Source organism: Bacteroides sp. HF-4919 (genome assembly GCF_018860125.1).
Genome location: NZ_JAHKNF010000009.1, coordinates 115,344 through 173,014 on the forward strand (window position 1 = coordinate 115,344; position 57,671 = coordinate 173,014).

At 43.8% G+C, this 57,671-nt stretch carries 40 protein-coding genes, 2 tRNA genes and 2 pseudogenes (2 of these 44 cut by a window edge); 28 read left to right on the plus strand and 16 right to left on the minus strand.

Going from position 1 to position 57,671, the window contains the following annotated elements:
- The 5 genes from KO473_RS15995 to gadC form a co-directional block, all read right to left on the minus strand.
- On the minus strand, positions 1 to 351 hold the 5' portion of the coding sequence (locus KO473_RS15995; RefSeq protein WP_005778879.1) for a GNAT family N-acetyltransferase. 228 nt of this gene lie to the left of the window's left edge; only the first 351 of its 579 coding nucleotides appear in the window; the start codon lies at positions 349 to 351; its stop codon lies off the left edge, out of view.
- A gap of 33 nt (positions 352 to 384) precedes the next feature.
- Positions 385 to 858, minus strand: coding sequence for an arginine repressor (locus KO473_RS16000; protein ID WP_005778877.1), 474 nt, complete (start codon positions 856 to 858; stop codon positions 385 to 387).
- Between the two features lie 363 nt (positions 859 to 1,221).
- Positions 1,222 to 1,294: transfer RNA gene (locus tag KO473_RS16005), tRNA-Pro, on the minus strand.
- Positions 1,295 to 1,306: 12 nt separating this feature from the next.
- Positions 1,307 to 1,379 (minus strand) — tRNA-Phe (locus KO473_RS16010).
- Between the two features lie 393 nt (positions 1,380 to 1,772).
- Positions 1,773 to 3,359, minus strand: coding sequence for a putative glutamine/gamma-aminobutyrate antiporter GadC (gene gadC, locus KO473_RS16015; protein ID WP_122130399.1), 1,587 nt, complete (start codon positions 3,357 to 3,359; stop codon positions 1,773 to 1,775).
- Between the two features lie 218 nt (positions 3,360 to 3,577).
- On the opposite strand from gadC, the gene KO473_RS16020 reads away from it, so the two are divergent.
- Entirely contained in the window at positions 3,578 to 4,315 is a 738-nt protein-coding gene (locus KO473_RS16020; RefSeq protein WP_005810725.1) for a potassium channel family protein, read from the plus strand.
- 402 nt (positions 4,316 to 4,717) lie between these two features.
- Here the strand turns inward: KO473_RS16020 and KO473_RS16025 are convergent, their stop codons facing one another.
- A complete protein-coding gene (locus KO473_RS16025) occupies positions 4,718 to 5,719 on the minus strand; it encodes a malate dehydrogenase (protein WP_005778865.1) in 1,002 nt (333 codons plus the stop codon).
- A gap of 220 nt (positions 5,720 to 5,939) precedes the next feature.
- On the opposite strand from KO473_RS16025, the gene KO473_RS16030 reads away from it, so the two are divergent.
- The 4 genes from KO473_RS16030 (at position 5,940) to KO473_RS16045 (ending at position 9,100) form a co-directional block, all read left to right on the plus strand.
- On the plus strand, positions 5,940 to 6,779 hold the full coding sequence (locus KO473_RS16030; protein WP_005823003.1) for a S1 RNA-binding domain-containing protein: 840 nt from the start codon (positions 5,940 to 5,942) through the stop codon (positions 6,777 to 6,779).
- Positions 6,780 to 6,881: 102 nt separating this feature from the next.
- Positions 6,882 to 7,511 (plus strand): DUF4476 domain-containing protein, encoded by a 630-nt coding sequence (locus KO473_RS16035; protein ID WP_005778861.1) that lies wholly within the window; start codon positions 6,882 to 6,884, stop codon positions 7,509 to 7,511.
- Positions 7,512 to 7,525: 14 nt separating this feature from the next.
- Positions 7,526 to 8,194 carry a DUF4476 domain-containing protein gene (locus KO473_RS16040; protein WP_005823008.1) on the plus strand — a complete coding sequence of 223 codons (669 nt, stop codon included), beginning with the start codon at positions 7,526 to 7,528 and terminating at the stop codon, positions 8,192 to 8,194.
- A 9-nt stretch (positions 8,195 to 8,203) separates the two neighbouring features.
- Complete coding sequence (locus KO473_RS16045) at positions 8,204 to 9,100, plus strand: hypothetical protein (protein WP_005823011.1); 897 nt, start codon at positions 8,204 to 8,206, stop codon at positions 9,098 to 9,100.
- A 598-nt stretch (positions 9,101 to 9,698) separates the two neighbouring features.
- On the opposite strand, the gene KO473_RS16050 is transcribed toward KO473_RS16045, so the two are convergent.
- Together KO473_RS16050 and KO473_RS16055 are read right to left on the minus strand one after the other, a co-directional pair.
- The gene (locus tag KO473_RS16050; RefSeq protein ID WP_032531754.1) at positions 9,699 to 10,052 is read right to left on the minus strand and encodes a hypothetical protein; all 354 of its coding nucleotides are present in this window, start codon (positions 10,050 to 10,052) and stop codon (positions 9,699 to 9,701) included.
- 542 nt (positions 10,053 to 10,594) lie between these two features.
- Positions 10,595 to 12,517 (minus strand): biosynthetic peptidoglycan transglycosylase, encoded by a 1,923-nt coding sequence (locus KO473_RS16055; RefSeq protein WP_005823016.1) that lies wholly within the window; start codon positions 12,515 to 12,517, stop codon positions 10,595 to 10,597.
- Between the two features lie 163 nt (positions 12,518 to 12,680).
- Between KO473_RS16055 and KO473_RS16060 the strand changes: the two genes are divergently transcribed.
- Positions 12,681 to 13,925 (plus strand): MutS family DNA mismatch repair protein, encoded by a 1,245-nt coding sequence (locus KO473_RS16060; protein WP_005823018.1) that lies wholly within the window; start codon positions 12,681 to 12,683, stop codon positions 13,923 to 13,925.
- A gap of 1,372 nt (positions 13,926 to 15,297) precedes the next feature.
- Here the strand turns inward: KO473_RS16060 and KO473_RS16065 are convergent.
- Entirely contained in the window at positions 15,298 to 16,278 is a 981-nt protein-coding gene (locus KO473_RS16065) for an ROK family protein (protein ID WP_005823022.1), read from the minus strand.
- Between the two features lie 178 nt (positions 16,279 to 16,456).
- Between KO473_RS16065 and KO473_RS16070 the strand changes: the two genes are divergently transcribed.
- The 5 genes from KO473_RS16070 to KO473_RS16090 all read left to right on the plus strand — a co-directional run bounded on the left by KO473_RS16070 (position 16,457) and on the right by KO473_RS16090 (position 22,275).
- Positions 16,457 to 17,173, plus strand: coding sequence for an ABC transporter ATP-binding protein (locus KO473_RS16070; RefSeq protein WP_005823025.1), 717 nt, complete (start codon positions 16,457 to 16,459; stop codon positions 17,171 to 17,173).
- Positions 17,174 to 17,187: 14 nt separating this feature from the next.
- Positions 17,188 to 18,447 (plus strand): ABC transporter permease, encoded by a 1,260-nt coding sequence (locus tag KO473_RS16075; protein WP_005823027.1) that lies wholly within the window; start codon positions 17,188 to 17,190, stop codon positions 18,445 to 18,447.
- Between the two features lie 2 nt (positions 18,448 to 18,449).
- The gene (locus KO473_RS16080) at positions 18,450 to 19,694 is read left to right on the plus strand and encodes an ABC transporter permease (RefSeq protein ID WP_005823029.1); all 1,245 of its coding nucleotides are present in this window, start codon (positions 18,450 to 18,452) and stop codon (positions 19,692 to 19,694) included.
- Between the two features lie 109 nt (positions 19,695 to 19,803).
- Complete coding sequence (locus tag KO473_RS16085) at positions 19,804 to 20,904, plus strand: efflux RND transporter periplasmic adaptor subunit (protein ID WP_005823031.1); 1,101 nt, start codon at positions 19,804 to 19,806, stop codon at positions 20,902 to 20,904.
- Between the two features lie 48 nt (positions 20,905 to 20,952).
- A complete protein-coding gene (locus tag KO473_RS16090; RefSeq protein ID WP_032537736.1) occupies positions 20,953 to 22,275 on the plus strand; it encodes a TolC family protein in 1,323 nt (440 codons plus the stop codon).
- 339 nt (positions 22,276 to 22,614) lie between these two features.
- Here KO473_RS16090 and rplS read toward each other — a convergent pair whose 3' ends face one another.
- Entirely contained in the window at positions 22,615 to 22,968 is a 354-nt protein-coding gene (gene rplS / locus KO473_RS16095) for a 50S ribosomal protein L19 (protein ID WP_005778830.1), read from the minus strand.
- Between the two features lie 156 nt (positions 22,969 to 23,124).
- Between rplS and KO473_RS16100 the strand changes: the two genes are divergently transcribed.
- The 7 genes from KO473_RS16100 to KO473_RS16130 all read left to right on the plus strand — a co-directional run bounded on the left by KO473_RS16100 (position 23,125) and on the right by KO473_RS16130 (position 38,290).
- On the plus strand, positions 23,125 to 23,913 hold the full coding sequence (locus tag KO473_RS16100) for a 5'-nucleotidase C-terminal domain-containing protein (protein WP_005778826.1): 789 nt from the start codon (positions 23,125 to 23,127) through the stop codon (positions 23,911 to 23,913).
- A gap of 39 nt (positions 23,914 to 23,952) precedes the next feature.
- Positions 23,953 to 24,825, plus strand: coding sequence for a bifunctional UDP-sugar hydrolase/5'-nucleotidase (locus KO473_RS16105; RefSeq protein ID WP_032541599.1), 873 nt, complete (start codon positions 23,953 to 23,955; stop codon positions 24,823 to 24,825).
- 37 nt (positions 24,826 to 24,862) lie between these two features.
- Positions 24,863 to 27,850, plus strand: coding sequence for a glycoside hydrolase family 3 N-terminal domain-containing protein (locus KO473_RS16110; protein ID WP_122130397.1), 2,988 nt, complete (start codon positions 24,863 to 24,865; stop codon positions 27,848 to 27,850).
- A 23-nt stretch (positions 27,851 to 27,873) separates the two neighbouring features.
- Positions 27,874 to 30,921: a glycoside hydrolase family 3 N-terminal domain-containing protein gene (locus KO473_RS16115; RefSeq protein WP_122130396.1), complete on the plus strand. Its 3,048-nt coding sequence runs from the start codon at positions 27,874 to 27,876 to the stop codon at positions 30,919 to 30,921.
- 622 nt (positions 30,922 to 31,543) lie between these two features.
- The gene (locus tag KO473_RS16120; protein WP_044302200.1) at positions 31,544 to 34,735 is read left to right on the plus strand and encodes a TonB-dependent receptor; all 3,192 of its coding nucleotides are present in this window, start codon (positions 31,544 to 31,546) and stop codon (positions 34,733 to 34,735) included.
- Positions 34,736 to 34,756: 21 nt separating this feature from the next.
- Positions 34,757 to 36,721, plus strand: a complete 1,965-nt coding sequence (locus KO473_RS16125; RefSeq protein ID WP_005810692.1) for a RagB/SusD family nutrient uptake outer membrane protein — start codon at positions 34,757 to 34,759, stop codon at positions 36,719 to 36,721.
- 108 nt (positions 36,722 to 36,829) lie between these two features.
- The gene (locus KO473_RS16130) at positions 36,830 to 38,290 is read left to right on the plus strand and encodes an arylsulfatase (protein WP_005778816.1); all 1,461 of its coding nucleotides are present in this window, start codon (positions 36,830 to 36,832) and stop codon (positions 38,288 to 38,290) included.
- A gap of 116 nt (positions 38,291 to 38,406) precedes the next feature.
- Here the strand turns inward: KO473_RS16130 and KO473_RS16135 are convergent, their stop codons facing one another.
- Together KO473_RS16135 and KO473_RS16140 are read right to left on the minus strand one after the other, a co-directional pair.
- On the minus strand, positions 38,407 to 39,033 hold the full coding sequence (locus tag KO473_RS16135; RefSeq protein ID WP_005778814.1) for a porin family protein: 627 nt from the start codon (positions 39,031 to 39,033) through the stop codon (positions 38,407 to 38,409).
- A 17-nt stretch (positions 39,034 to 39,050) separates the two neighbouring features.
- A complete protein-coding gene (locus KO473_RS16140; protein ID WP_005778812.1) occupies positions 39,051 to 39,683 on the minus strand; it encodes a DUF4136 domain-containing protein in 633 nt (210 codons plus the stop codon).
- 176 nt (positions 39,684 to 39,859) lie between these two features.
- On the opposite strand from KO473_RS16140, the gene KO473_RS16145 reads away from it, so the two are divergent.
- Positions 39,860 to 41,158, plus strand: coding sequence for a S28 family serine protease (locus KO473_RS16145; RefSeq protein ID WP_005778810.1), 1,299 nt, complete (start codon positions 39,860 to 39,862; stop codon positions 41,156 to 41,158).
- 148 nt (positions 41,159 to 41,306) lie between these two features.
- Here KO473_RS16145 and KO473_RS16150 read toward each other — a convergent pair whose 3' ends face one another.
- From KO473_RS16150 to KO473_RS16160, 4 genes and pseudogenes are all read right to left on the minus strand, one after another.
- On the minus strand, positions 41,307 to 41,657 hold the full coding sequence (locus tag KO473_RS16150) for a MarR family winged helix-turn-helix transcriptional regulator (RefSeq protein WP_005778808.1): 351 nt from the start codon (positions 41,655 to 41,657) through the stop codon (positions 41,307 to 41,309).
- A 9-nt stretch (positions 41,658 to 41,666) separates the two neighbouring features.
- A pseudogene (locus KO473_RS23820) lies at positions 41,667 to 42,395 on the minus strand (DsrE/DsrF/DrsH-like family protein); the annotation flags it as partial.
- Between the two features lie 80 nt (positions 42,396 to 42,475).
- A pseudogene (locus KO473_RS16155) lies at positions 42,476 to 44,147 on the minus strand (FAD-dependent oxidoreductase); the annotation flags it as partial.
- A 205-nt stretch (positions 44,148 to 44,352) separates the two neighbouring features.
- A complete protein-coding gene (locus KO473_RS16160) occupies positions 44,353 to 45,762 on the minus strand; it encodes an aspartate kinase (RefSeq protein WP_122130394.1) in 1,410 nt (469 codons plus the stop codon).
- A gap of 306 nt (positions 45,763 to 46,068) precedes the next feature.
- On the opposite strand from KO473_RS16160, the gene KO473_RS16165 reads away from it, so the two are divergent.
- From KO473_RS16165 to KO473_RS16205, 9 genes are all read left to right on the plus strand, one after another.
- Positions 46,069 to 47,418 carry a sigma-54 dependent transcriptional regulator gene (locus tag KO473_RS16165; RefSeq protein WP_005810686.1) on the plus strand — a complete coding sequence of 450 codons (1,350 nt, stop codon included), beginning with the start codon at positions 46,069 to 46,071 and terminating at the stop codon, positions 47,416 to 47,418.
- 347 nt (positions 47,419 to 47,765) lie between these two features.
- Positions 47,766 to 47,846: a K(+)-transporting ATPase subunit F gene (gene kdpF / locus KO473_RS23825; RefSeq protein WP_080546244.1), complete on the plus strand. Its 81-nt coding sequence runs from the start codon at positions 47,766 to 47,768 to the stop codon at positions 47,844 to 47,846.
- A 14-nt stretch (positions 47,847 to 47,860) separates the two neighbouring features.
- Entirely contained in the window at positions 47,861 to 49,567 is a 1,707-nt protein-coding gene (kdpA, locus tag KO473_RS16175) for a potassium-transporting ATPase subunit KdpA (RefSeq protein WP_005823051.1), read from the plus strand.
- Positions 49,568 to 49,588: 21 nt separating this feature from the next.
- A complete protein-coding gene (gene kdpB, locus KO473_RS16180) occupies positions 49,589 to 51,637 on the plus strand; it encodes a potassium-transporting ATPase subunit KdpB (RefSeq protein ID WP_122130393.1) in 2,049 nt (682 codons plus the stop codon).
- An 11-nt stretch (positions 51,638 to 51,648) separates the two neighbouring features.
- Positions 51,649 to 52,230, plus strand: coding sequence for a K(+)-transporting ATPase subunit C (locus tag KO473_RS16185; RefSeq protein WP_005778797.1), 582 nt, complete (start codon positions 51,649 to 51,651; stop codon positions 52,228 to 52,230).
- 2 nt (positions 52,231 to 52,232) lie between these two features.
- The gene (locus KO473_RS16190; protein WP_005823055.1) at positions 52,233 to 52,982 is read left to right on the plus strand and encodes a hypothetical protein; all 750 of its coding nucleotides are present in this window, start codon (positions 52,233 to 52,235) and stop codon (positions 52,980 to 52,982) included.
- Positions 52,983 to 53,076: 94 nt separating this feature from the next.
- Positions 53,077 to 54,204 (plus strand): sensor protein KdpD, encoded by a 1,128-nt coding sequence (locus KO473_RS16195; RefSeq protein WP_005823057.1) that lies wholly within the window; start codon positions 53,077 to 53,079, stop codon positions 54,202 to 54,204.
- 26 nt (positions 54,205 to 54,230) lie between these two features.
- Positions 54,231 to 55,670, plus strand: coding sequence for an ATP-binding protein (locus KO473_RS16200; protein WP_122130392.1), 1,440 nt, complete (start codon positions 54,231 to 54,233; stop codon positions 55,668 to 55,670).
- A 361-nt stretch (positions 55,671 to 56,031) separates the two neighbouring features.
- Positions 56,032 to 57,671 carry the 5' portion of a hypothetical protein gene (locus KO473_RS16205; protein WP_005823062.1) on the plus strand. Its footprint extends 754 nt past the window's final position, so only the first 1,640 of its 2,394 coding nucleotides appear in the window; it begins with the start codon at positions 56,032 to 56,034; its stop codon lies beyond the right edge, outside the window.

The following is a 57,671-nucleotide window of genomic DNA, read 5'->3' on the forward strand; positions in this document are numbered from 1 at the left end:
ACTGAATATTTTAGCTCTCGGCCATCGTAAACGAGCCAACTGAAAAGAGGCCTGTTTGATACGTTTGGCCAATCCTAATCCCCGGAAGTCGGGATGTACAATCAATCCCGATGTAGCAACGTATTGTTTGTTTCCCCATGATTCAATATAAGTAAATCCGGCAAACACATCTCCACTGAGGGCTATGATTGCTTTTCCTTCTTTCATTTTGGTGGCTACGTACTCATGTGTACGTTCTGCTATTCCGGTTCCGCGTACTTTTGCTGCGTTTCTGATTGTCTCCAAAATAGTGTCAACGTAAACCTCATGCGAGGCGTCGGCTACCATAACATCTATTTGTTGAGTGTCCATTTTTGATTTAGTGTAGAGTATAATTGTTGTTAGTTAGTTGATATTCGGAATAATGAGAGACAAGAAACTTCGTACGGCAGTGGGAGTCACTCCTTCGCGCAGCACCAGCATGATGGTATCGTCTCCGGCAATCGTTCCCAGAATGGTATCCGACTCACGGTTATCAATGTCGTAAGCCATGCTGCTCGCGTATCCGGGGCGGGTTTTGATTACTGCAATATTTCCGGAGAACTGAAGGGAGATGAATCCGTTATTCATTAACATTTCACTGGCACTTTGGTCGCCAACCCGTTTGTACATGATGTCATTGGGCAATACATATACATATTTGCCATTCATGCTGGCAGCTTTGGCTACTTTCAGTTGTTTCAGGTCACGTGAAAGAGTGGCTTGTGTCAGTTCGAATCCTTCCTGTCCTAATTCTTGCAAGAGTTCTTCTTGTGAACCTACTTCTTTACTGGAGATAATCATTTTTATGGCATCTAACCGGTTTGCTTTCTTCTTCATCTTGTATAATTATTCTAAGAATGGCGCAAAAGTATGCAATAATTTGGAAATAGTATGCATAAAAGGCTGTTTTTTTACTCTTTTTATACATAAACATAGCATGTGTTGTAGAAATATGCAGAAATAGTAGCATGAATATATCTATGCTTGAATGGTTATGTAGTTTTTATGAATTGCTGAATTCTGATTAGAAGCGATATATAAATAAGGTGAAGATATATTTCTATGGAATCAGAACTGATTGGGAGGTGGATAGTTGTATGGAAAGGAAGATTAGGAAAACTGTTGTTTTTAATATAATTCAATTATTCCTTTAAAAAAACAGACAAGCCGCTCAATTTGAACGGCTTGTCTATGCGAATGTCGGAATGAGGCGACTCGAACGCCCGACCCCTACGTCCCGAACGTAGTGCGCTACCAACTGCGCTACATTCCGCTATCTGCAAAGTGGTGCCACCAGGAATCGAACCGGGGACACAAGGATTTTCAGTCCTTTGCTCTACCAACTGAGCTATGGCACCTTTGTGATTGCGGGTGCAAAGATAGGTATAATTTTTAATACTGCAATAGTTTGGCAAAGAAAATATAAAATATTTGCTCAAACGAGGTGAAGAGCATCTTTCTCTTCCGGACTTTAAGATGGATATAATATACATTTCTGATGAAAATGACATTAATTGATACGTTTCTATACATAGGACAGGGCGTTAATTGGGGACATAACTTGCCATCTGTATTATTAGGAGGAAAGTTTTTTTTAAATGTAGTCATTTTTAGTAAAATAAAGGTTTACTCTTCCTTTGACATCCTGAATGGTTTCTCCAAAGAAATAAGAGGTTGTATCCGGTAGAATTTAGATTAAATCTCCGGATACAACCTCTTTCATTCAGGTAGATAGATATTTCCTTTTAACTTTACTTTTGCGGAGTGTCCTTATCAGAAGGAGCAGAACCTGCTGACGGTGCAGAAGTAGTATTGGTAGAAGTGTTAGCACCGCTTACAGCCGGACCGGATACTGTTGCAGTAACGGGAGCTGCTTGTGGTTTGGCTTGTGCTTCCCAGTGGAAGGGTTCAAAAGTACTGTTGGGGTCGGCCCATGATGGTTTCTTTGCTGCGTAGATGATGAACGGAGCAATCACTACGATCAGTGCGCCGATGATCAATACTGAGAACCATACAGTGTTGCTGCCGGTAGAGATTTGGCTGGGCGGAATGAAGCTGAGGATGAATGCCAGCAATGAGCCAAGGAAGCCCAGGCCGCCTACAATCCACATTAAACTATTACCCTTCTTACCGATACGGAACGGACGGTTGGCCTTCTTCATGTTATAGCGCAGATAGATGGCGCCGGAGAACATAAGCAAGTACATCACCAGATAAAGAATAACTGTCAACTGTGACAAAATCTGATAGAAACTCTGTACGGAAGGCATAACCACAAACAAAAGGCTCAATACGGTAACAGCACCACCCTGAACGAACAGAATGTTTTTCTGTACACCCAGTTTGTTGGTCTTCTGGAAGAACGGGGGCATATAACCGGCCTTACCTACGGCAAAGATACCTTTTGACGGACCGGCAACCCATGTCAATACACCTGCCAACACACCAAATGCAAGGGCGATGGCGATGATTGGTGATAACCAGGAGGCATGGATATATCTGAAGTAATTATCGAAACCTACAAGTAAACTCTGTGTCAGGTTAATGTCTTTTGCCGGGATGATGATACCCAGTGAGAAAGTTCCTAAAACGAAGATAATAACTGTGATCAAAGCACCGATGAATACGGCCTTAGGATAGTTCTTTGAAGGGTTTTGCATGTCTTTCACATGAATGCCGCCCATCTCCATTCCGGCATAAAACAAGAAGATACTGGCAGCCAGTACAACATTATCAAAGTTTGTGAGATCCGGGAAAAAACTGCTGTGGAAATCCAAATTGGAATGTCCTCCTGTTGCTAAATAAGCGATGCCGAGAATAATTAAAAGAGCTGCAGGAATAATAGTTCCTACAAGTCCGCCAACTTTCGCTACTTTACCAACCCATCCCATACCCTTGAGAGAGATGAATGTGGCTAACCAATAGATGATTAAAACAACGATTAAGGTGTAAATCTTATTGCTGGCTAACGTCATATCGTGTGCGTCATTCGTTCCGATAAAAGCTATGGAAACAGCACCAAAGGTGAGCACTGTAGGATACCAGATGGTACTTTCAATCCATTGTAACCAGATGGCAAGGAATCCTAATTTTTTTCCGTATGCTTCGCCTACCCAACGGAACACACCACCTTGTTTGTCTTGGAACATGGCAGCCAATTCCGCCGCAACGAGTGATGTCGGAATAAGGAATACGATAGCTGCGAAAAGATAATAGAAGGCCGAACTCATTCCATATACGGCCTCGGCAGGAAGTCCACGTAGGGATACTACTGCCGTTACGTTCATGATCGCCAGGGTGAATACCCCTAGTTTCACTGCTTGTTTAATATTTGCCATAAGTTAAGGTTTTAAGTGAAAAATATTTTTAAGTCAGTGTCTATAACAACGTTTAACGTAAGATGTTTCAGTTTACTAACGTCAAACTTGGTTAATTAACATCGGCCAAGAGTGAGAAAACCGGTTTTTCTCCTGATCTTGATTCGATATCAAACAAATCGTGTATGACTCTTGTTCCTTTTGCATAATTAAAAATAACCCATAAAATATCAGTGCTTATGAAAATGGCTCTTTCTGATTTTTCTTTACGGAAGAAAGGGATCTACGGCATTCTGCATGTCATCATCCTGCTGCTTTCTCTTTTTCTGGTCATCAGTATTTCGATTGATACATTCAAGGGCATCCCTTTTTATACTCAGTCGGTATATATGAAAGTCCAGTTGTGGATTTGTGTCTTGTTCCTGTTCGACTTTATTCTCGAATTGTTTCTTTCGAAAAACAAATGGCACTATCTCAGTACACACTTCATTTTCCTGCTGGTGGCGATACCCTACCAGAATATTATATCGTATATGGGATGGACTTTCTCTCCCGAAGTGACTTATATGATTCGTTTCGTTCCCTTAGTACGGGGGGGGTATGCGATGGCCATTGTGGTAGGTTGGCTCACTTATAATAAGGCTTCCGGTCTGTTTGTCTCTTATTTGACTATGCTGCTTGCCACTGTCTATTTTTCCAGTCTGGCTTTCTTTGTGCTTGAGCATAAAGTCAACCCGCTGGTGACCGGTTACGGAGATGCGCTCTGGTGGGCATTTATGGATGTGACTACGGTTGGTTCCAACATCATTGCCGTCACCGTGACGGGACGTGTACTCTCGGTGCTGCTGGCTGCACTGGGTATGATGATGTTCCCGATTTTTACTGTTTATGTCACTAGTCTGATTCAGAAGAAGAATAAAGAGAAAGAAGAATATTACAAGCAGTTGGAGGCGGCCGATGACAGTAAACAAAAGTAAGGCTTTTCAGCTCTCTGTCCCGCAGGGACGGGAGTTGATATAGAGAAAGGGAAATAGCTCTATTCGGAGAATGCGTCATTGGAGTGCGTACCCTATGGGCGGGCATCTGTCACGTCGAATGCCGGTTCCGTTTACATACCGGGGTAAATGCTTTTACGTACCGGGGTAAATGGCTTTACATACCGAGGTAAATGCTTTTACATACCGAGGTAAATGCTTTTACATGCCGGGGTAAATGGTTTTACATAGAAAGGGGAAATTCAGGTAAATATAATCTGTTGGTTATCAGTGTTACTGAGGCGGTCGCCCAACTCTATGTTTTCCGGATAAAACTAAAAATACTGCCCATCCGCATATGGCAGACAGGCAGTATTCCAACTAATTAAACTTTGTATGATGTCATCAATTTATATGCTTGTTCAGCTCGTGCCATTTATTGATTTCCGGAAGGATACCCATAGCTATCACTTCATCACGCAGTTTGCATAAGTGAGCGTAGCTCTCTTCCATTTCTTTCTGCTCTTCAGGAGTACCTTGTACTTCTTTATAGCTAACGCCTTCTTTGGTGATGGAAGTTTCCATTGCCATCAGGATGTGGTCGAACTTCTTGTCAGATACATAAGTGCCTGCCGGCCAGCGGAAAGGTTGTCCGCCCATGGCTGCCGCAATCATTTCGATAGACAGATAAGCCGGGCTTTGGAATGAAGAGCGTCCGCGCAGATCAATGATGTGTTTTCCACCTTGAATAACGCGTACTTTCAGATCTTCCCAATCCTGCATAGGCATGCGTGGAGTATCGATGATCTTGGTCAGCGCTTCACCTTGTACTTTAGTGGTAGAAGCAAATACGGCCATCTGTTCTCCGTGCCCGCCATATGTACGGCAGTTTACAATTTCGGATGCGGGGATATGGAGGTACTTCACCAGTTCGTTTTGCAGGCGGGTGCTGTCCAGAGCGGCCAGTGTGGATACCTGTGACGGTTTCAAGCCGGCATAGAGCAGTACAATCAGTCCGGTGATATCGGCAGGATTGAACACTACGACCACATGTTTCACATCCGGGCAATACTGGCGGATATCTTTACCAAACTGGGCTGCGATTTCTGCGTTACCTTTCAACAAGTCTTCACGGGTCATGCCTGCTTTACGGGCAGCACCACCGGATGACACAATGTATTTGGCTCCCGACAAAGCTTCTTTGATATCTGAAGTGTAGGTCAGGTTTACCCCCTCGAACGCGCAGTGATACAACTCTTCGGCCACACCTTCCAAAGCGGGTGCATAGGGGTCGTACAGGCAGATGTTCGGAGTCAGTTTCATCATTAAGGCAGTCTGTGCCATGTTAGAGCCAATCATTCCGGCAGCTCCTACAATCGTAAGTTTTTCGTTGGTTAAGAATTCCATAATTTATATCTTTTTTAATTCGACAATTGCTTTGTTTTTTTGTTTCCGATGCAAAGATAACTTGTTTATGTGCAGGTTGTTTATCGAAAAAAGTTTTGCGCTATAATGAAAAGTTATCATTTGCCAATGATAACAAGCAGATGCGGCAATATGTTTTTCGGCGGCTAATCATTCTTACGTCTGTTTTTTATTTATCTTTGCAGTAAACAGAATGAAGATTATGAGCATTGAATTAGGAAAATTCAACCAGCTTGAGGTAGTCAAGCAGGTCGATTTCGGTATGTATCTGGATGGCGGAGAAGAGGGAGAAATCCTGTTGCCCACCCGCTATGTACCCGAAGATTGTAAGGTGGGAGACTGGTTGAACGTCTTCCTTTATCTGGATAATGAAGAACGGTTAATAGCCACTACATTGACACCTTTGGTACAAGTAGGGGAGTTTGCCTGTCTGGAAGTATCGTGGGTCAACCAGTTCGGAGCTTTTCTTAACTGGGGGTTGATGAAAGATTTGTTTGTTCCTTTCAGCGAGCAGAAGATGAAGATGCAGGTAGGGAATAAATACATCATCCATGCCCATATTGATGATGAAAGTTTCCGCATCGTAGCTTCAGCCAAGGTAGACCGCTATTTGTCCAAAGAGAAAGCTCCTTATCAGCCGGGCGAAGAGGTGAACATACTTATCTGGCAGAAGACGGACCTTGGGTTTAAGGCGATCATTGAGAATATGTACAGTGGTTTGCTGTATGATAGTGAGATCTTTCAGACCTTACATACGGGCGATACGCTGAAAGCATATATTAAGCAGGTACGCGAAGACGGCAAGATAGACCTGATTCTCCAGAAACCGGGTTTTGAGAAAGTTGATGATTTCTCAAAAACACTTTACCACTATATTGCAGACCACGGCGGACGGATCGGATTGAATGACAAGAGCCCCGCCGAAGAGATTTACGATGTTTTCGGTGTCAGTAAGAAGACATTCAAGAAAGCCGTTGGCGACTTATATAAGAAACGTCTGATCCTGCTCCACGAAGACGGAATCGAGTTGGTTCGTCCCTAAACTGAATAGGGAAAACCCTACGTATGAATAGACAGAATCATTAGGGTGGGGAGTTTCCTCACCCTATTTTTGTGATATTAAAAACAATAAAAACTAAACGATATGCGAAAAGTAATCATAACCCTTTGTTTCTTGTTCGCTGCATTTATGGCACAAGCCGGAAGAATCAGCGGAATAAATATCCAGAGTGCAGGTGAGGCGATTCTTGTCTTTATGGATGGCGAACAGATATGCACGCCGACAGAGACTTGCTTCATAGCCAACTATTCGGGCAGACACCGCATAGAGGTATATGCCGCGCGCTATATCCCGCGCACCGGACAGAGTGTAAAAGGAGATTTGTTGTTTCAGGAATGGGTGTCAAATCCCGGTATGAACATACGGGATATCCGGGTAGGTAGAGAGGGGCGTCCCGGATACGGATATGATGTGGTGATGAACCGTGCAGAGTTCGACCGCTTTCTGAGAACAGTGAAAGATAAGCCTTTCGATTCTGACCGCAATAAACTGATCGAGACTACGCTTGTCTCTACCGGCTTTACTTCCGATCAATGCCTCCAGTTGGTTAAATTGTTCAGTTTCGACAGTGAAAAAATAAAGCTGATGCAGGCCATGTATCCGCGGATTGTTGATAAACCGAATTTTTATCTGGTTATTGAGAGTCTGACCTTTCAGTCCGATAAAAATAAGATGAACGAATTTGTGAGAAAATACCATAGTCAACGTAACTAAAACCTATATAAATTATGAAAAAGATACATGTTTCAGCAATACTACTCTTGCTCGTTGTCATGAGTAGTTGTGCCAGCCTGTTGGCAGATTTCAGGAACAGCCAACTGATGGGTATTCAGAAAGGAATGACGCAACAAGAGGTGAAAACCATTCTTGGAGAACCGAACTACAGACGCTTTGATGGTGGCATGGAAGAGTGGGAATATCGCGGGTACCTTTCCAAAGCAGGGCCTTCGGTGATTTGCGTTAACTTTATAGACAACCGTGTCATAGGGCTGGATTCGTTCAAGGACGGTGCACCCACTGTTCCTCCCGCTCCATCTTTCTCTTTAGGTATTGGCGGTACAGTTTCCGCTTCGGAAGTGGGGCATTCCTATAGCTACAGGGCAATGAGAAATGATGAATTTGCCCGCTTCCTGAATGATGCAAAGAGTAAAACATTCGACTCGGACAGGACGGACTTTATCGAAAAAGCAGCGAGTTCTACCGGGTTTACTTCAGAGCAATGCCGTAGACTGATAAAACTTTATAGCTTTGATGATGACCGCACTAAGGTGCTGAAGATACTTTACCCGAGTGTAGTGGATAAAGATAACTTCTCCATAGCAGTAGATGAACTGGACTTCCTGTCGAATCAAAGTACTGTGAAGGATTTTGTGAAGAATTATAATAGAACTAAATAGACTTGAGATATGAAGAAACGAGTACTGATATTCTTTCTGGCCATCGGAATCACTGCTGTAAGTAGTGTGAGCATGGCTGCCATGAGTAATAGCCGCATTCGTAAGGAGACTCGTTTCCTTACCGACAAGATGGCCTATGAATTGAACCTGAGTACGGGACAATATAATGATGTATACGAAATCAATTATGATTTTGTTTACTCCATCCGTTATCTGATGGACGATGTGATGCGGGGAGAAGAGTGGGCGCTCGATAAATACTATCGCACGTTGGATATTCGTAACGATGACTTACGATGGGTGCTGACTGCTTCACAATATCGGCGTTTTATAGGGGTAGATTATTTCTATCGCCCGATTTACGCCAATGGCGGAGGCTGGAGCTTCCGGGTCTATATCCGGTATACAAACCATAACCACTTCTATTTCGGAAAGCCTTACCACTATAGCAGTTATTGCGGCGGACACTATCGTACGCACTATCACAACAGCTATTATCGCGGACGTTACCGGCATGATTTCTATTCCGGTTCCCACAGCATAAGAGATCACCGGAATTATAACACGCACCGTCGTTCCGATTTCGGTACGGTAGCTATACGTCCTAATTCGGCACGGAGAGATGATGTGCGGAGGAATGATGTGCGGAGGGAAAGTTCTGCCTCACGAGATAAAAACAGGGTGACTCCGAGGAGTTCAGCAACTCCCAATAGGGTGACTCCTGAACGTACGGATAGCAGACGCAGTAGTAGCCGGAGCCAGGAGAGGGTGAAGAGTAATAATGGCACCCGAAGTTCAGTCTCTGAGCGTTCTTCTTCAAGCAGACGCGGCAGTGGAAATTCTGCTTCAGGCAGTAGCCGTAGTTCTTCTTCCCGCTCGTCGGAAAGAGGGAGCCGGGATAAATAACGTCAGTTCGACGAATTTTATTTGTCTGCATTTCGATCTTCCATCTTCCACCTTCCACCTTTTTGCGTTTATTATTCTGATAATCAAAGAGATATCCGGGTGGAAGATCGCATTTTTCAGTCCTTTATCTTCCACCCGTATCTTCCATCTTCCACCTACTGTTTTAAGGCAAAAGTAAGGCGTAAAATGCTGGTCATCAGCCGAAAGATACGCCTTGCTTAAGCAAATACACCTCTTAAAGCATTTCGTTTTCCCTTGTTGTTTAACCGGAAATGGTGCAATCTGCATCCGGTTTCGGGCAGGCGTGCCCATGAGCCCGGGTACACGTGCCCATGAGTCCGTATACCTGGGCTTATAAGCCCAGGTATACGGGACGAGATAAAGATACCGACATGGATGATTAAATATTGATAATTAGATGATTAAATATGAAATAGAATAGAGAAACGATTCATGTGAACTGGTTAAATGAAAGAAAAAGAACCGCTGTCCTCCGGGGGGTAGAGTGGCAGCGGTTCGACGAGTTAACTGGTTTGGTGAGTCGGATTTAGATTTAAAGTCAATTATAAAAGAGAATTTATTATGAAAGATCAAAGTACTATAGCCCGTCTATAATGACAGGCGTTTTGTGATAATGGTTCTTTTTGCATATTTGATTGATCCGGGATATATATTTGGAAGTGGCATACGCCTGGCTTGGTGTACGTTTCAGGCACGAATATTTCACTTTATGAATTTCTAAAAGAAGTTCGGCTACAAAGACAATCATGTCTGCACGTTCTATATGGGAAGGTGAACAGAAACACTCTGAATATTCATAATCCCGCGTAGAGAGTGTATAATGCAGAATCTTTTTACCTCGCTGAAAAATAAAATCCAACCGATACCAACCGTTTGCGTTGGTTCTGCGCCGGTGGAAAGACAAGATTTTGATAGTAGATTGTTTGCCCATAGCTCAAACGTATATCGGGCAGGGAAAAATGAACGGCCCTGCTGACCCGCTGAACTATATCAATTTCGATGCGAAACAAAGAAATAACATATGCTAACCCATTACGGAATTAGACACGGGGGCAGAGCCGTCTTTATCCTGAAGCTACGGACATATACATGTAATACGCCCGTAGCCAGTTTAAAACAAAGAGATGTATCTCTTAGTTTCGCCAACAAAAAATTGATAATAGTTCACCACAAAGATGGTGATAATTTTTGAATTACCATAGCAAACGGCTAAAAAATGTACAATGAAACACTTTTTGCGGTGGAATTGTTTGCTGAATACCCTTTGTATAGGGGGACTTAACAAAGAAATAACGGTTCTGTGTCGGTAAATGCTCTCTTAGCAGATAAATCAGTTAGGATGGGGATGTGTCAAAAGCCTTTTCACCACATAGATTATCACAGATTAACAACTTTACTAATCAATGACTTAAAATTCACTCTGTGTCCTCTGTGGTGAGTTTCCCCCCTATTCTGCTTTTGGTATCTGATAAATTACTGTATGCTGTCTCTCTCCAAGTCTTTCCTTGCTTCGCCGGTCACATTTATCTCCGGGCGGATACTGTCCGCCGCCGCTTCGCTGATAACTCCCTTTTTTGCCAGTCGTTCGGCTATCAATCGATAATAGCCTTCCAGGTTTTCTTTCAGTTTCATGTCACCGGTGAACGAATTTCGGAAATGCTTGGGCTTCGGAATGATGGATGCCAGGAAGATGGACTCCTCGGCTGTCAGTTGAGACGGGCGTTTTTTAAAGTAGTAGGCAGCAGCCTCCTGTGCTCCGTAGACAAGCGGCCCCCATTCCACTATGTTCAGATATACTTCGTACATCCTGTCTTTGGAAGTGAGACGTTCCGTTTCTATCAGCCAGACGATCAGGGCTTCTTCCAGTTTCCGGGCTATGTTTTTGTTCCGGTTCAGGAATACGTTTTTTACCAGCTGCATGGTGATAGTACTTCCCCCACGGGCAAAACGTTTCACTTTCAGGTCTTGTATCAATGCTTCACGCATGGCATCGGGAAGAAAGCCCCGGTGATAGTAGAAAGCTCCGTCTTCACTTTGCATCACAGACATTTGCAATAGTGGAGAGATGCTGTCCAGTGGCGTGAAATGTTCCCAAGAGGGGCCTATGGGGAAAGTGCGTACCGGCTGTCCGTTTTCGTAAGCCGTATAGATAAACTCTTCCGACATTTTACCAAGGTCTGTGGCTCCGTATTTCACGATGCGGAAGTTTCTCTCTTTTAGTTCCGATTCCAGCTTCAGGCTGTCCGGTAGGGCAAAGTCCACATCCAGCAAGAAATGATAGGACAGTTCGCCGTCCGTCTTTATCCCTTCCAGATTGCTGAATAGTCCTTTGGGGAGTGAGCCGAAAAGTTCGTTTGCCGGAAACCAGGACTTGTTTAAAGCTGCTGTGAAGTGCCATTGGTGTTCTCTCTTCTCAGCTTTCAGATAAGGATGAAGCTGCATCTGGTTGAATTGCACCAAGGTTGTGCTGTCCAGTTCGGCGAACTCTTTACCCACAAGCACCCGGTAGGATATTTGTCCGCGGTCCAGATTGACTGTTTGAGGGGAAAGAGCTTTGTGATACACTTCAAGTCCGTTGACTGCTGCTTGTCCTGTCAGTATAATCTGACCGCTGTTTCCTTCCGATTCAGTCAGGCTATAGGTAAGGGTATCCAAGCGAATGTCCGCACCGAAACGGCGTTTGAGATAGGGGAGGGCGATTTTCTCTTTATGCTGTGCATAAAGTTCGGCTTTTAGCGTGTGGTGGCTTCGGTTTACCTCTCCACAGGTGGTCCAATGTTGGCTTACCGAATCTTCCTGTACTTCGATATCGGAGTTGAAATGGTTTTGCCGTATGCTTAATTGCGGGATGCGGATAGCTACGAAGTTACGGTCTTTCCGTTCGCTGACGTCGACTTGACGCAGTGTTCCGTTTTCGGGTAAGAAACCATAGAGCAGGTTCAGTATCCTGTTCACTCTGTGGGCATAGTCGGCTTGTGCCGAACCGGCCGGTACCTCCTGTTCCTTTTTCAGGAAGAGGAAGTCATAATTTGCTGTGCTGTCTGCTTTGATGAATGAAACTTTCAGCCGGTCGGCGGTTACGTTGCGTACTTCGATCTTTCCGCGTAGCAGTTTCCAGAAGCTGAGGCGCATGTTCAGGGCATGCAGGGTGAGGAGGGTGTCCCGCTTGTCAGGGACTACGGAAAGATTGCTCAGCTCGATTTCGTTCAGCCCTTTCATTCGCAAGGCATCGTAGCGGATGGATAATCCGTATTTTTGTTCGGTGCGCAGTATCCGCTTGCCAACCATTCGGCAGAGAATTCCGTTGCGTCCCCAATATAAACCTGTCAGAACAAGGATCAGGACACTTCCTGTAATGATGAGAGCGATGCTCCCTTTCGTACGATATTTTCCCATTATGATATGTAAACTACGGATTTATCGGCTGCAAAGTTATACAATTCCGGGAGGATGGATGATGCTCTTTCCGGAAAAATATTCTATCTTTGAGAAATCGATCATATGAGATACCGTGAAACAACTACGAACAGATAGACAGACTCTCAATGACTTAGGAGTGATGGAGAGTACGTACGGAGAGAAAACTCTTTTCTCGCTCTTTGACATGACGGAAAGTGACGGAGGAAAGAGGTGCTTGGAAGATTGGGTAACCCATCCCATATCCGATTGGCAGATGCTGCATGAAAGGCAGGAGGCAATCCGGTGTCCGGACTTCCCCGAAATACGTATTTGTCGGGAAGAGTTGGATTTTATAGAGTTTTATCTTAGTCAGGGAGACCGTCCGACAAGGGTTACTTATCTGGAATCTGTTTTATCACGTGCTTTCAGGGTGTTCAGAAGTACTCCCGAACGCTATATCATTCAGAGAGGAACAAAGTTGCTTGAAAATGTTTTGCTGGAACTGAAGATTTTTGCGGATCATGTGACCGAACTTTCTCCCCGGTTAATCCGCAGCATGGTAGCTACTGTCCTGGAGACTTATCAGGCTACGGAGTTGGGCAAAATGGTAGAATCCTGCGGACAGGAGGACGGTTTTTATCGGACTGACCGACTGGATTATATTTTCCGCTATCGGCGCAACCATACCATTGCTGATCTTCTTTCGATTGTATATCAATTGGATGCCATCCGTACCATGCACCGTACGGCTGTTGCGAAAGGATGGTGTTTTCCTACGTTTACGACCGATGGCAAATTTGTGCTTCGTGACTTTTACCATCCTCAGGTGAAAGATGCGGTGAAGAACGACTGGGATATGGAGAATGGGAATATCTGTATTTTTACAGGATCAAATATGGCCGGTAAATCCACGACCTTGAAAGCGATAGCGTCCGCCGTATGGCTGGCTCATGCCGGATTTCCGGTGCCTGCTTCTTCTATGGTCTGTCCGGTGTTTGATGGTATTTTTACTTCTATCAATCTTCCGGATTCGTTAAGGGATGGGCGCAGTCATTTTTATGCGGAAGTACTGCGGGTGAAAGAGGTGTTGCAACAGATTAATGAAGGTAACCATTGTTTTGTGCTGTTCGACGAATTGTTCAGGGGGACCAATGCACGGGATGCTTTTGAAGCATCGGTAGCCGTGACCGAAGTGCTCAGGGGGAAAATTCACAGCCGTTTCCTGATATCCACGCATATCATAGAACTGGCTCGGAGGCTGGATGGAGACGATTCTTGTTGCTTTTATTATCTGGAGTCTGCCATAATGGATGACGAACTGATATGTAATCATAAAGTGAAGCCGGGTATTTCGGAGTCCAGGGTCGGATACTGGATTGTGAAGAGAGAACTTGCCGGCTTCTGAAGATAATGTAAGTAGTCCGTAACCTTGACTTTCACTACAATTTGTCTTTATGGGCTGTCCACCCTCTTGTTTCTCACCGGTGAAGAAGGTATACCGGTTTGTCCGGTCCGATGGCATTCCTGAATCGGTTTTTGGTTCCATCGGTAACTTGTCCAGTCGCGTGTGCCGGCATGTCCGGTCCCTACTTTGGCGTTTTGCCATCAGGTTTTGGATAGTCATGCAACGCTTTTCGTAGATACCCGGAGTAGGATTGTCCTTGCCCGTTTTCTTCCACGATTTCATTCCGGAGGTTATACTTTCCGGACATTCCGTTTTTCTGATACCTGCTCATCGTGAACATATGATTTAGCAAACCAAAAATACTGCAAGGCATGAAAAAAAAGCAAAAGAGGATGAGCAAGGTATGTATTTTCTTTTTTTCTGAAATGAAATGTCCGCTAATGTAAGTGAAATGTCCATTGCTGAACATCTTGTGAATTTGTATATATACTGATAATTAGGTGGTTATTGGTTTGGCACATTACTTGTTCTGGGATAAACGGGTGAGTGATCCAGTCGTGACATAACTTACTCTTAGATTGTAATTTTGATTGATAAGGGGTGGAATGTGAATTTCGCCCTTTATTTTGTGTGGGTAACAGAGTAAAAAATAAGGGTGTGTTTTGTTAGTACCGCCTTCATATTGCTCATCGTAGTCCATAGCCCCTTTTGTACATCAATACAGAAAGACACTAAATTTTATAAAATCAAACCACTATATTCTCTTTTCGATCTATTTGCTAACCACTCCTTCCTCTAATAAAAAGCTTCTGTAGATTTTTGTGCATAAAAAAAGAATAAGAAAAGAGTATTTATGCAGAATTTGATCATTATGAGACTATATATGCAAAAAAAGACGAAAGAGATTATTAATTTCGTCTAAGTCTTTTGTTAATAACGTCTAAGTCTTTTATTAATAAAGTCGAAACAAATCATTAACTTCTTCCAAAGAGGTTATTAATAGTCTAAAATCAAAGCTATCTTTCACTTATTAGCTTCGGTTGGAGAGAGGTTCTCTAAGTAGCATTTCGAAGACAAACCACAAATTTTACTATCATATAAAGCAAAATGGAAGGATTTTTCTTTCTTCTAACAAAAAGTTAGCTCGGCAAGGCATCTTTTTGATCTGACGGGAGTCGGCCAAAATTCATTTTTCCTACCAAGCTCTGACTTAAATCGGAATATGCCCGCTTTAAACTGATAGAAAATACAAAAAGACATTTCTGACAAAAAGATATTGGAGAACATTCTGAAGTCCCTCCTTCACACAGACAAAAAGAGCTCCGGAAGTAATTCCGGAGCTCTCTGTTAAATAATCACTTTAAGAGGGCGCTTAGTCTCTCAAGTCTTTTAGTTCCCAAGCCAATGCACTGGCACCCAGCACAGCAGCATCGGAATCTTTCAACTCAGAAACAAGCAATTTAGCTTTACCTTTGTAAATATTCAGAAGGTTATCCTCCATGGCCTTCATAATCGGCTTCATAATGTAATCACCCGATTTTGCTAAACCACCGAACAAGATAATAGCTTCAGGGCTCGAGAAAGCAATGGCGTCTGCCAATGCTTCACCCAGAATATTACCTGTAAATTCGAAAATCTCCTGAGCCAGTTTATCTCCCTGTACAGCCGCATCGTATACGTCTTTCGATACAATGCTCTCAGCCGGGATATTACGCAACAAGCTGGCATCGGTACGTGCAGCGAGGAATTCGCGTGCAGTGCGTGCCACACCTGTAGCCGAGCAGTAAGTTTCCAGACAGCCTTTGCGTCCGCAACCACAGATACGTCCGTCACGACGAACAATCACGTGCCCGAGTTCGCCTGCAAAACCGTCATGACCGTAAACCACCTGTCCGTTGATAACGATACCACTACCGACACCTGTTCCCAGAGTAATCATGATAAAATCTTTCATGCCGCGGGCAGCTCCGTAAGTCATTTCGCCCACTGCGGCAGCATTCGCATCGTTTGTCAACGCAGTCGGTATACCCAGGCGTTCTTCGAACATAGAAGCCAACGGCAATACACCTTTCCAAGGCAAGTTAGGAGCAAATTCAATGGTTCCGGTATAATAGTTCCCATTAGGAGCGCCAATGCCGATACCCTTTATTTTATCCACCCCGCCATTTGCAATGATCAACGGCAGAAGATTTTTGCATACTTCATCTGCATATTCTTCTACTGTAGGATATACTTGAGTTTTCACTGCACCGCTTGCTATAATAGTTCCGCGCGCGTCAACAATTCCAAAGACAGTGTTTGTTCCGCCAATGTCAATACCCACCACATAGGGCTTCTCCATGCTTGAATTCATGATACTCTTATTTAAAGGGTTAGTTAATATTAAATGTTTATTGCACACAAATTACGTAAAGAAGATTGAGTCTACAAAATCTTTTTTTAAAAAAGTTCACTTTGTTTGCAACTTTTTGTATCAACTGTGCGTCTAATAGAACAAATCATAAGAAATTTGAAACTAAATAGATGAAACTGTGATACACTTAAAAGACATCAACAAAACCTACAACAACGGGGCCCCCCTCCATGTACTCAAAGGCATCAATCTCAATATCGAACGGGGGGAATTCGTTTCCATCATGGGCGCATCAGGTTCCGGCAAATCTACTTTACTTAATATATTAGGTATATTGGATAATTACGATGACGGAGAGTATTACCTCAACAACGTGTTAATTAAGAACCTGAGCGAAACTAAATCCGCCGAGTACCGAAACCGAATGATCGGTTTCATATTCCAGTCGTTCAACTTGATTTCGTTTAAAAATGCAGTAGAAAACGTTGCACTGCCTCTGTTTTATCAGGGGGTGAGCCGGAAAAAGCGCAATGCTATGGCTATGGAGTATCTCGACAAGCTGGGACTCAAGGATTGGGCGCATCACATGCCCAATGAAATGAGCGGCGGTCAAAAACAGCGTGTAGCCATTGCCCGTGCCCTGATTACACAGCCTCAGATTATTCTGGCGGACGAACCGACCGGTGCATTAGACAGTAAGACTTCTGTAGAGGTGATGCAAATCCTGAAGGACCTGCACAAGACTGGAATGACCATTGTCGTAGTCACCCACGAAAGTGGAGTTGCCAATCAGACCGATAAAATTATCCATATCAAAGATGGTATAATCGAACGGATTGAAGAGAACTTGAATCATGATGCCTCACCATTCGGCAAGGATGGATACATGAAATAAAAACAAATACAGATATGATTGATATTTGGCAAGAAATATATGGTACCATCAAACGGAACAAACTTCGTACGTTCCTGACCGGATTTGCTGTAGCATGGGGCATCTTCATGCTAATAGTGCTGTTGGGAGCTGGAAACGGATTGATCCATGCTTTTGAGAAGTCATCATCGTCACGGGCGCTGAATTCCATAAAAATATATCCGGGATGGACAGGAAAACCTTACGACGGATTAAAAGAAGGACGACGCATCCAGTTGGACAATAAGGACTTGGATGCCACCATGGAGCACTTCAGTGACAATATTATCAGTGTGGGTGCCAGTCAATGGCAAAGTAATGTAAACCTGAGTTACGGACAGGAGTATGTTAATCTTTCACTGGAAGGTGTATATCCGAACTTTACCGAAGTGGAATCCGTAAAATCGACAGATGGACGGTTCATCAATGACATTGACCTCAAAGAACGACGGAAAGTGATTGTACTGCATACAAAAACGGCTGAAATCCTTTTCGGAAAAAGCAAAACAGAACCTATCGGAAAGTTTGTGAATGCCGGTGGAGTCTCTTATCAGGTAGTGGGGCTTTACACCGATCCGGGCGATCAGGGAAGCAGCGAGGCTTATATTCCCTTCTCCACCCTACAGGTAATTTACAATAAAGGTGATAAACTGAATAACCTGACTTTCACAACCAAAGGACTCGCCACTATGGAGTCGAACGAAGCATTTGAGGCAGCCTATCGTAAAATAATGGGAGCCAAACACCGTTTCGACCCATCGGACAACAGCGCACTGTGGATATGGAACCGCTTTACCAACTATCTTCAATCGCAAAACGCTATGGGTATCCTGCGCACAGCTATCTGGGTGATCGGTATCTTCACCTTGCTGAGTGGCATTGTAGGTGTATCGAACATCATGCTGATTACAGTAAAAGAAAGGACACGTGAATTCGGTATCCGCAAGGCATTGGGCGCTAAGCCATTATCCATTTTGTGGCTGATCATCGTGGAGAGTGTGACCATCACAACACTGTTCGGATACATTGGAATGGTAGCCGGAATCGCAGCTACCGAATGGATGAATAATGTGGCCGGAGAACAAACCGTAGATGTAGGAATGTTTTCGGAAACCGTATTCCTGAATCCGACGGTGGACATCAGCATTGCGATACAAGCCACCCTGACTTTGGTTGTTGCGGGAACGCTGGCTGGCTTTTTCCCGGCCAAGAAAGCAGTGAGTATCAGACCTATTGAAGCACTTAGAGCAGATTGATTATGAGAGTAGATATGGATACGTGCGAGGAAATCCTCGTCACGATAACAAGAAACAAAACAAGAAGCCTGCTGACGGCATTCGGAGTATTCTGGGGTATCTTCATGCTGATAGCCCTGATGGGGGGCGGACAAGGGATGCAGGATATGATGCAAGCTGAGTTCGAAGGCTTTGCCACCAACTCAGGATTTATGGCCTCGCAGAAAACCGGAGAGGCTTACAAAGGATTCCGTAAAGGACGCTATTGGGATATTGAAAACTCAGATGTGGAAGAAATCCGTGAGAAAGTAAAAGATATCGATGTAATTACTCCGTCGATAGCCCGCTGGGGCTCGACAGCCATTTTCGGAGAGAAGAAATACGACTGCAGTGTGAAAGGACTCTATCCGGACTACGCCAAGATTGAAAATCAAGATATGGCTTACGGAAGGTTTATTAATGATGTAGACGTACGTGAAGGACGTAAAGTCTGCGTGATCGGCAAACGTGTTTACGAAAGCCTTTTCAATCCGGGCGAAGACCCTTGTGGCAAATACGTACGAGTAGACGGAATTTACTACCAAGTGATAGGCATGTGTGTATCCGAAGGAAACATGAATATCCAAGGGCGGGCTTCTGAAGCCGTTGTATTACCTTTCAGCACAATGCAACAAGCCTACAATATGGGAAAACGTATCGACGTGATATGTTATACCGTGAAACCCGGGAAAAAAGTGAGCGATCTCGAACCGGAAATAGAAGCTATCCTTAAAAAAGCACATTATATATCGCCGGATGATAAACAGGCGGTTATGAAACTGAATGCGGAAGCCATGTTCTCGATGATGGATAATCTGTTTACCGGTATCCATGTATTGATCTGGATGGTAGGGCTGGGTACTCTGTTGGCGGGTGCCATCGGTGTATCGAACATCATGATGGTGACGGTAAAGGAGCGAACTACCGAAATAGGCATACGACGCGCCATTGGCGCCCGTCCGAAAGATATTCTACAACAGATTTTATCGGAGAGTATGGTATTGACTACCATAGCAGGCATGGCAGGCATCTCTTTTGGTGTATTGATTTTACAATTAATGGAAATAGGTGTCAACTCCGGTAAAGACCATTATTCTCACTTCCAAGTGTCTTTTGGCATGGCCATCGGAACCTGCCTGTTACTGGTGACTCTGGGGCTACTCGCCGGACTGGCACCCGCTTACAGGGCAATGGCCATCCGACCCATAGAAGCTATCAGGGATGAATAAAATACAGTTCTTTCTTCACCTCCTACACAAAAAGGACGACAAGATAGTATCGATTAACAAAAAATACACACTCAAGAATAGAAAATAATAATTCAAAATATAAAACAAGATGAAAAAGTATCTGAAAATTACATTACTGGTAGTGGTAGCCGCCATCTTCATTGGGACATTCATTTTCCTGTACCAGAAATCAAAGCCTAAAACAACCGTATATGAAACCGTTATCCCGGAAGTTGCCGACCTGGAAAAGACCACAGTGGCCACCGGTAAAGTAGAACCGCGAGATGAAGTACTCATTAAACCGCAAATATCGGGTATCATATCCGAAGTATATAAAGAGGCCGGACAGACCATTAAGCAAGGTGAGGTAATCGCTAAAGTAAAAGTCATACCGGAACTGGGACAATTAAACTCAGCCGAAAGCCGTGTACGCGTGGCAGAAATCAGTGCGGCTCAAGCCGAAACCGACTTCGGACGCATCAAGAAACTCTATAATGATAAGCTAATCAGTAAAGAGGAGTTTGAAAAAAGCGAAGTAGAAATAAAGAAAGCACGGGAAGAACTGCAGACGGCAAAAGACGCGTTGGAGATTATCAAAGAGGGTATCACCAAAAACAGTGCTTCATTCAGCAGTACATTAATTCGTTCGACCATCGACGGATTGATTCTGGATGTACCGATCAAAGTAGGTAACTCGGTAATTATGAGTAATACATTTAATGATGGTACAACTATTGCCACAGTAGCTAATATGAACGATTTGATTTTCAAAGGTAAGATTGACGAAACAGAGGTGGGACGCATCCATGAAGGCATGCCGGTGAAACTTACTATCGGGGCCCTGCAAAATCTCACATTCGATGCCGAACTGGAATATATTTCTCCGAAAGGTGTAGAAGAGAACGGAGCCAATCAATTTGAAATTAAAGCGGCTGTTCATGCACCGGACTCTGTACAAATCCGTTCCGGATATTCTGCTAACGCAGAAATTGTGCTGCAGCGTGCCCGGAAAGTATTGGCAGTTCCCGAGGGGGTAATCGAATTCAGCGGTGACAGTACATTTGTATGGGTAATGACCGACAGCATACCTGAACAGAAGTTTGAACGCCGCCAGATTAAAACCGGTATGAGTGATGGTATCAAACTGGAAATCAAAGAAGGCCTGACCGGAAAAGAAAAAGTAAGAGCTTCGGAAAAGAAAGTCAAATAATCCTCTCGCATAATAGAGGGAAAATATGAACCACCAACAATGCATAATATGAGAAATAAAATATTAATCACCTTACTGATAATGACCGGCCTGTCCGCTTACACCGTACAGGCGCAGGAAGGATGGACTTTGCGCCAGTGTATCGATTATGCCATTGAGCATAACATCAATGTGCAACAAACGGCAAACTCGGCCGAACAGAGTAAAGTGGACGTAAATACCGCCAAATGGGCACGCCTGCCCAACCTTAGCGGTAGCGCTTCACAAAACTGGAGTTGGGGACGTACAGCATCACCGGTAGATAACACCTATAATGACATCAACAGCGGTAGTAGTAGCTTTAGCTTGGGTACGAATATTCCTTTATTCACCGGTCTGGAACTACCGAACCAGTATGCGCTTACCAAATTAAACCTGAAAGCAGCAATCGAAGACCTGAATAAAGCGAAAGAAGATTTGGCGATCAACGTCACCTCCGCTTATCTGCAAGTACTTTTTAATCAAGAGTTAAGTAAAGTGGCACAAAGCCAGGTGGGACTCAGCAAAGAACAGCTGAACCGCATCACACGCTTGCACGAAGTGGGAAAAGCTTCTCCCGCTGAAGTTGCCGAAGCCAAAGCGCGCGTTGCACAAGATGAGATGAGCGCCGTGCAGGCAGATAACAATTATCGGTTAGCTTTACTTGACTTAAGCCAATTGCTCGAACTTCCGACTCCGGAGAACTTCTCACTTGCCACACCGGATACGGAGTTGGAATTCTCTCCCCTTACTTCACCCGACGAAATCTATAACCAGGCCATGCTCTACAAACCGGGCATCAAAGCAGCTGAATATCGTCTTGAAGGTAGCGAAAAGAATGTCCGCATAGCAAAGAGCAGTTACTATCCGCAATTGTCCTTCTCTGCGGGATTAGGTACAAACTTCTATACAGTAAATGGTAGTGCCGGTTCAAGTTTTGGCAATCAAATGAAGAACAACCTGAATAAATATGCCGGATTCAGTCTGAACATACCTTTATTCAATCGTCTGGCCACCCGTAACCGCGTACGCACTGCACGCCTGCAACAAACCAATCTGGCATTGCAACTGGACAATACCAAGAAGGTGTTATACAAAGAAATCCAACAAGCATGGTATAATGCCATAGCTGCCGAAAGCAAGTTTAAGTCAAGTGAATCGGCCGTAGAGGCCAATCAGGAATCCTTCCGTCTGATGAGCGAGAAATTCGATAATGGAAAAGCCACCTCGGTTGAATACAATGAATCTAAGCTGAATCTCACCAAAGCATTGTCCGACCGGATTCAAGCCAAATATGACTATCTGTTCCGTACAAAGATTCTGGACTTCTACAAAGGACAACCCATTGAGTAAGAAAACTCACCATAGAGTAACACAGGGATGATTTTAAGTTATCGATTATTAGCGGTTTTATGCTACTCTGTGTTACTCCGTGGTGAAAAGACTTTTGATACTCTCCTATCCTGTCTGCTTTGCGCTTGCACGGCATTGGTTAGTTATGTGGGTAGTGTCGATTTTATGACTCCACAATTACCAGTACCGGATTAGCGTATTCTGTTAGTGTCTGCATTGCCACTGTATGAATGGTTGCGGCAAGGAAGGTAGGAATGATAATTGTGTTACGAAATAAAAAAGAGGAAATCTTGCCAGAAGATTCCCTCTTTTTTATTTCGAATCGAAAAGTAAGGCTGATTAGCCGTTAACTCTTTTTTCTTTGATTCTTGCTTTCTTACCAGTAAGAGCACGCAGGTAGTACAGTTTAGCGCGACGTACTTTACCAACCTTGTTCACTTCGATGCTGTCGATAGCCGGTGATTCGATTGGGAAAATTCTTTCTACGCCTACAGTTCCTGACATTTTACGTACAGTAAAACGTTTCTTTTCTCCGTGACCTGCAATTTTGATAACAACACCACGGTACAACTGTACACGTTCTTTGTTACCTTCGATAATACGATATGCTACTGTTACAGTGTCGCCTGCTTTGAAGCTCGGGTGCTGTTTTCCGGTAGCGAATGCTTCTTCTGCAATTTTAATTAAATCCATTGTTGTTTATTATTAAATTGTTTTATCGTTACAACGCAACATACCAGGCAACTCTCTCCTGACAGCGATTGCGCGAAAGCGGTGCAAAGTAACGAATTATTTGCCGGATAGCCAAATGTTTTTGTATATTTGTAGCATTATTAAGTACTTAAGGATATGAAACAAAATTACGCAAAGATTATTTCAGGAGTAATTCTGGCGGGGGTGCTGACATTTACTTCTTGTCAGTCGACGCACGAAATGGCAAAAGCCGATTATCGGGTTGCCAAGGTAGAAGGAAGGATGATTGACATTGACGCTAAATGGGATGCTCATCCCGATGCAGATGCCGTGGCAATATTAAAGCCTTACAAAGAGAAGATAGACAACATGATGTATGAGGTAATCGGCACCAGCGAGCAGAAGATGGACAAAGGTCATCCCGAAAGTCTGCTTTCCAATCTTGTTGCGGAAGTATTGCGCCAGGCTGCGGTGAAAGTACAGGATAAGCCGGCTGACATGGGATTGGTGAATATGGGCGGATTGCGTAATATTTTGCCTGCCGGGGATATTACGGTGGGAACGGTATATGAGATATTGCCATTCGAAAATTCACTTTGCGTAATGACGATGAAGGGAACACACCTGAAAGCATTGCTCACAAGTATTGCTTCGCTGAAGGGAGAAGGAGTGAGTGGTATCCGGATGGAAATCACTAAGGATGGAAAATTACTGAACGCTACAGTGGGCGGCCAGCCGATTGATGACAACAAACTTTATACGGTGGCGACCATTGATTATCTGGCTGACGGTAACGGAAGCATGGAAGCTTTCTTGCAAGCGGAGAAACGTGTATGTCCGGAAGGAGCAACATTACGCGGACTCTTTCTTGACTATGTGAGACAACAAACTGCTGCCGGAAAGAAGATAACTTCGGCACTGGATGGTAGAATCACCGTGAAGTAAAGGTATAATAGAATGTAAAATGATAAAATTCAGTGAATTATGATATCCCCAACCAATAATAAATATATTCTTAGTTTTATGGAAAAGAATTTTCTGGCTTTCTTTTTCATTTTCTTTTTTTCTTTTTCAGCATTTGCCCAACAGGATAAAAAACTGATCCTGTTGCAGACCAGTGATGTGCATAGCCGTTTGGAACCTATCAATCAGGAAGGTGACCGGAATTATGATAAGGGAGGATTTGTACGTCGCGCTACATTTGTGAAAGAGTTCCGTAAGGAACATCCTGATATGTTATTGTTCGATTGCGGAGACATATCACAGGGGACCCCTTATTATAATATGTTTCAGGGTGAGGTAGAAGTGAAGATGATGAACGAAATGAAATATGATGCCATGACTATTGGCAACCATGAATTTGATTTCGATCTGGATAATATGGCACGTTTGTTCCGGATGGCCGACTTTCCGGTGGTATGTGCCAACTACGATGTGAGTGCCACAGTGCTTAAAGACTTGGTGAAACCATATGTAATCATCGAGAGAGACGGAGTTAAGATTGGTGTTTTGGGATTGGGCTGCCAACTTGAAGGCATGGTTCAGGCCAATAAATGCGTGGGAGTCGTTTATAATGATCCTGTAGCTACGGCAAATGAAGTGGCTGCTGTCTTGAAAGAAAAAGAGGGTTGTGATGTGGTTGTTTGTCTTTCTCACTTGGGTGTGCAATATGATGAAAACCGGTTGATTCCTAAAACCCGTAATATAGATGTTGTTCTCGGAGGGCACTCGCATACCTTTATGAAAGGACCGAAGACTCTTCTTAATATGGATGGCAAAAATGTATCATTGATGCATACCGGTAAGAGCGGGATCTATGTAGGACAGATGGACTTGACACTTGAAAATAAGAAATAAGAGGGATTTTCCCTCTTGAAATACCCCCAAACAAACTATGCTAAAACAACTGCTAACCGCTGCGTTGCTGCTGGGTGCGGGTGCTCTTTGGGCTCAGCAAACAGCAGGACTCTTGCCTGTACAGGAAGATGTACATTGCAATGAATGGGTAGAGCAAACGCTCTCCCGCATGAAACTGAAGGATAAGGTCGGACAATTATTTGTTTATACCCTGGCTCCACGGACAGATAAAGATACTGAAAAATTAGTGGATAAACTGACCCGTAAGTTGAAAGTGGGTGCTTTCCTGTATTCCGAAGGAACGGTAGAAGGTCAGGCGAAATTGACCAACCGGGCACAAAGCCGGTCGAAAATTCCGTTAATGATTACTTTTGATGGTGAGTGGGGACTATCTATGCGATTGGAGAATACGCCTGTGTTTCCGCGTAATGCGGCATTGGGTTGCATCAGTGATAATGCACTGATTGAAGCCTACGGGCAGGAAGTGGCACGTGAATTCCGGGAGATGGGTGTACATGTTAATTTTGCTCCGGATGCGGATGTCAATACCAATCCTGACAATCCGGTGATCCATGTGCGTTCGTTTGGTGAAAACCCGGAAGCGGTGGCTGAGAAAGTGATAGCTTATGGGCGTGGATTGGAGAGTGGTGGTATCTTGTCTGTTTCCAAACATTTTCCCGGACATGGTGATACGGACGTAGACTCTCACAAGGCGCTGCCTGCGGTTTATTACAATCGGGCACGTCTGGACAGTGTGGAACTATATCCTTTTAAAGAGGCCATTCGGGCTGGTTTAGGTGGTATTATGGTAGGGCATTTGCAGGTTCCGGCTCTGGAACCTGATCGTATAACTCCTTCTTCATTGTCGCGTAGCATTGTGACAGATGTGCTGCGAGGAGAGCTGGGATTCAATGGCTTGGTCTTTACTGATGCGCTTGCCATGAAAGGAGTAGCAAGCGAACCGGATGTGACGGTGAAGGCTCTGAAGGCGGGCAATGATATGGTATTGGTGCAACAAAATATAGAGAAAGCACAGCAGGATGTTCTGCAAGCCATTAAGGAAGGACGGCTCAGTATGGAAGAAGTAAATGCAAAATGCCGCAGGATCTTAACTTATAAGTACCGTTTGGGATTAAATAAGCGTCCTGTGATTTCAGTAGATGGGTTGAGTGATCGTATCAACACTCCTGAGGCACGGGCTTTACTGACAAAACTCCGCACGTCAGCAGTGACCGTACTGGGGAACTATTTCCGGATTCTACCTCTTGTTACTAAAGATGAAATAGCTGTATTGACGGTAGGTGGTGAAGGTAGTGATGCTTTGTTCATTGAAGAGTTACGCACCAGACTGTCATTGAAAACATTCCGAATGGATAAAGATACGGGAGAGGAAGAACGCAAACGGATAGCGAAAGAACTTGGAAAACATCGGAGGGTCATTGTGAGTATGACGATAAAAGATAAAGAAGCGGAAGAATATCGTCCGTTCTTTACAGACCTCAATCTCCAGGCTCCTGTGGTTTATGCTTTCTTTACTTCGTACCGGACCCTGGTGACACTTGAAGAGGCTGTTGCCCGTTCGGCTGCTGTTGTACTGGCACATTCCGATGAAGCGGATTTGCAACGTTATGTAGCGGATGTGGTATTGGGTAAAGCTTCGGCGACAGGACGCTTGTCTATGCGTATCGGAGAGACCTTTGCTGCCGGTTCAGGTGTAGATATAGTGCCCGGCATGACTGCCGGTACGGCTCCTGAAGATTATGGATTGAAATCGTACCGGCTTCATCGTATAGACTCTGTGGTATCTGCCGGATTGGCTGCCAAAGCATTTCCCGGGTGTCAGGTACTGGTATTGCGACATGGACAGCCTGTTTATGATAAATGCTTCGGCATTCATTCCGATACGGATAGTACCCCGGTATGTCCGACCGATCTTTTTGACCTCGCCTCTTTGACCAAGACAAGCGCTACACTATTGGCTGTGATGAAACTTTATGATCAGGGACAGTTGAAATTGACTGATCCTGCTTCTAAATATTTGCCTGCTTTACGGAATACGAACAAAAAGAATATTACCATCCGGGAGTTATTGTTGCATGAATCCGGCTTGGTTCCCTATATCCGTTTTTATCGCAACGCAATCGATGAATATTCAGTAACCGGTCCTTTTACACAAGGATTTGTGGATGAATGGCATCATACCCGTATGGGGGAATATACTTATGCCTGTTCGGATTTCAAGTTCAGGAGGGGACTCGTCTCTGCAACAAAAACGCCGGAACATACGTTGAAAATAGCCGATGGAATGTGGCTGCACAGAAAGTTTAAAGCCGCAATGATGAAGAGTATTGTTCAGTCGGAACTGGATCGTAAACGTTTTGTGTATAGTGATATCGGCTTTATTCTGTTACAGCAGGTGGTAGAATCCATAACCGGTCAAACGCTCGATGCTTATTTGACTGCTGAGTTTTATCGACCTATGGGGTTAGAACGTACGTTATTCCAACCGTTAAACTGTTATAAGAAAACAGAAGTAATGCCGACTGCTACCAATGATTATTTGCGTCGGCAGAACCTTTGCGGATATGTGCATGATGAAGCGGCTGCCTTTATGGGAGGCGTGAGTGGCAATGCCGGACTGTTCTCAACAGCCCATGAGTTGGGAAAAATCTATCAGATGATTCTTAATGAAGGCGAACTGGACGGGAAGCGTTATCTCAGATCGGAAACCTGCCGTACATTTACTATGGGAAAATCTGCTGTCAGCCATCGTGGATTAGGATATGACAAGCCTAACTTGAATGATCCGAAAGCAAATGCTTGTGCACCTTCGGCACCGGCCTCTGTATACGGACATACCGGATTTACCGGTACTTGTGCTTGGGTGGATCCGGAGAATGACTTGGTTTATATCTTTCTGAGTAACCGTCTCTGTCCCGATTCCTGGAATGGAAAGTTGAATAGCATGAAGATTAGGCAAGGGATACAGGAAGTGATTTATCAGTCATTATATACAACAGAATAGCTAATGGCTTTTTACAATATAGAATGAAAAGAAGATATTTATTTGCTGGTTTAGTCGTATCAGCGTTTTTTGTGGTAGGGGCGAAGACTCCTACTTTAAAAGATACTCCTATTGGTGAGAACTTTCATGCTCCTCCCGGTGTATCTGCTCCTATAGAACCTTTATTGCTTTATCAGGCCTCTCAGGACGAAAAATGCCGTCACTGGGTCGATTCTGTTTACAAGCGGATGAGTTTGAAAGAAAAGGTTGGCCAATTGTTCATTTATACCATTGCACCTGTGCAGACCAAACGGAATATGCAGTTGTTGCGTGATGCCGTTCATACCTATAAAGTCGGTGGATTACTCTTTTCCGGTGGAAAGATACAGAATCAAGCTACACTGACCAACGAAGCGCAACGGATGGCACGCTGTCCGTTGCTGATAACCTTCGATGGTGAGTGGGGACTTTCCATGCGTTTGCGCGGTACTCCTGTTTTCCCGAGAAATATGGTATTAGGATGTATTCAGGATAATCGGCTGATCTATGAGTATGGACGGGAAATGGCTCGCCAGTGTCGTGAACTGGGAGTACAAGTGAATTTTGCTCCGGTGGCTGACGTAAATATCAATCCGGATAATCCGGTTATCAACACCCGTTCGTTCGGTGAAGGTCCGATGCAGGTAGCCGACAAGGTGATTGCTTATGCTTCGGGGCTGGAGAGTGGAAAAGTCCTTTCGGTTTGCAAGCATTTCCCGGGACATGGTGATACGGACGTGGACTCACACAAAGCATTGCCCGTATTGCCTTTTACACGTGAACGTCTGGACAGTGTAGAACTATATCCGTTTAAAGAGGCTATCCGTGCCGGAGTCAGTGGTATGATGGTGGGGCACTTACAGGTTCCTGTAATCGAACCAATCGGTGGATTGCCCTCATCTTTATCGCGCAATGTGGTTTATGGTTTGCTGACCGAGGAATTGGCTTTTAAGGGACTTATTTTTACGGATGCGCTTGCTATGAAAGGGGTTTCCGGTAATCAGAGTGTCTGTCTGCAAGCCTTGAAAGCCGGAAATGATATGGTATTGGCTCCCCGCAGGCTAAAGGAAGAGATAGATGCTGTATTGGCAGCGGTGGAAAAAGGAGAACTTCCGGAAGAGGAAATTGATGCAAAATGTCGGAAAATACTCACTTATAAATACATTTTAGGTCTAAAGGATAAACCTTTTGTGAGACTATCGGGGTTGGGGTCTCGTATTAATACGCCTCAAACACGTGATTTGATTCGCAGGCTAAATCTGGCTGCAATTACAGTGTTGAATAATAAAGGAGGCGTATTGCCTCTGCATCCCGACCTGAAAGAGGTAGCTATATTGAATGTCGGTGATGGCGGGAAAACAGAACCTTTTGACCGCGAAATAAAGAAGTATATTCCATTTACGCGTTTTCAATTGCGTAAAGATTTGCCGGAGGCCGAACAGCAGAAACTGCGTGATTCTCTTGCTGCTTATCGCCGCATTATTGTTACTGTTACCGAGCAACGCCTTGCTCCTTACCAATCATTTTTTGCCCGGTTTGCTCCGGAAGCTCCTGCAATTTATGTGTTCTATACTCCGGCTAAATCCATGTTGCAGATCCAGCGGGCTGTATCGGCGGCTGAGGCTGTGGTACTGGCTCATGCTCCTCATGATGATGTTCAGGAACGTGTGGCTGATATACTTTTTGGCAAAGCGACAGCAGACGGAAGGCTGTCTGCCAGTGTGGGTGGATTGTTTTCTGCCGGTTCGGGAGTGACGATCACGCCGCATACGCCTTTTCATTTTGTACCCGAAGAATATGGTCTGAAATCGGAAGTGCTAAGTCGCATCGATTCAATTGCTTTGGAAGGTATTAAAGAAGGAGCTTATCCCGGTTGCCAGATACTGGTAATGAAGGATGGTAAGGCTTTATATGACCGATGTTTCGGGCACCATACAGATAAGCATAGTGAAAAAGTGAAACCGACCGATCTTTATGATCTGGCTTCACTGTCAAAAACAACAGGTACATTGTTGGCTGTAATGAAGCTCTATGATAAAGGGTGCTTTAATCTGACTGATAAAGTGTCTGATTATCTGCCTTTCTTGCGTAAGACGAATAAGGAGAATCTGACCATTCGTGAACTACTCTTGCACCAATCGGGGTTACCTTCCGGATTAGTCTTCTATCAGGAAGCTATTGATAAGAAAAGTTATAAAGGTTCGTTGTTCAAGCAGTCAAAGGATGCTTTGCATACGGTACGGTTAGGTGCTCGTACTTGGGGAAATCCGAGGTTCCGGTTCAATAAAGGGATGGCAGCCGAGACGAAAAGCGGAGACTGTATCCTTCAGGTTTGCGATAATCTATGGTTGAATCAGTCGTTCAGGGAAGAGATGCAGAGAAAAATTGCAGAAGTACCGTTAAAGGATAAGAATTACCGTTACAGTGATATCGGATTTATCTTGTTGCAGATGCTTGCAGAAGAGTTAAGTGGTAAACCATTGGATGAATATCTGTGGCAGGAGTTCTACAAACCGATGGGGCTGGAGCGTACTGCATATCTACCGTTGCGTTATTTCGAAAAGAAAGAGATAGTACCTTCTGCTGTAGACCGTTTCCTCCGTAAGACCACTTTGCAAGGTTTTGTACACGATGAGTCGGCCGCATTTCAGGGAGGTATTTCAGGAAACGCCGGACTTTTTTCTACAGCTCGTGAGGTTGGCAAGGTCTATCAGATGTTACTTAATGGTGGTGAGCTGGATGGACGACGTTATTTAAGTAAAGAGACTTGTGCTTTGTTCACTACCGATAAATCTAAAATCAGCCGCCGTGGTTTGGGCTTTGATAAGCCGGATGTGGTGAATGAAAGTAAAAGTCCGTGTGCTGTTTCTGCTCCTGCTTCTGTATATGGGCATACCGGATTTACAGGAACCTGTGCCTGGGTAGATCCGGATAATGGTTTGGTTTATGTGTTTCTGAGCAATCGTACCTATCCCGATGCTTGGGTTAACAAATTATCTAAAATGGCAATACGGGAAAAAATTCAGGAAACCATTTATGAGGCGATGAAGTAGAATTAATCATTACATATGCCAGCGTATTATAAGTCAACTCTTGGTGAGGATGTACCTCGCTGAGATTTGATTTATAATGCTTTATGATTCATGATGTTTTGTGCTTTGATATTTTTATTTAGTACTATAACTCCACCGTGATAGCTTCTGACAAATGTGAATGGCATTCTTTTAATGTAAATAATTTAGCCTGAGATGGGTGTGGGATAGAGAAAAGTATTAAAATCAATAGTAAAAAGAGCATTCTCTTCTAAGTTCTATCAGAACTTTCCGAAAGGAGTTAGGGGAAATTGGGGAACATTTTCTCATAAGTATTAATATTTAATTGGTTTTGAGATAGCAATATAGGATCTGTTTGGAATCGGTTAAATATATGTTTGTTTACTATCCTAATCCTATTTTTCTACCTGTATTAGATTTAACTTTCGAAGACAAAGTTAACTCTATTTTTTATAAATACAATAAACAATACTAAAAAATAATATAAAAGAAGTCCCCTGTTGGAGTGAATGTTTCCCCAATATGAATCAAAAAGTAATATAAAATGAAAATGGATGATTACATATTGTTTTAAGTTCTGATAGGACTTGGCATTTCTGCCGGCCTACTCTCTCCGAACCATGTGTTCGCTACGTCTTTAGAGACTTATGAGAACCAGTCTGTTGCTGCCATTCAGCAAGCAAGGAAGATTACCGGTACTGTAACCGATGCTGCCGGTGAACCGGTCATTGGTGCTACTGTCCTGGAAAAGGGTAATGCTTCCAATGGTACAATTACCGATATTAATGGTAAATTCTCTCTTTCTGTTTCGGGCAATGCCGTAATCAGTATTTCGTATATAGGATACATAACGCAAAATATTAAGATAACCAATCAGAGCTCACTCAAAGTGATATTGATGGATGATACCCAAGCACTGGAAGAAGTGGTAGTGGTAGGCTATGGCTCTCAGAAGAAAGCGAATCTGACCGGTGCCGTATCTTCAGTCAAAATGGATGAGGTATTAGGTGACCGTCCTATCTTGAATGCATCCGATGCTCTTCAGGGAGCTGTCCCGGGATTGTTTGTTTCTAACGGAGGTAATGCTCCCGGAACAAGTAAATCTTTCCAGATTCGTGGTGCCTATTCTGTCGGCGTCAAGAACTCGGACGGTTCATATGGTAATACCATTAAGCCACTGGTACTGATCGATAATGTGGAAGGTGATCTTGACATGGTCAATCCGGAAGATATCGAGTCAATCAGTGTATTGAAAGATGCTGCTTCTGCGGCAATCTATGGTGCACGTGCTGCCGGTGGTGTAATTGTTGTCACAACCAAACGTCCCAAAGGTGCCGCTAAATTCTCATTGAATTACAATAATAACTTTGCTTTCGGAACAGCTGTCAACCTGCCTAAGCAAGCTCCGTTGATGGATTATCTGCAAGCTTATCTGGATTGCGGATATTCGGATGCCTATTGGTCGCTCGGTTCGCCAAGTGTCAGTAAATGGATGGAGTATCTCAGTGAATACCAGAAAAATCCGTCTGCTTTCAATACGGTAGGTGATGGTATCTATATGGATGAATCCGGTGTACCTTATTATCTGAATGAGAAAGACCTCTATAAAAACTTTATGGAGACCAGCTTCCAGATGACCCATAATATTTCGGCCTCCGGAGGTACGGACAAGCTCCGTTATCGTATTTCGGGAGGATATACTTCAAACGATGGTGTGTTGATATCCGATCGTGATAAGTTTGAGCGTATGAACATCAACACCTTTATTTCGGCCGATGTGACTAATTGGTTTACTCAGGAAGTGACAATGAGCTATGCTCACAGTTTGCAAACTTCACCTGGTGGAATGGGTGGTGTGTATAACACCCGTTTGATTTCATACTATCCCGAAGGAGATTTGCCGGCATCGGTTAATACTTTGGCAAACGAAGACCTTCCTTTGTTTACCCCGCGGAATCAGATTTTACTGTCGAATCCGGTAAACAACAATAATGATAATCCACGTATCTTCTTGAAATCCATTCTGAAACCGCTTAAAGGGCTGGAAGCAGTATTTGAGTATACGTTCGATAAAAACATTTATGATTATCATTGGTATACAGGGCAGTATGATTATACCACTATCCAGGGAGGAAGCTCTAAATCTTTTGTAGACGATTATCTGAGAAAATACAAACAGCATACGAATTATAATGCTATCAACGTGTATGCTACGTATAGTAAGAACTTTGGCAGTCATAATTTTAAAGTAATGGCCGGATTCAATCAGGAATCGAGCTATCAAGAGACTTTGGATGCCTACTCATACAATCAAGCTGTGATTGATGTGCCGGCAATGGGCTCCGGAACCGGAACCATCAAGACTACTGACTCATATAGTGAGTATGCTGTACGTGGTGGCTTTTTCAGGGTTAACTATAACTATCAGGACAAATATTTGCTGGAAGTAAACGGGCGCTATGACGGTTCTTCCAAATTCCCGAAGAGTTCCCGTTTTGGCTTCTTCCCTTCAGTGTCAGCCGGCTGGCAGATAGCACAGGAGAAGTTTATGGAGTCTACACGTAACTGGTTGGATGGGTTGAAAGTCCGTGCATCATATGGTGTTATTGGTAACCAGAATGTGAATCCATATACATTCACTCCGACCATGAGTGTCAGCAATAAGTCTACCTCCTGGATTATCGATAATACGTATGTTACCTCTATCAGCTCGTTGCCTGCATTGGTAAGCCAGAATTTTACCTGGGAAAAAGTAGGTACGGTCAATGTCGGACTGGACGTGAATCTATTCAATAATCGCCTGAATGGTGTATTTGAATGGTATCAGCGTAATACTAACGGTATGCTTGCTCCGGGCGTACAGTTGCCTGCTGTTGTAGGTGCCAGTGCTCCTTACCAAAATACGGCCGATATGCGTACCCGAGGTTGGGAACTGAGCCTGAACTGGCGCGACCAGATTGGTAAAGTAGGATATCGTCTTGGTTTTAACCTCTCTGATTATAAGTCGAAAATTACCAAATACGATGACAATGCGGCCACTAAACTGTTAAGCAGTTTCTATCCCGGACAAGTGATGGGTGAAATATGGGGTTATGTAGCAGACGGCTATTATACAGTAGATGATTTTGAAGATACTTCGTCCTGGAAACTGAAGGAAGGCATAACTTCGATTAATGGTTATAACGTCCGCCCGGGTGATGTGAAATTCAAAAATCTTCGTGATGATGAAAGTTCTACTAATGTTATTACAAGCGGTGACAACACATTCGATAATCCGGGTGACCGCAAAGTGATTGGTAATACGACTCCGCGTTATCAGTATGGTATTAATCTGGGAGCCAACTATGCCGGTTTCGACCTGAATGTTATTTTGCAGGGAACTGGAAAACGTGATTACTGGATCTCGAATGTTCTGACTTTCCCGATGAACGGTGATAACTTTATTCCTCTATTCGATGGGCTGGATGACTATTGGAAGCCGAAAGACCCGGATAACGGTGACTGGACAGCAGTTAATCCGAATGCTAAGTATCCCCGTCTGTATGGTAACCGTGGTAATTCAGGATCAAATCTTCGTCAAAGCGACAAATATTTGTCCGATGCTTCTTACCTCCGTATCAAGAACATTACTCTGTCCTATAACCTGCCCAAAAAGTGGCTGTCTCAGATCTTCCTGTCACAAATGAAAGCGTTTGTCAGTGTTGAAAACGTAGCTACTTTCACCTCTCTGCCTTCGGGTATCGACCCGGAAAGAATAGAATGGAACTATCCGGCATTCCGCACGGTTTCATTCGGTATAAATGTCACATTATAAACTCTAATCTGATACACGAATATGAAAAAGATATTATTGTTTTTAACCCTTTTCGCGGGGATGATGCTGTCGGGATGCAACGATAGTTTCCTGGAGAAATATCCTGTAACCAGCCTGACGGAAGAAAATGCCTTCAAATCTTATGACAATTTTAAGGCCTTTATGTGGCCATGTTATGAAATGTTTTCTAATACGAACATTGCTACTTCTACCACTGCAATCGGGCGTAATTCTCATTACTTGGGTGATGTGTATGCCGGATATCTGAATCAGCGCGGAGCCAGCAGCCAGAATAAATATGCGTTCCAAACGGTGACTAATGCTACATCAGGTAATGGATGGAATTTTTCCACCTTTATCCGCCGTATTAACCTGATGCTTTCACATGTGGATGCTTCTGATATGACGGAAGCTGAAAAGAATCACTGGAAAGCCGTCGGATATTTCTTTCATTCATTCTGGTATATGGAGCTTATCGATCGTTTCGGTGATGTGCCTTGGATTGATAAACCACTGGATGAAACCTCAGAAGAGGCTTATGGTACCCGCATGCCACGCTTTGAAGTAGCCGATAAAGTGCTGGAGCGTTTACAATGGGCTGAAGAGAATATCGGTGATGCATCGGTTTACGAGAAAAAAGACGGTTCGAATACCATCAATCGCGACTGTGTGCGTGCAGCTCTTTCACGTTTCACGCTGCGTGAAGCTACCTGGCGTAAATATCATGAACTGGGAAGTTATGATAAGTATTTCACTGAGTGTATCCGTGTATCCAAACTGTTGATGGCAGACTATCCGACATTATATTATGGAACTGACGGACAACCGGCAGCCGGATATGGTGAGATGTGGACCACAGAGGACCTGAGTAAGGTACAAGGCGTTATTCTGTATCAGCAGTGGCTGGAAACAATAAAACCGGGACACTCGTGCTATTATGAACATACTTCTTCGCACGACATAGAAATGCATCAGGGAACAGTGGACCTGTATTTGTGTAAAGATGGAAAAACTATTTCTCACTCAGATTTGTATAAGGGAGACAAAGATATTTATTCTACTTTCCGCAACCGTGACCCGCGTATGTATCATACCATCATGCCTCCTTATAAAGTGAAAGACGGTAAGGGAGATTATGCTACATGGTCTTATACCAGTGATCCCGCCGACCGTGAATATATCGACATCATGGGAGCGAATGAGTCGTGTAGCAATCCGGGTATCGGTATGAAACGTTTACCGGGACAGAACTGGAGTGCTTCATTGGTACGCCGCGTTCCGAATTTGCAGGGAGGCGCACAATATACGATTGAAGGAAAGAAATATGGACCACATGCTTATGTTGCTTGCCGTTCGGGATATTATGTATGGAAAAACTGGGATAACTGGGAAGAAAATTATAACAATGCCCAAGTGAACACTGCCGATAAACCTGTCTTTAAAATTGAAGAGGTTTTGCTGAACTATGCCGAGGCTATGTTTGAGACCAACCAGTTCACACAGACAATTGCTGACGAGACAATCAATAAATTGCGTAAACGTGCCGGTGTGGCCGATATGGTAGTGGCGCAGATTGATGCTAATTTTGATCCGAATCGTGGAAAATATTATCCGAAGGGAAATGATAATGGAATTCTCGTTGATCCGGTATTGTGGGAGATCCGTCGTGAACGTATTATTGAACTGATGGGAGAAGGATTCGGTTTCTACGATGTACGTCGTTGGAGAATGGCTCCTTGGTTTGTGAATATGCAGCAGAAAGGTATGTGGATTTCGAAGAGCGAACTCAGCTCACTGACACTGCTTAACGAAATGACCGGAACATCGGATGGGGCAAATGGATCTATGACCGAAGGTTATATCTATCTGTTCAACGATCCGTTGAAAGAAGGAAAAGGCTGGCTTGAAAAATATTATCTCTATCAAGTCCCGTTGGAAGAAATAGCGCTTAATCCTAATCTGACTCAAAACCCGGGCTGGGAATAGAAAGATCTTTATCCGTTCTTTTAAATTAAACAATGAGAGAAGAAGAGTGGCGAAACTGGCTTTAGTAGCGCCCTCTTCCTTCTGTTTTGAAAACTTTAAATACATATCATGAATCAGAAATTATTACTCGGAAGTGCATTGCTCGTAGGGATGGTTTCTACACAACAAACGTTGGCACAGAAAAAGAAAGCACAGGGGCAAACCCGCCCTAACGTTGTTTTTATACTGGCTGATGACCTGGGGTACGGAGATTTGAGTTGCTATGGGCAAGAGAAGTTCGAAACCCCTAATATCGACCGATTGGCACAGAATGGCATGCGTTTCACCCAATGTTACTCGGGAACAACGGTTAGTGCTCCCTCGCGTTCGTGCCTGATAACCGGAACCCATAGCGGGCACACAGCTATTCGCGGGAACAAAGAGCTTGCTCCGGAAGGACAATTCCCATTACCGGAAAACTCACAGACCATCTTTAATGATTTTCGTAATGCAGGTTATCGTACAGGTGCCTTTGGCAAATGGGGGCTTGGCTACATCGGTTCGGCGGGTGATCCTAACAAACAGGGAATCGATCAATTTTACGGATATAACTGCCAGTTGCTCGCCCATAGTTATTATCCCGACCATTTGTGGGATAATGATAAACGTGTCGATTTGCCGGATAATAATTTAAACGTGCAATACGGAAAGGGAACTTATTCGCAGGATCTGATTCATTCTAAAGCATTAGCTTTCCTGGATGAAGCTGCTAAGGATAAAGATAAACCGTTCTTTATGTGGTATCCTACTATTATCCCGCATGCCGAACTGATAGTACCGGAAGATAGTATTATCAAGAAGTTCAGGGGGAAATACCCGGAGAAACCCTATCGTGGAGCAGAGCCCGGCAGTCCCGGTTTTCGTAAAGGGGGATATTGTACCCAGTTCTATCCGCATGCTACTTTTGCTGCAATGGTTTACCGGTTGGATGTGTACGTAGGGCAGATTGTACAGAAACTTAAAGATATGGGAGTATACGATAATACCATTATTATTTTCTCAAGTGATAATGGTCCTCACATGGAGGGCGGTGCCGATCCGGATTTCTTTAACAGTAATGGTATCTGGCGCGGATACAAACGTGATGTATATGAAGGTGGTATTCGTGTACCTATGATTATATCGTGGCCTGGACGTGTACAGCCAAATACGGAAACCGATTTCATGTGTTCATTCTGGGATTTGATGCCTACTTTCAGGGAAGTATTGGATCCGAAAGTGGATACTCGGAATATGGATGGTGTCAGCATACTTCCTTTGTTGCAAAACCGCAAAGGGCAGAAAGAGCACGAATATCTTTATTTTGAATTTCTTGAGATGAACGGACGCCAGGCTGTCCGCAAAGGCGATTGGAAACTCGTTCATATGAATATACGTGGAAACAAACCCTACTACGAATTGTATAATTTAGCTTCGGATCCGTCAGAGAAACACAACGTGCTGAACCTGTTCCCCAAGAAAGCGGATGAGCTGAAGACAATTATGAAAGAAGCTCATACAGAAGATCCTAATTGGCCTTTATTTCGATAAATAGTGATTGATAAAGTTGTCAAAATGAAAGGCAAGCATGTATTGCTTTAAAAGGAAGGGGCTGTTATGTGATATAACAGCCCCTTTATATATATAGTCAGGTACCTCTGCTCTTTTTAGAAAGCAAGACCTACCCTGAAGCCGAAGTTGTTCAGTTTGTCTACATTGTAAGTCAACACGTTGGCTTTGTTGGTAGCATAGCTGTAATAAACAGCGATGTGCAGGCCCGGGCCATATGCCCAAGGGTAAACGTTCAGACCGAGTTCCGGTGATACGTAAAATCCCCAAGTATTGTCGCGGGTTTCGAACATATTGTAGTTAGAACGTACTTTCGCATAGTTGGCACCTAGTTTGACACCAAAGTAAGGCTGCCATGCTCCCCCACGATTCAACTGATAGCGTGCGGCGGCACCAAAAGGTAACTGGAAGATGGTATGCTGCTGGTCAGTATTCACGGTTCCTTCGCCCACAGGGAAAGTTGCGCGTGGGAAGTATTCGTGATTGCTGCTATAGTTCATAAAGAGCCCCAGTCCGAGGTTAGGGGTTACAAAATAACCGCCTTCGAAGTTCATACCCCATCCACTGGCTTTATCGGCAAAGTGATTTTTCAATGGCACGTTGAACTGCCAGTCCACGTTAGCGTATCCATTATCTGATAACTGTGCCTTGGCCGGCATGGCAAAGGCCAGAGCAAGGGCCGCTATGGCCAGTACTCTAAGAGAAATATATTTCATTGTTTTCATAACGGTTCTTAATTAAATTATTTGTTAGTGAGATAAGGTGACTGTGCAAACGACTGATTGATTGCGCGAACAACCAGAGTCTGGTTCACTTTGCCGGAATAGCTTGCAGGACCGCTCAGGAAGCTGCTCCACAGAACCGGAAGTTTCTGATTATCACCTTCGGGAGCCTTCAGGTTCATGATTTCAGTCAGGAATGAGTTGGTTGTAATGCTATAGTTCACAACATACGGATAGTACCAACCGCCCCAGTTACCCCAGTAAGGTGCATCCCAATAGCCGGGATAGTTCCACCACCATTCGGGTTGTCCGTAGTCGGTAAAGTAATAAGTACTCTGAACGTAACTAATCTGCACGCCCAGATCGGCAGCATCTTTATTGTCAGTATAAGCAAAACCTTTGCTGTTCAGGTTATCTTTGTATGCATTGATAATGGCTGCTGCTGCTTCACCTTTCCAGTATTCCGGATCTTTTTTATCTCCTATTACGAGAACGCTGTCAGGGATGTAGTACGTGCTGAACTGTTTAAAGTCAGCTTTCTTGTCGTAGTTGGTATAAACCAAATAGTCATTGTCCAATTTGTCCATGTCAGGGTCTTTTTCGCAAGCTGCGAATGCAAAGACCGCCAATAAGATGGGAATTAATCTCTTCATATCTTTATAATGTTTAGGTTATTAAAAAAATCTTGCCCTGGTACCTTAAGGCGTTTGCAGAAAATAACAAGACTCTTGTTAAAAGGTTCGCAAAGAATAATGTTAAAATGCAGTATGATTACTTGGAGCCTTTGGTGAAGGATCTATCTTTGTACAAAATTAAAACCGAAATAAATATGAAGAACCTACGCATCTGCCAGACATTTTCTCTTTGGCTCGTTTTGCTTGCTACATCTTTGTCTCTATCCGCCCAAACAACTTTATTGGATAAGTTGGGTAAGATTACCGAAATCACCAAGACCCAACCCTTGGAATCTACAGAGTTTGTTGAGAAATATGTGGCTTATTTCACCCAGCCGTTAGATCATCATCATCCAGAGAAGGGCTCTTTCAGTCAGCGTGTTATTGTTTCCCATGTCGGATTCGATCGTCCTACTGTGATGGTTACCGAAGGTTATGGCGCTTCTTATGCTTTGGGAATCAATTACCGGGAAGAGCTATCAAAACTATTTAATACCAATATGATATTTGTGGAGTATCGCTATTTCCTCGAATCGACTCCTACTCCTAAAGATTGGCAATATCTGACAGCCGAGAACTCTGCTGAAGATTTACATGCCGTGCGCGAGGCTTTCCGCTCCATCTATCCCGGTAAGTGGATTGCTACCGGCATCAGTAAGGGAGGACAGACAGCGATGCTTTATCGGACTTTCTTTCCCGAAGATGTGGATATCTCTGTTCCGTATGTGGCTCCACTCTGCTATGGAGTCGAAGACGGGCGTCACGAACCATTTTTAAAGATGGTATCTACTCCTGAGGCTCGTGAGAAAATTGAGAATTTTCAGTTGGAAGTGTTGAAGCGTAAACCTACTTTGCTACCTCGTTTTGAGAAGTATTGTGCCGGAAAGAAATATAAATTCCGCGTTCCTGTAGAAGAGATTTATGATTATTCAGTACTCGAATATTCGTTTTCTATCTGGCAATGGGGGACCCCGGTCGATCAGATTCCTGCAATTACAGCCTCGGATGACGAACTCTTTAAACATTTGCTTGCAATTAGCGAACCGTCTTATTTTGAGGAAGAGGGTGCCAATACTTCCTTCTTTGTCCAAGCTGCCCGCGAGTTGGGGTATTATGGGTATGATATCCGTCCATTCAAAAAATATCTTACCATTAAAACCAGTGAAGATTACTTGAAGCGTTTGATGCTTCCTGAAGAACTCGGCAATATGAAGTTTGATAAGACTCTGAGCCGGAAAATAATTCATTTCCTAAAGAAAAATGATCCGAGGATGATCTTTATCTATGGGCAGAATGATCCATGGACGGCAGCAGGTGTCACTTGGCTGAAAGGAAAAAAGAATATTCATGTCTTTGTGCAACCAGACGGAAGTCATTTGGCCCGTATCGGCACTTTACCTCAAAAAGAGAAAGAGGAGGCTATCGAGTTGATAAAAGAATGGTTGGAAGAGTGATTCCATTCTTACCCTTCTGTAAATGAATAGAAAAGTTACAGGGGCGTTTTCACCACAGATTACACAAGTTTATACAGATGAAAAACAACTGGATTATTGCCCATACAGATAATCAGTGTAATCTGTGGTGATCTCTGATGTTACAAACTTACATCAGCGGTTTCAATATCTCCGGCACCTCTACTTTGTCCAGGTCCAGTTCGTCTAAACGCTTCTTTCCCGCTTCTGTCAGGCTGAAATACATTTGACGTTTGTCTACTTCACCCAATGCACGTCGGATGAGTCCTTTATCTTCTACCGCACGGATGACTTTCGAGGTATGCGACGGAGCCATTTCCGTTCGTTCGGATATGGCGGTCGATGTAATCTCTTTTCCGGCTTCGCGCAACGCACATAGCACCATTGCTTCGTTAAGCGATATTGCATACATCTCCTCAAATGCTGTTTCGAATACAGAGAGAGCTTTGTAGATATCGCGCATTTTACATATTGTATTCATACTTCTTTATTAAATAAACAAATTGATGTTAGCATTATCGGCACGCTCCATGTAAGTGGCTACTCCACCTACCGTAACTTCGTCGAGCAGTTCTTCACGTTTCACTCCCATGACATCCATCGACATCTGGCAGGCTATGAATTCCACACCGTTTTCCAATGCCTGTTGCCGCAGGGATTCCAGTGAGTCGATGCCCTTGCGGTGCATGATGTATCGCATCATCTTTCCGCCCATGCCTCCCATATTCATTTTCGACAGCTTCAGTTTCAGTGAACTCGATGGTAACATCATTCCGAACATCTTGCCGAAAGCGTCTTTCTCTACCTTGTGTTTATGAAGTTTCTTAATCACATTCAGTCCCCAGAAGGTAAAGAAGATAGTCACTTTCTGTCCGGTCGCAGCCGCACCGTTGGCCAGGATGAAAGTAGCAAGCGCCTTATCCAGATCGTCGCTGAACATAATCAACGTTTTTCCTTTGCTGTCACACGTTGTAGTGAGACTACAGGCTTTGGGCTCTCCTTTTTCAATAATTACTACCGACTTCCCGTCTGCACTCTCTTTTGAGATGAAATTATTTCCGGTCGAGTTGCACCATGCTGCGGCATCTCGTGAGAATCCCGGGTCTGTAGCTACAATTTCCACTCGTTCTCCCGGGGCGAGTGTATCCATTGTTTTCTTCATTTTCAAGATTGGGCCCGGACATTGTAATCCGCAGGCATCCACTCGGATGATTTTAGACATTGCAACGGGTGCAGCCTGCATCTTTTCAGCAGAGGCAGGCTGCTTTACCTGACTTTCTTGAGTAATAGACATGTTTTCCGTTGCTTCATCTTCGTGCAGGATGATAGGAGCAGTAGCTGCACGGTATGTTTTCAGTCCGCCGCAAAGATTATATACATCTTTGAAACCATGCTGAATCAGGATACGGTAAGCGAGATACCCTCTCAACCCTACGGCACAGAAAGTATAAATGGGTTTCTCAGAAGGTATTTCGTCCATACGGTCGCGTATTTCATCCAACGGGATATTGACCGCTCCCGGCAGCGAACCCAGTGCGAATTCATCCGGTGTACGCACGTCCAGCAAGAATACGTTTTTCAGTTCGATGTCTCTCAGGTCACGCCAGTATATGGGTTTCACTTTGCCAAGGATGATGTTTTCGGCTACATAACCGGCAATAGCCACAGGATCTTTTGCCGAAGAGAAAGGAGGGGCATATGCCTGTTCCACTTTCATCAGGTCATAGATCGTTCCCCCGTGCTTGATGACGAGTGAGAGTTCGTCGATTCGCTTGTCCACACCATCGTATCCCACAATTTGCCCGCCATACAACTTGCCTGTTTGAGGATCGAAAGTTATCTTGATACTCATCGGCATAGCGTTCGGATAGTATCCTGCATGTGAAGTCGGATGTGTTGTTGAAGAAGCGTATGAGATGCCCGCTTGTCTCAGCCGCTTGCCGGGAAGGCCGGTAGAGGCTACCGTCATGTCAAATACTTTTGCGATGGATGTACCGATGGCTCCTTCATAAGAGATTTTCGCTCCCAGCAGATTGTCGGCAACGATACGTCCCTGGCGATTAGCCGGTCCGGCAAGATAGTTCAGCCAGGGTTTGCCCGTAATGGGATGGCGGAATTCAATGGCATCACCGATGGCATAAATTGATTCATCGGAAGTCTGCAAATTGTCGTTCACTGCGATGCCACCCGCTTCGCCGATTGTAAGCCCGGCAGCCCGTGCCAGTGTAGTTTCCGGACGTACACCGATGGAGAGGATCACAATATCCGCCGGAATAGACTGTCCGTTTTTGAAGATCACTTTCACCTCTTTGCCTGCTTGTTCGAACGAAGCCACAGCCTGTTCCAGATATAAGTTTACACCTTTCTCCATCAAATGCTGATGAACCAGTGCCGCCATTGAAAAGTCGATGGGTGCCATCACCTGGTTGCCCATCTCGACAATAGATACTTGTGCTCCCAATGCATGCAGGTTTTCTGCCATTTCCAGTCCGATGAATCCGGCTCCGATCACGACAGCCCGGCGGGGAGGCCGACTGTTGACGTATGCTTTAATGCGGTCGGTGTCTGCTACATTCCGCAAAGTAAAGATACCGCTTGAGTCAATGCCCGGTAATGGTGGGCGTACAGGAGATGCACCGGTGGATATTAACAGTTTGTCATAACTCTCCTCGTAAGTGTCTTCACTCTTAAGGCGGACGGTCACTGTCTTTTTTTTCCGATCTATAAAAATAACTTCATTTTCGGTACGTACATCCACTCTGAAACGTACTCCGAAAGCCTCAGGCGTTTGCACGAATAACTTCTCGCGGTCTTCAATAACGTCACCTATATAATAGGGTAGTCCGCAGTTGGCATAAGATATATATTTTCCTTTTTCCAGTAAGATGATTTCTGCTGTTTCATCCGAACGTCTGATGCGAGCCGCAGTAGTAGCTCCTCCCGCTACGCCTCCAATAATAATGATCTTCATTTGAATATGTTTTCGTTTTAAAATAGTTTCCTTTGGAAATAAACGTTTATAGGCTTCAAAAGGTTCATGGGACGTACAGGAAATTATCCGGCATCCACTCTCTTATCTTACTGAGATATGGTTGATTTAAAAGACGGCTCTTTTATCCCGTTATTATCTGTGGACAGACATGAGGATATTCGTATTCTCAATATCCCTATATTAGTCAACTTTTCTTTAGAAGAAAAGATGGTTTGTCCGTGTTGTTCCACTTACTGCGGTTTAATGTCGGGGCACATGTATGAGAGACCATTGTAGCTGAAGGCTTAAACAAGGTATCGTTCAGTAGTTGCAATGCCTCTTTCTTATCTTCTGCTTTGATAACAAGAGAAACGTCGTTATTATTACTACCATAAGAAATCATCAAAATCGGGATGGCTGTCAGAGCGTTTAGGATTCGGGTCTCCAATCCGGTATATTGCCATTGTATGTTTCCAATGACCGACAGGATGCACATACGGTCCTTTACTACCGTAGTTGCGTATCGCGAAAGCTCATGCAGGATATTTGGTAGATGTTCTTTATCGTTGATGGCGACGGATACATCCGAGCCGGACGAAGTAAAAAGGCACAGGGGAGTGTGGTATTTTGCAAAAACATCGAATATCTTGCTGATGAACAAGTAGGGACGCAATGTCCGGTTCGACTGGAATCTGATGTAACAAATACCGTCTCTGGCAGTAATGGTTTTTATACTTTCTCCGCTCTGTATGTGTGAAATCAGAGTACCCTTTTCCGTGGGATCCATTGAACAGAACAGGCGTATCGGTATATTGCTTTCTCTTGCCGGGAAAATGCAGCAGGGATCGAATCCCGTTCCTCCGCAATGGGCGAATCGTTCGGCTTCGTCGAAACTGAGTTGTGTAACCATAGCCGGATGTTTCACGAAATGCGGATCACAACTGTGTATGCCATTACCACCTATCCATAGCCGTATTTCTTCGGTCCGTAGGGCGGCTCCGATTAATGTGGCAGAAGCATCGTCTCCACCCGGCTTGAGAAAACAGGTTTCGCCATAAGCATTCCGGCAGAGGTGTCCTTGGGTAAGAAACACGTTGATGTGTTTGTTGTCTTCCATGGATGTGTGCAGTTTTTTATTGATGTATTCCAAGTCAGGTTCTCCTTCCGGAGTCAATCGCATAAAGTCAAGACTGTTAAGCAATAGATTATTGATTCCCCGTTCTTTCAAATAAAGGCTTGACAGCATGCTGCTTATGAATTCTCCTTGCGACAATATGTCTTTTTCATCGACCGATGTAAAACGTTGCCGGGTAAAGTTCCATAGGGTACGGAAGCGGTCGATGATGGAGTCAACAGCTTGTTGTTTGATCGACTCGTCGTTGAATAGTTCGTTAGCGAAATCAATGAATCTGAATTCCAGTTTGCTTATTTCGTCATGCGCCCGTTCTGTATCTCTGCTGAAAAGATGTGCTGCTATTTTCGTTAGATGCTCCGTAGTTTCTGTAGGGGCAGATAGAACGATTATTTTGGGTGTACTGTCGTTGACCAGTTGGAGCATTTCCTGCATTCCCCGGATTGAACCAGTGGGAATATTACCGAATTTGTAGATCTTCATTTTTTTGTTTTTGAGTTATACGATATATTTTCTTTGTTCGTTACCCCTTTCCATTTTAGGTTGTTTTTATCAAAATGGGAGGGAATATAAGTACCTGTTCCGGCTGTATCTTGCCCATTGAAAGCGCTGCTGTACTATTTGTAAGGCAGATTAGATGAATTTTCAGGGGCTATGTCATGAATGAAAGATCAAAGTATATGCCATTGAAGGTTGTTTTTTTCCACAGTCCGATCATTTGCATTGTAGTAGAAAACCATTATATTTGCACACCCTGTTTTTTACCGTTCACGTTTTAACTTATCAGACATGAGTAAAATTCTAATTATAGATGACGAAGTTCAGATTCGTGGTCTGCTGGCCCGTATGATGGAACTTGAAGGTTATGAAGTGTGCCAGGCCGGCGATTGCAAGGCAGCGCTCAGACAATTGGAACTTCAAATGCCCGACGTGGCTTTGTGTGACGTATTTCTTCCGGATGGAAACGGGGTAGACCTGGTGACGGAAATAAAGAAAAAAGCACCCGGAGTAGAAATCATCCTGCTGACGGCTCATGGTAACATACCCGACGGTGTGCAGGCCATTAAGAACGGAGCTTTCGATTACATTACAAAAGGAGATGATAATAATAAGATCATTCCTCTCATTAGTCGTGCTGTAGAGAAAGTGCGAATGAATATCCGTTTGGATAAGCTTGAGAAAAAAGTCGGACTGATGTATTCGTTTGACACTATACTTGGCGAATCGAAGGCACTGAAAGAAGCGGTGTCACTGGCACGTAAAGTATCAGTGACTGATGTCCCTGTGTTGCTGACAGGTGAAACAGGGACCGGAAAGGAGGTCTTTGCCCAGTCGATACATTATAACAGCAAGCGGTCGCAGCAGAATTTTGTAGCGGTCAATTGCTCTTCATTCAGTAAAGAGTTGCTGGAGAGTGAAATGTTTGGGCATAAGGCGGGTTCGTTTACCGGTGCGTTGAAAGATAAGAAGGGGCTTTTTGAGGAAGCCAACAATGGAACAATCTTTTTGGATGAGATTGGTGAGATGGCTTTTGAATTGCAGGCCAAACTATTGCGCATCCTCGAAACCGGTGAATATATCAAGATAGGAGATACGAAGCCTACCCGCATCAATGTACGCATCATTGCTGCTACGAATCGGGATTTACCTGCTGAGATAGCAGCCGGACGCTTCCGTGAGGACTTGTTCTATCGCCTTTCTGTATTTCAGGTACATCTTCCGCCTCTGCGTGAACGTACGGGGGATATTAAGATTCTGGCTGAATCGTTTGTCCGTTCTTTCTCGGAGAAGCTTTCACATCCGGTGGGTACTATTACGCCTGCTTATCTTGAGGCTTTATGTCAACAACCGTGGAAAGGCAATATCCGCGAATTGCGTAATGCCATCGAACGAAGTCTGATTGTCTGTGAGGGTGATTGTTTGGATGTAGACGACCTTCCGCTTGAAATACAGAACAGCCATTATGAAAAGTCTGATGAAGGAATGCCGGGCAGCTTTGAACTTTCAGCCATGGAACGCAGGCATATTGCCAGGGTATTGGAGCATACCAAAGGGAATAAGACTGAAGCGGCACGTTTGCTGAAAATCGGATTAACTACCTTATATCGGAAAATAGAAGAATATAAACTTGGCAGTTGAGCGGACAGGAATATACTTGCTTGCCCGGGTTTATGCTTTTCTCCCTTTCAAAATAAAACATACCTTTTCAAAATGATAGGGTATCCTTGCACTGACGAGGATACCCTATTTGTTTTATCTGTCTGTATGTTAGTTGATTATGCTAACTCTCTTCATTTTTGGCACACATTTGGCATTAATTGTTTCAGGTAAAACAGAAATATAAACATTCTAATTAAAAGGTAAAGAACATGGGAATAACAGTTTCATTTATTTTCTGCCTGTTGAGCGGCATCGTCTGCTTCTGGCTGTTTTGGAAATGTGTCGATTGGTTTGAAACAATTTAAAGAGAGAGGAGAATTAAGTTTATGTACACAACACTATTTGTAATAAGTATTACACTTTTCGGCTATTTGGCGTATGTGCTCATTCGGCCTGAGAAGTTTTAATTGGAAGTAAAGCAATGAATACAGAAATTTTAGGAGTGGCGGTGCAAATCGTCCTAATGGTGGTCTTAGCTTATCCGTTGGGACGTTACATAGCCCGGGTTTATAAGGGAGAGAAGACTTGGTCGGACTTTATGGCTCCTGTAGAGCGAGTGATTTATAAGATATGCGGTATAAATCCGCAAGAGGAGATGAATTGGAAACAGTTTCTCAAAGCCTTGTTGATTTTGAATGCCTTCTGGTTTGTATGGGGAATGGTACTGCTGGTATCACAAGGTTGGCTGCCACTCAATCCCGATGGTAACGGACCTCAGACACCCGATCAAGCATTCAATACCTGCATCAGTTTCATGGTAAACTGCAATTTGCAACATTATAGTGGTGAGAGCGGATTGACTTATTTTACCCAGCTGTTCGTTATTATGCTGTTCCAATTTATCACTGCTGCTACAGGGATGGCCGCTATGGCCGGTATCATGAAAAGTATGGCTGCCAAATCCACCAGAACAATAGGTAACTTCTGGCATTTCCTGGTAATAAGCTGTACACGTATTTTATTACCTCTTTCGTTGATTGTCGGTTTCGTCCTGATTTTGCAGGGAACACCGATGGGATTTGATGGTAAGATGAAGGTGACTACCCTGGAGGGACAGGAGCAGATGGTATCGCAAGGACCTGCGGCTGCAATTATCCCTATTAAACAACTGGGAACCAATGGTGGCGGTTACTTCGGGGTTAATTCTTCACATCCGCTGGAGAACCCTACTTATCTGACTAATATGGTTGAATGCTGGTCAATCTTGATCATTCCGATGGCAATGGCGTTGGCTTTGGGCTTCTATACCAATCGCAGAAAGTTGGGATATAGCATCTTTGGAGTGATGCTGTTTGCTTATCTGGCCGGAGTTTTCATTAATGTTCAGCAGGAAATGGGAGGTAATCCACGTATCGATGAGATGGGAGTTGCTCAGGATCATGGTGCGATGGAAGGCAAGGAGGTAAGGCTTGGGGCCGGAGCCACAGCATTGTGGAGTGTTACTACAACGGTTACCTCTAACGGATCAGTCAATGGCATGCACGATTCGACTATGCCGCTCAGTGGAATGGTCGAAATGCTGAATATGCAGATTAACACTTGGTTTGGTGGTGTCGGTGTCGGATGGATGAATTATTATACTTTCATTATTATGGCCGTGTTTATCAGTGGCTTGATGGTGGGACGTACACCTGAGTTTCTGGGAAAGAAGGTAGAAGCCCGGGAGATGAAGATTGCAACTCTCGTTGCTTTGCTCCATCCGTTTGTTATCCTTGTGTTTACTGCTATTTCAAGTTACGTTTATACACATCATCCCGATTTTGTAGAGAGTGAAGGAGGCTGGTTGAATAACCTCGGTTTCCACGGGCTCAGCGAACAACTCTATGAATATACCTCTTCGGCAGCCAACAATGGTTCCGGTTTTGAGGGGTTGGGTGATAATACTTACTTTTGGAACTGGACATGTGGGATTGTGCTTATCCTGAGCCGTTTTATTCCAATTATCGGTCAGGTAGCCATTGCGGGACTTTTGGCACAGAAAAAGTTTATTCCCGAAAGTGCCGGTACATTGAAAACGGATACTGCGACTTTTGCCATGATGACTTTTGCTGTTATCTTTATCGTTGCAGCCTTGTCTTTCTTCCCTGTGCATGCATTAAGTACGATTGCCGAACATTTAAGTTTATAAGAATAGCAGGATAATATAGTTATGAAAAATAAAATGTCAGCTTCTATGTTTCAAAAGGAGCAAGTAATGGAAAGTATCAAGCAATCGTTTGTGAAGTTAAATCCGCGAATGATGGTAAAGAATCCGATCATGTTTACAGTAGAGATAGTTACCTTTATTATGTTGGTGGTGACGGTGTTCTCTCTGTTCACTCCGGAGTATGGTGCTTTCGGATATAATTTGTGTGTATTCCTGATTTTGTTTATCACTTTGTTGTTTGCCAATTTTGCCGAAGCGATAGCCGAAGCCCGTGGCAAAGCACAAGCGGATAGCCTGCGTAAGACACGTGAGGAAACTCCTGCCAGACTGGTGATGGGTGACAAGATTCAGACGGTGAGCAGTTCAATGCTGAAAAAGGGAGATATTTTTGTGTGTGAGGCAGGCGATACGATTCCTGCCGATGGAGAGATTATCGAAGGATTGGCTTCGATTGATGAAAGTGCCATTACCGGTGAATCTGCTCCTGTGATTCGTGAAGCAGGTGGAGATAAGAGTTCGGTGACCGGTGGAACTAAAGTGCTTTCGGATCACATCAAGGTATTGGTGACACAACAGCCCGGTGAAAGTTTTCTCGACAAAATGATTGCTTTGGTAGAAGGTGCCAGCCGACAAAAGACACCGAACGAGATAGCTTTGACCATTCTGTTGGCCGGTTTTACACTTGTGTTTGTCATCGTTTGCGTCACTCTGATTCCGTTTGCTGATTATACCAGTCTTGAGCATCCTGGAACGGCCATCTCGATCGCAGCTATTCTTTCTCTGTTTGTCTGTTTGATTCCGACTACTATCGGGGGACTGCTTTCTGCAATCGGTATTGCCGGTATGGATCGTGCACTGCGTGCCAATGTGATTACGAAATCGGGCAAGGCTGTTGAGACGGCAGGTGACATTGATACTCTGCTGTTAGATAAAACGGGTACCATTACGATTGGTAATCGTAGAGCGACAAAATTCCATTCGGCACCGGGAGTCGGTCCGCGTGAGTTTATTACGACCTGTCTGCTGGCTTCCCTCTCAGATGAAACGCCTGAAGGTAAGTCCATCGTAGAGTTAGGACGTGAATCGGGGGTACGCATGCGGAGTCTTAATACGACCGGTGCACGCATGATTCAGTTCACTGCCGAAACCAAATGTTCGGGGGTTGATTTGTCCGATGGTACACAAATCCGTAAAGGGGCTTTCGATACAATCCGTAAAATAACGGAGGCTGCAGGAAATAAATTTCCGAAAGAAATAGAAGAAGTGATAGCTGAAATTTCGGGTAATGGCGGTACACCGCTGGTAGTGTGTGTCGACCAGAAGGTAACAGGGGTTATTGAGTTGCAGGATATCATCAAACCGGGAATTCAGGAGCGTTTTGAGCGCTTGAGAAAGATGGGAGTGAAAACGGTGATGGTGACCGGTGACAATCCCCTGACCGCTAAATACATTGCAGAGAAGGCAGGAGTAGATGATTTCATCGCCGAGGCAAAACCCGAAGATAAGATGGAATATATCCGTAAGGAACAACAGTCAGGTAAGTTGGTGGCTATGATGGGCGACGGAACGAATGATGCTCCTGCGCTGGCACAGGCTAATGTCGGTGTGGCAATGAACAGTGGTACCCAGGCGGCCAAGGAAGCCGGTAATATGGTCGACCTTGATAACGATCCGACGAAGTTGATAGAGATTGTGGAAATCGGAAAGCAACTGCTGATGACTCGCGGTACGTTAACAACTTTCTCTATTGCAAACGATGTGGCCAAATACTTTGCTATTGTGCCTGCCCTGTTTATGGTGGCTATTCCAGAACTCGGTGCACTTAATGTCATGAATCTGCACAGTCCGGAAAGTGCGATCCTTTCGGCTGTTATTTTCAATGCTATTATTATTCCGATCTTAATTCCATTGGCTTTGAAAGGAGTACAGTATAAACCGATCGGAGCATCGGCACTACTTCGTCGTAACCTGCTGATTTATGGGTTAGGAGGGGTGATAGTTCCCTTTGTCGGAATCAAGTTAATCGATTTGGTAGTCAGTTTATTCTTCTAAATATTCAAACAATGAAAACATTATTAAAATCTATCAAGATAACGCTTGTGTTTTGTGTATTCTTCTCAGTGTTCTATATTCTCGTGTTATGGTTGTTTGCTCGGGTAGCCGGTCCCAATCAGGGTAATGCGGAGGTGGTGACATTGAACGGTAAAGTGGTCGGTGCCGCCAATGTCGGACAAAAATTTACGGAGGATATTTACTTTTGGGGACGCCCTTCATGTGCAGGTGACGGTTATGATGCAACCAGTTCATCTGGTAGTAATAAAGGGCCTACCAATCCGGAATATCTGGCAGAAGTGAAATCCCGTATCGACACTTTCCTGGTTCACCATCCATACTTGTCCCGTAAAGATGTGCCTGCCGAAATGGTGACGGCCAGTGGTTCGGGACTGGACCCCGATATCACTCCTCAGAGTGCTTATGTGCAGGTAAAAAGGGTCGCTCAAGCACGAGGAATGGATGTAGAGGAAGTCAGAAGGATTGTAGATAAGGCAGTGGAAAAACCATTGTTAGGGGTATTCGGAACCGAGAAAGTAAATGTATTAAAATTGAATATAGCTCTTGAAGAGACAAAAGTAAACAGGAAATGAATATGAGAAATATTATAAATAAAAACACGATTTTAACATCACTGGCACTTGTGGCTATGTGTTTTTGGGGAGGCATAAATGCAAATGCTCAACAGTTCAATGTTCAGGGCGATCTGGTAAGCTCTTACATTTGGCGTGGAATGTATCAGACAGGGGTCAGTATTCAGCCGACTCTGGGTTTCAGTGCCGGAGGCTTTTCGCTGACGGCATGGGGATCTACAGATTTTGACGGGACTTCCGCTTCGGCCGGAGCTGCTGCCAAAGAGATAGATTTGACTGCTGCCTATACTTTAGGTAATTCCGGATTGACTTTTTCAGTTGCAGATTTATGGTGGGCAGGACAGGGAGCGCGTAAATACTTTAATTTTAAAAGTCATGAAACCGCTCACCATTTTGAAGCAGGACTTACTTATGCCGTCCAGTCTGAAAAGTTTCCTTTATCTATAGCATGGTATACCATGTTTGCCGGACAAGATAAGAATGCGGAAGGCAAACAGAATTACTCGTCTTATGTCGAGTTTAATTATCCTTTCTGTGTAAAGATGGTAGATCTGAACGCAACTTGCGGTATTGTCCCTTATGCGGCTCCTCAGTACAATTGTGATGGATTTGCTGTGACCAATGTTGCTTTGAAAGGAACTACCCGGATCAGATTCAATGATACGTTTGCTTTGCCTATATTTGCACAGGCTGTTTGGAATCCTCGTATGGAAGATGCACATTTGGTGTTTGGTATCACTTTAAAACCGTGAAATCAGATATAACTTAAAAACTCATGAAGTTGTTAGCCGGCCCGTAGCAGTAGTGATACTGTTACGGGTTATGCAGTATAAAAAATGAATAAATATGGATAGAGAAGAGAGTGTACAGCATTTCCTCGATTTGATAAAGAAATCACGTCGTGGTAAGTTCAAGGTTTACATCGGTATGATTGCCGGTGTAGGCAAGTCTTACCGGATGCTTCAGGAAGCACATGATTTGATTGATAGTGGAGTAGATGTCCGGATAGGATATATTGAGACACACGGGCGTGCCGGAACGGAGGCCGTATTGGAAGGCTTGCCGGTTATTCCGCGTAGGAAACTGTTTTATAAAGGGAAAGAGCTTGAGGAGATGGACTTGGAGGCGATTATCCGTATTCATCCCGAAATTGTGATAGTGGACGAGCTGGCACATACTAATGTGGAAGGAAGTCTAAATGAGAAACGTTGGCAGGATGTGATGACATTGCTCGATGAAGGCATTAATGTGATTTCGGCAGTCAATATCCAGCACATTGAGAGTGTAAACGAAGAAGTGCAGGATATAGCAGGCATTGAAGTTCGGGAACGTATCCCCGATAGCGTACTTCAAGAGGCTGACGAGGTCGTGAATATTGACCTCACAGCCGAAGAACTGATTACCAGGCTTAAAGCGGGGAAGATATATAAAGCGGAGAAGATTCAGACCGCACTCAATAACTTTTTTAAGACTGAAAACATTTTGCAACTCCGTGAATTGGCCTTGAAAGAGGTCGCATTGCGAGTAGAGAAGAAAGTGGAAAATGAAGTTGTGATGAGCATTGGCCTTGGGGTTCGTCATGAAAAATTTATGGCTTGCATCAGTAGTCAGGAAAAGGCTCCCCGGCGTATTATACGGAAAGCAGCCCGTTTGGCTACCCGGTACAACACCTCGTTTGTAGCACTCTATGTACAGACTCCCAAAGAGAGCATGGAGCGTATCGATCTGGCCAGTCAGCGTCATTTGCTGAATCATTTCAAACTGGTGACAGAGTTGGGGGGAGAAGTGGTTCAGGTGCAGTCGAGAGATGTATTGCAGAGCATTGTACAGGTTTGCAAAGAGAAACAAATATCCACTGTTTGTATGGGATCCCCTTTCCTCCGATTGCCCGGCGCTGTGTGCGGAATATTGAAATATCGCAGATTTTTAAATAATCTGGCACAAGCGAACGTAGATTTGATTATACTTGCATAAAAAATGATTTAGTCTCATTATCGATTATGAATATAAAAACCAAATTACTTTTCGGCATTGGAATATTGGCCGGAATGATCATTTTACTGGTAACACTTTCAGTGGTTAATCTTCAGATTTTGACAGCTACGGAACCTGACAGTCCGGTTGCCATGCCTGCTCTGGAACGTGCTCTTTTATGGATTTCCATAACGGGTGGAATTTGTATCCTGACGGGGTTGGTCCTGCTTGTTTGGCTACCCCGCTCCATTAATAGACCGATAAAGGAACTGACTCGTGGTATTCTGGAAATAGCCAATCATAATTATGAAAAGAGATTGGACATGAAGGGATATGAAGAATTTAGGGAGGTCTCCGATAGTTTTAACCGCATGGCAGAGAAACTGACAGAATATCGTGATAGCACATTAGCTGATATTCTTTCTGCAAAAAAGTTTCTTGAAGCCGTTGTTAACAGCATTCATGAACCGATTATCGGGCTGAATACCGAACGGGAAATTCTTTTTATTAATAATGAAGCACTGAATGTGCTCAATATGAAGCGTGAGAATGTGATTAGACACTCGGCTGAGGAACTTTCTTTGAAGAATGATCTGCTGCGCAGACTGATACGTGAACTGGTGACTCCCGGCGAAAAGAATGAACCCTTGAAAATCTATGCGGATAATAAAGAAAGTTATTTCCAGGCTTTTTATATCCCGATTGAGAATGCAGAGGCAGAAAAAGGAGAAGCCCGTAATTTGGGAGACGTCATTTTGCTGAAAAATATCACAGAATTTAAGGAACTCGATTCGGCAAAAACAACCTTCATTTCCACTATTTCTCACGAACTGAAGACCCCCATTTCTGCCATTATGATGAGCCTTCAGCTATTGGAAGACAAGAGGGTAGGAGTTCTGAATGGAGAACAAGAACAGCTGTCAAAGAATATAAAGGATAACAGCCAACGTTTGCTTGATATTACCGGAGAATTACTGAATATGACTCAGGTGGAAGCCGGTAAACTTCAGATGATGCCGAAAATTACAAAACCTATCGAACTGATTGAATATGCCATTAAGGCCAATCGGGTACAAGCCGATAAATTCAATATACAGATAGAAGTGGAGTACCCTGAAGAGAAGATACCTAAGTTATTTGTGGATAGTGAAAAGATAGCTTGGGTGCTTACTAATCTTTTGAGCAATGCAATCCGCTATTCTAAAGAGAATGGACGGGTGGTGATTGGTGCACGGCGTGAAAAGGAGTATATCGAACTCTATGTCCAGGACTTTGGGAAGGGTATTGATCCGCGATATCACCAAAGTATTTTTGATCGTTATTTCCGTGTGCCGGGCACCAAGGTGCAGGGGAGTGGTTTAGGATTGTCTATCTCAAAAGACTTTGTAGAAGCACATGGAGGTACGTTGACGGTACAGAGCGAACCTGGTAAGGGAAGTTGCTTTGTGATAAGGCTGAAGGCTTGATAATGTAGGAAATAATATGTTTTTTCTAAAGAATCAACTTATAATATCTTTATATCACAAGGCTTTTTATTATTTTTGGTGATATATTGATTAGAAGTGGATTAGATCTATGTATTCCATATTGACTATGTTGTCAAGTATAGAGACTGATTACTATAAAGGAGCCTGTAAACTTGATATCTCTGGTACAGAGTGCTATTCTCATAAACAGAACCTTGCCCGTTAAATGTGTAGTATTGATGTTTCTTAGGAGTTTATTATAAATTCATTCAAGACGGATTTCTCCATTTTTATAAAATATTTTATGGCTTTTGAATTGCTGGGATCCATTGTTTTATAATTTAGAATTAAACAAAAAATCATGTTTATTGGAAAAACACATGTTACAATCTTATTGTTTGGAGTGCTGAGCTTTAGCTTAAAGGTGCCGGCACAAATTGTTTTGAAACACCCTGGTTGGGAATGGAGAATTTCTGAAACCGGATGTGCGGAACAACTAATATTTAAAAATAAACAACGAAATGATACAGTACCTTTTTTCCGTAAGGGCGATCATGCCGGCCCCTCTTTCTATGCTAAACGCGAGGGAAAAGAGATACGTGCGCCTTGGATTCCGGATGGATATGCTTCCTATCGCAGCGAAATAGACGGGGTGCTTTGCTGCATTTCCTATACAAAAGTTCATGGGCAACCTGCATTGAGGGTAAAGTTGACTAACGAGTCACCAGTTCCTTTTCAACCTCAGAAGGCAGGGCTTAAGTTAGGTATCGATACATATATGGACAAATATCCGGATTGGTTCGGTAAATATTTTCCAACTTTGATGAGAAATGAAAAGACTCATTTTTACGGGTATCTGCAGACTCCTTCCGGACATACATTGGGACTTGTGTCACAACAGCCTGTAGCATCTTGGAGTGTGGACTATAATTTGGGATATCAGGATCCGGCACCGTTTTGGTTCATGGGGCATCGCATTGAATCGCTAAATCTTGACTTGTTGAATGCTTTACCTTTACCGTCTCGTCATCCGCAAGATTTGTATGAGTTGAAACAAGGCGAAAGTAAAGAGTGGACCTTCCTGTTCATCAATGTGGGGAAGCTGGATAATTTGGAATATGCTATAACACAAGCTGCAGATATTCCTTTGATTGATATTCGTCAGACCTCTTATGCTGCGCATGAGGAAGCGTCATTCATGCTTACAGCGGATACTCCAGAGGTAAAAGTAACTAATGATGCGGGGGCAGAGTTACCTGTTGTGCTGACTAAAGCGGAGGGTAAACGTTGGATAGGAAAGGTTAAACTGGAAGATGCAGGACTTTATACTCTTTCCGTCCGTTCGGGCAATAAGGTTGCCGAAGCGGTATGGACGGTGCATCATCCTTGGCAGTGGGTGATGAAAAAGGCACGTGAGAATGTAGCCCGTTATCATCAGAAACCCACATCACATGCCGAAAGTTGGTATGGGTTCTATTCGGCCTTTCTGGCCGCCCGTTATTTTCCGGATAAAACATTGGATAAACAATTGAGTGATTATTTTGATCAGCTCTACAATAAATTGCATGATCCGGAAAAAGTGGAGCCATTGTATTTTAAAACTCGTATTCAAAATACTTCTACTACAATTGGGATGTTGGCAGATAAGTATGAGGCACAGGGAAATTTGGAGGATCTGAAGAAAGCATCGAAATTGGCTGACTGGATGATTCGGACTTCTCAGCGTGATGACGGAGCCTATTATAATCACGGAACAGTCTATACCAGTGTTATTTATATTGCTAAAAGTGTTTTAGAACTTGCCGTTCTTGAACGTAAACAGGGTGAGCAAGATCCGTTTTGGAAAGATTGTGCCGAACGTCATTTTTTATCTGCCAAAAAGGCAATCGACCAATTGGTTGCATCACAAGGTGATTTCCAGACAGAAGGAGAGCTGACATTTGAGGATGGAATGATTTCTTGTTCGGCTTTACAGATCGGTATGATGGGGGTTCTTGAAAA

Coding starts and splice junctions, on each gene's coding strand:
- KO473_RS16045 (WP_005823011.1), top strand. CDS start 8,204: ATGAAGAAACGAGTACTGATATTCTTTCTGGCCATCGGAATCACTGCT.
- KO473_RS16035 (WP_005778861.1), top strand. CDS start 6,882: ATGCGAAAAGTAATCATAACCCTTTGTTTCTTGTTCGCTGCATTTATG.
- KO473_RS16150 (WP_005778808.1), bottom strand. CDS start 41,657: ATGAATACAATATGTAAAATGCGCGATATCTACAAAGCTCTCTCTGTA.
- KO473_RS16135 (WP_005778814.1), bottom strand. CDS start 39,033: ATGAAAACAATGAAATATATTTCTCTTAGAGTACTGGCCATAGCGGCC.
- KO473_RS16060 (WP_005823018.1), top strand. CDS start 12,681: ATGGAGAGTACGTACGGAGAGAAAACTCTTTTCTCGCTCTTTGACATG.
- KO473_RS16065 (WP_005823022.1), bottom strand. CDS start 16,278: ATGAATTCAAGCATGGAGAAGCCCTATGTGGTGGGTATTGACATTGGC.
- KO473_RS16025 (WP_005778865.1), bottom strand. CDS start 5,719: ATGGAATTCTTAACCAACGAAAAACTTACGATTGTAGGAGCTGCCGGA.
- KO473_RS16185 (WP_005778797.1), top strand. CDS start 51,649: ATGAAAACATTATTAAAATCTATCAAGATAACGCTTGTGTTTTGTGTA.
- KO473_RS16165 (WP_005810686.1), top strand. CDS start 46,069: ATGAGTAAAATTCTAATTATAGATGACGAAGTTCAGATTCGTGGTCTG.
- KO473_RS16200 (WP_122130392.1), top strand. CDS start 54,231: ATGAATATAAAAACCAAATTACTTTTCGGCATTGGAATATTGGCCGGA.
- KO473_RS16105 (WP_032541599.1), top strand. CDS start 23,953: ATGATATCCCCAACCAATAATAAATATATTCTTAGTTTTATGGAAAAG.
- rplS (WP_005778830.1), bottom strand. CDS start 22,968: ATGGATTTAATTAAAATTGCAGAAGAAGCATTCGCTACCGGAAAACAG.
- KO473_RS16040 (WP_005823008.1), top strand. CDS start 7,526: ATGAAAAAGATACATGTTTCAGCAATACTACTCTTGCTCGTTGTCATG.
- KO473_RS16050 (WP_032531754.1), bottom strand. CDS start 10,052: ATGGGCAAACAATCTACTATCAAAATCTTGTCTTTCCACCGGCGCAGA.
- KO473_RS16030 (WP_005823003.1), top strand. CDS start 5,940: ATGAGCATTGAATTAGGAAAATTCAACCAGCTTGAGGTAGTCAAGCAG.
- KO473_RS16190 (WP_005823055.1), top strand. CDS start 52,233: ATGAGAAATATTATAAATAAAAACACGATTTTAACATCACTGGCACTT.
- KO473_RS16130 (WP_005778816.1), top strand. CDS start 36,830: ATGAATCAGAAATTATTACTCGGAAGTGCATTGCTCGTAGGGATGGTT.
- KO473_RS16000 (WP_005778877.1), bottom strand. CDS start 858: ATGAAGAAGAAAGCAAACCGGTTAGATGCCATAAAAATGATTATCTCC.
- kdpF (WP_080546244.1), top strand. CDS start 47,766: ATGTACACAACACTATTTGTAATAAGTATTACACTTTTCGGCTATTTG.
- KO473_RS16110 (WP_122130397.1), top strand. CDS start 24,863: ATGCTAAAACAACTGCTAACCGCTGCGTTGCTGCTGGGTGCGGGTGCT.
- KO473_RS16125 (WP_005810692.1), top strand. CDS start 34,757: ATGAAAAAGATATTATTGTTTTTAACCCTTTTCGCGGGGATGATGCTG.
- KO473_RS16140 (WP_005778812.1), bottom strand. CDS start 39,683: ATGAAGAGATTAATTCCCATCTTATTGGCGGTCTTTGCATTCGCAGCT.
- kdpB (WP_122130393.1), top strand. CDS start 49,589: ATGAAAAATAAAATGTCAGCTTCTATGTTTCAAAAGGAGCAAGTAATG.
- KO473_RS16085 (WP_005823031.1), top strand. CDS start 19,804: ATGAAAAAGTATCTGAAAATTACATTACTGGTAGTGGTAGCCGCCATC.
- KO473_RS16100 (WP_005778826.1), top strand. CDS start 23,125: ATGAAACAAAATTACGCAAAGATTATTTCAGGAGTAATTCTGGCGGGG.
- KO473_RS16115 (WP_122130396.1), top strand. CDS start 27,874: ATGAAAAGAAGATATTTATTTGCTGGTTTAGTCGTATCAGCGTTTTTT.
- KO473_RS16090 (WP_032537736.1), top strand. CDS start 20,953: ATGAGAAATAAAATATTAATCACCTTACTGATAATGACCGGCCTGTCC.
- KO473_RS16160 (WP_122130394.1), bottom strand. CDS start 45,762: ATGAAGATCTACAAATTCGGTAATATTCCCACTGGTTCAATCCGGGGA.
- KO473_RS16080 (WP_005823029.1), top strand. CDS start 18,450: ATGAGAGTAGATATGGATACGTGCGAGGAAATCCTCGTCACGATAACA.
- KO473_RS16055 (WP_005823016.1), bottom strand. CDS start 12,517: ATGGGAAAATATCGTACGAAAGGGAGCATCGCTCTCATCATTACAGGA.
- gadC (WP_122130399.1), bottom strand. CDS start 3,359: ATGGCAAATATTAAACAAGCAGTGAAACTAGGGGTATTCACCCTGGCG.
- KO473_RS16075 (WP_005823027.1), top strand. CDS start 17,188: ATGATTGATATTTGGCAAGAAATATATGGTACCATCAAACGGAACAAA.
- KO473_RS16145 (WP_005778810.1), top strand. CDS start 39,860: ATGAAGAACCTACGCATCTGCCAGACATTTTCTCTTTGGCTCGTTTTG.
- kdpA (WP_005823051.1), top strand. CDS start 47,861: ATGAATACAGAAATTTTAGGAGTGGCGGTGCAAATCGTCCTAATGGTG.
- KO473_RS16020 (WP_005810725.1), top strand. CDS start 3,578: ATGAAAATGGCTCTTTCTGATTTTTCTTTACGGAAGAAAGGGATCTAC.
- KO473_RS16195 (WP_005823057.1), top strand. CDS start 53,077: ATGGATAGAGAAGAGAGTGTACAGCATTTCCTCGATTTGATAAAGAAA.